Origin of the sequence: Pseudomonas sp. NFX5, assembly GCF_049132125.1 — a bacterium.
Classification (GTDB): domain Bacteria; phylum Pseudomonadota; class Gammaproteobacteria; order Pseudomonadales; family Pseudomonadaceae; genus Aquipseudomonas; species Aquipseudomonas marginalis.
The window spans coordinates 1-55,672 of the sequence record NZ_JAFMZG010000035.1 but is presented as its reverse complement, the minus strand read 5'-3'; the positions used below and the strand labels follow the sequence as shown (position 1 = coordinate 55,672).

The window sequence follows — 55,672 nt, the reverse complement described above, 5'->3', positions numbered from 1 at the left end:
AACACCCCGCCCGCGACGATGAACGCCCCCAGCATGTAGAACATGTAATGGGCCGGCAGGCTGGCCAGCACCAGCCCGCACAACACCGGCCCCAACGCCGCCCCCAGGTTGGACAGGTTCTGCGCCCCGTAGTACATGCCCCGCAGGTGGTCCGGGGCGATCCGGTCGATAAACATGTATTCGGCCGGAAACACGATGATTTCCCCCACGGTAAATACCGCCATCGCCAGCACCCACCACAGCACGCTGGTGGACAGCGCAAAACCAATCAAGCCCAGCATGAACATGCCCAGGCCGGCGATCAGCCATTGGCTGAGGTAACGGTGGGAAATACGTCGACCAATCACGTACTGCAAGGCGATCACCAGCACGGCGTTGGTGGTGAGCACGGCGCTGATGACGGTGTAGGTGTATTCAGCACTGGTGGTGGTGACCAGGTACTGCGAGAGGTAAGCGGTGAACTGGCCGAACACCACGGCGCTGAGCACACCCCCAAGGGTGAAGCACACCAGGCGATGGTCACGCAGCAGCACGCGGCCGACGGCCAGGAACGGCACCGGCTTTTGCGTCACATCGATGGTCGCCAGGGTGCGATCGCCCCAGCGCCAGTACAGCAGGAAAAACCCCGCCCCCAACAACGCCGACAGGATGAACGGCAGGCTGATGTCCAGCTTGGCCACCATCGCCCCAAAGAACGGCCCCGCGGCATAGCCGATATTGGTCAGGGTGTACTTGATGGAAAAAACTTCGCTGCGTGCATCTTCCGGCAGCAAGCTGGCAAAACCGGCCTTTACCGCAATATCGATGACCGCGTAGGCCAGGTTGATCAGGATCAGGCAGCTGTAGAACGCCCAGATGTTCTGCGCCAGCACCGTACCGATAAACCCCAGCCCAAACAGCACGCTCAACCCCAGCAACAGCCGATAACTGTTGATGCGGTCGACCAGAAAACCGCCATATACGCTGAGCAGCGAGCCAAGGATCAACGAGCTGCCGATCACCAGCCCGACCTGGGTGATGTCGAGGGCAAATTGGCGGGTGAGGTAGATCACCAGGTAGGGAAAGGTAATCGCCTTGGCCAGCGTCAGCAGCAACGTGGCGGACAACAGCAGGTTCACGGCGCGGGGGTAGTTTCTTATTGTGGCAAGCATCCTGCTCTCTTTCTTTGAAGGTAACACGGTCTTGATGGCCGGTTACCTTACCGCAAGAGCCGAAAAAAAACGCGGGTCATTTCTTGACGGGCGTGATCTCCAGGATGGTGCCGTTGGTGGTTTTGAGCAGCACGAACCTGTCGCCCACACGGGCCCACTGGCTGTCGGCTTCAGGCTGCTTGAGACCGCGTTTCTTCCAGTCGCTGACCGCCGACTCCTTGCGCATCAGGATGTCCGGGGCACGGTCGCCTTCTTTCAAATCACGGGTATTGATGTTCGAAGGCTGCACGGTTTCCTGGGGGGTATCGCCGGCCTGCACGACAAAGCTGGCGGTGGACAGGCTGGCGGCGACCAGGACACAGGCAGCGAGGGTTTTGGACTTCATGGGTGCTCCTTCAATGAATGATGCGTACCCAGGTTCCGACCGCAGGCGCATGAAATCATTCAGCCTGTTGAACCTTGATCCCCTGTGATGAGCATAGGTATCTACACAACTTTTCAGACCCTGACAAATCTCCCTGTGGTGAGCGGACTTACGCGTGCCCCCATTGCCCTTATGAAATTAATCCTGTAATTTTTCATGAAATTATTAGATATAAATTTCATGAACCAGCAAGAAGAACTCGACGCCCTGGCGATCCTGATCCACGACCTGCGCAAGTACAAGAAGCTTACCCTCGCCCAACTCGCACAGAAGATCGAGCGTTCGGTGGGCTTCCTGTCCCAGGTGGAAAGGGGTTTGTCGCGTCCGACCGTGGCGGATCTCACCGCCATCAGCCATGCCCTCGATGTGCCCACCACCTATTTCTACAGCCTGTCCAAACCCAAGGCCGTGAGCTGGGTCACCCGCCCCAACGAACGTCGTACGGTGTACTACGCCAACGGCATCACCGACATCCTGGTGTCCCCCAGCATGAATGGCGCCTTCTCGATGCTCGACAGCCTGCTGGCACCCGGCGCCAACAGCGGTGAACAGACCATGAGCGACCGCGCCGAGCAGGCCGGATTTGTACTGGAAGGCGAATTGACGCTGTGGGTAGAGGGCGAGGCCGATTCGGTCACCCTCGGCCCCGGTGACAGCTTCCACCTGGCCAGTTTCGCCCACTGCCGCTACGCCAACCTCACCGACCTGCCCGCCCGCGTGCTGTGGGTTTACAACTAGGAGCAACACCCGTGAAAAGCCAAGCCTCCACGTTACTGGCCGAAGTACGGACCTTTCGCCAGAACCATCCCGACGTGCGCTATGTCGACCTGATCGCCCTGGACATCCCCGGGCATTTCTACGGCAAGCGCTACCCCATCGAGATGCTGGAAAAGGTCGCCGCCGGCAGCCCCTTGAAGCTGCCGCAGAACGCCGTGCTGCTGGGGGTTCAGGGCGGGCTGTTCAAGATCGGCGACTACTGCTTCCACGATGGCGACCCGGACGCCAACCGCCGCCTGGTACCGGGCACGCTCAAGCCGGTGAGCTGGGAGTCGCAGCCGCTGGGACAGATGTTGATCACCTCGGACGGCACCGAGGCGCCGATCGAATTCGAACCTCGCGAAGTCCTGGCCAAGGTGCTGGAGCGCCTGCACCACAAAGGCATTCACCCGGTGGTGGCCTTCGAACTGGAGTTCTACCTGTTCGACAAAAAACTCGACAACGGCCTGCCGCAATTCGCCCGCGACCCGCTCAGCGATGACTCCGACGACCAGCCCAACCTGCATATCGAACGGCTGTCGCGCTTCAGCGAGGTGCTGGACGACATGGCGCAGACCGCCAAGGACCAGGGCATCGACATCACAGTGATCACCGCCGAACTCGGCCCCGGCCAGTTCGAGATCAATTTCGGCCACCTCGACGACGGCCTGCGCGCCGCCGACTGGGCGGCCCTGTTCTGCCGCAGCACCCGCGGCGTGGCGCTCAAGCACGGCTACCGCGCCAGCTTCATGGCCAAGCCTTACCTGCAATTTCCCGGCAGCGGCATGCATGTGCATGTCAGCCTGTATGACGGCGCGGGTAACAACCTGCTCGCGGCGCACCAGCAGCAACCCCTGCGCCACGCCGTGGCCGGTTGCCTGGAATTGCTGCCCCACTGCATGCCGATCTTCTCGCCCAACCACAATGCCTTCCGCCGCCTGGGGGGTACGGTCAACGCGGCCACCCGCGCCTGCTGGGGGTTTGAAGACCGCGATGCGTGCGTGCGCATCCCCGAGTCAGACCCGCGCAACCTGAGGATCGAGCATCGCTTGGCCAGTGCCGACGCCAATCCGTATCTGGTGCTGGCGGCGATCCTGGTCGGCCTTGAACATGGTCTTGAAGCCAGGCAAGAACCTATCGCGCCACTGAACGAGGACCGCAGCAGCGGCACCGATTTCCCTGTGGAAATGCTCGATGCCGTGCGCGCCATGCAGCATCAGCCGGTAGTGCGCGATAAGCTGGGCGCCGAATTTGTCGACGTGTACTGCGAGAACAAACGCCAGGATCACCTGGCCTTTCAACAAGAGATCCATGCGCGGGAATACCGCTGGTTTCTCTAACGACGGAATAACCGATGACCGACCAAAGCGCCCCGGCCCTCAAGGACATCTTCAACCTCGAACGCCTGCAACACATCGCCAGCGAGATGACAGCGGTGTACCCGGCGTTCGACGCCAAGGGGTTTCTCCAGCACGCCAAGGCCGGGCTCGCCGAATTATCGGTAATGCAGCGTGTGGCGCGGGTCAGCGAAAGCCTGCACGCGGTGATCCCGCTGGACTATGCCCAGACCCTCAAGCTGCTCTACGCCCTGGCGCCGCGCCTGAACAGCGGGTTTGTCAGCCTGTGCCTGCCGCACTACGTGGCGAGCTACGGCCTGGCTGACTTCACGCGCTCCATGGCCGCGCTCAAATACTTCACCCCCTTCGGCTCGGCTGAGTTCGCCATAAGACCCTTCTTGCTCCACGACTTCGAACGCACCCTGGCGGTCATGCAAACCTGGTCGCTGGATGAAAACGATCACGTACGCCGCCTCGCCAGCGAAGGCTCGCGTCCGCGCTTGCCGTGGTCGTTTCGCCTGGCCAAGGTGCAGGCCAACCCCGAACTGTGTGCGCCGATCCTCGACAACCTCAAGGCCGACAGCAGCCTCTACGTACGCAAATCCGTGGCCAACCACCTCAACGACATCACCAAGGACCACCCGGATTGGGTGCTCAGCCTGATCGAAGGCTGGAACCTGGATAACCCGCACACCGCCTGGATCGCCCGCCATGCGCTGCGCAGCCTGATCAAGCAGGGCAACACCCGCGCGCTGACGATCATGGGCGCAGGCGCCAAGGCCGAGGTGAAGCTCCATCACCTGAGCGTGACGCCGGCGGTGATCACCCTGGGCGAGCGGATCACCCTGTCATTCAGCCTGGAATCCACCGCCGCCACGGCGCAAAAACTGGTGGTCGACTACGCCATCGATTACGTCAAAAGCGCCGGTCACAGCGCGGCCAAGGTGTTCAAGCTCAAGGCGTTTACGCTGGGCGCGGGTGAACGACAGAACCTCCGCCGCGAGCAGCATATTCGCGCGTTGACCACACGCAAGCACTATCCCGGCAGGCATGCGGTGCATGTGCTGGTAAATGGAGAGCGATTGGGCAGTGCCGAATTCGAATTGAGGGATTAACCCGATTCAACCAACACCGCAGATCACTATGGAAGGGTTTCATCCGTTGGATTCGCCCAGCAACAGTGGCTGCTCCCGCGCGCACAATTCCACCACGTAGTCCCACAGCACCCGCAACCGCACCGACTTGTGCAACTCCCGGCGCGAGCTGATCCAGTAGCTGCGCTGGATCCCCTCCCCCGGCAGCAACGGCACCAACTGCGGGTCGCCCGACGCCATAAAGCACGGCAACACCGCAATCCCCAATCCGGAGCGTGCGGCCTGGTGTTGGGCGATGACGCTGGTGCTGTGGAACACCACCTTGGGGTTACGGCAGAAACTGCTGAGGAACTTCAGCTCCTGGCTGAACAGCAGGTCGTCGACATAATCGATCCATGAATGGGCCGCGAGATCTTCGCGTTTTTCTATCGGAGGGGTGCGCGCCAGGTAGGCACGGCTGGCGTAGAGCGCCAGGCGGTAATCGGTGAGTTTGCGCGTGACCAGTTGATCGACGCTGGGGCGTTCGAGGTGGATGCTGATTTCCGCCTCGCGGTTGAGGATGCTGACGAAACGCGGCACGGCAAGCAGTTCCACTTCCAGGCCGGGATAACGTTCGAACAGCCCGCCCATGCGGCCGGCAAGGAACATCACCCCCAACCCTTCGGCCACCCCGAGGCGGATCTTGCCCAGGGGCGCAGCGGCGTGGGTCAATTCGTCCTCGGCCAGCAGCGCGACGTTTTCCATGGCCTCGGCGTGTTTGAGCAGGGCTTCGCCGGCGGGGGTCAGTTCGTAGCCCTGGGCGTGCTGCACGAACAGCGCGGTGCCGAGGCTCTTCTCGATGGCTTCGATATGCCGGGCCACCGTGGCGTGCGTGGTTTTCAGGCGCTGCGCGGCGGTGAGCAGGCGGCCGCTGCGCTGCAACTCCAGAAAATACCGCAGGTCATTCCAGTCGAACATGTCGCCTCCATTGCATGGCCCGGATAGCGCTGTTTAAAAACGCACAGCAGCTGGGTAAAAACTAACATTTTTAAGACGAAAACTAACAACTAGGATGGAGCCAATAAGAAAAACAAGCGAGACCTCAGATGCCCATTGCAGCTGCTGAATACGATTATGTGGTAGTAGGCGCCGGCCCCGCAGGCTGCCTGCTCGCCAATCGACTGTCCGCCAACCCCGCCCACCGCGTGCTGCTGCTTGAAGCCGGTGGCCGCGACAACTACCCCTGGATCCATATCCCCGTCGGCTACCTGTTCTGCATCGGCAACCCGCGCACCGACTGGTGCTTCAAGACCGAAGCCCAGGAAGGCCTGCAAGGCCGTGCGCTGAGCTACCCTCGGGGCAAGGTGCTCGGCGGCTGCTCGTCCATCAATGGCATGATCTACATGCGCGGCCAGGCCCAGGACTACGATGGCTGGGCGGCGGCAGGCAACGATGGCTGGGCCTGGAAAGACGTGCTGCCGCTGTTCAAGCAGAGCGAAAACCACTTTGCCGGCAGCTCGGAATTCCACAGCGATGGCGGCGAATGGCGGGTTGAGCAGCAACGGCTGTCCTGGCCGATCCTCGATGCGTTTCGTGAGGCGGCAGCGCAAAGCGGCATCTCCAGTATCAGCGACTTCAATCAAGGCGATAACGAAGGCTGCGGCTACTTCCAGGTCAACCAGAAGGCCGGGGTGCGCTGGAACGCGGCCAAGGCGTTTCTCAAGCCGATTCGCCAGCGTCCCAATCTCACCGTGCTGACCGAGGTCGAGGTAGACCGCGTGGTCCTGGAAAACGGCCGCGCCTCGGCCGTGATCGGGCGTCAAAACGGCCAGCCAGTGAGCTGGAAGGCGCGCAAGGAAATCGTACTGTGCGCCGGCTCCGTGGGCTCGCCGGGCATCCTGCAACGCTCGGGCATCGGCCCGTCCAGCGTGCTCAAGCCGTTGGGCATCGATGTGCTGCATGAACTGCCAGGGGTCGGCGGCAACTTGCAGGATCATCTGCAATTGCGGCTGATCTACAAGCTGGAAAACGCCCGCACCCTGAACCAGATCGCCGGTACCGTATGGGGCAAGATGGGCATGGGCCTGCGCTACCTGTACGACCGCAGCGGACCGCTGTCGATGGCGCCCAGCCAGCTCGGCGCGTTTGCCCGCTCGGGCCTGGAACAGACCTCGGCCAACCTCGAATACCACGTGCAGCCGCTGTCCCTGGAGCGCTTTGGCGAACCGCTGCATGGGTTCCCGGCGTTTACCGCCTCGGTCTGCGACCTGCGCCCGCAAAGCCGTGGCCGCATCGATATCCGCTCGGCCAACCCGGCGGATGCGCCGCTGATCCGGCCCAACTACCTCAGCCACCCGGAGGACCTGCGGGTGGCCGCCGACGCGATTCGCCTGACCCGACGCATCGTCGCCGCACCGGCCCTGAGCCAGTTCAAGCCGGTGGAATACCTGCCGGGTGATTCGCTGCAAACCGAAGAACAACTGCACGAAGCCGCCGCGCGTATCGGCACGACGATCTTCCATCCGGTCGGCACCTGTCGCATGGGCAGCGATAAAGACGCGGTGGTCGACGCCCAGTTGCGCGTGCATGGCGTGCCCGGCCTGCGTATCGCCGATGCCTCGGTCATGCCGCGCATTACCTCCGGCAATACCTGTTCACCGACGCTGATGATCGCGGAAAAAGCCGCGCAGCTGATCCTTTCGCCGAACACAAGGAGTCTCGCCCCGGAGAAAGAACTGGTTCATGCAATCTGAATAGCGGCGCCAAACCTGGCGCCGACAGTGGAACAACAATAAATAATCACTGTGAGGGCTTCCCGATGTCAGAACATGCTCAAACCCTGGGCTCGGCCACCAACGCGAGCACCGGTAACGAATCAAGAAAAGTCATCTTCGCCTCGTCCCTGGGGACGGTGTTCGAGTGGTATGACTTTTTCCTCTACGGCGCCCTGGCGGCGGTAATCAGCAAGCAGTTCTTTGCCGGGGTCAACGACACCACGGCGTTTATCTTTGCCTTGATGGCCTTCGCGGCCGGCTTTGTGGTGCGCCCGTTCGGCGCGCTGGTGTTCGGCCGCCTGGGCGACATGATCGGGCGCAAGTACACGTTCCTGGTGACCATCATCCTGATGGGCGTGGCGACCTTCTGCGTCGGCCTGCTGCCAACCTACGCCAGCATCGGCATCGCGGCGCCGATCATCCTGATCGTGCTGCGCATGCTGCAAGGCCTGGCATTGGGCGGCGAGTACGGCGGTGCGGCCACCTATGTGGCCGAGCATGCGCCGGCCGGCAAACGCGGCCTCAACACCAGCTGGATTCAATCCACCGCGACCCTCGGTTTGCTGCTGTCGTTGCTGGTGGTGCTGGCATGCCGGTACTTCACCGGCGATCAGTTCGAAGTCTGGGGCTGGCGTATACCGTTCCTGTTCTCCATCGTGCTGCTGGGCATCTCGACGTGGATCCGCATGAGCCTGCATGAATCGCCGGCGTTCCTGAAGATGAAAGAGGAAGGCAAGGCCAGCAAGGCGCCCATCCGTGAATCCTTCGGCAAGTGGGAAAACCTCAAGGTCGTGTTGATCGCCTTGTTCAGCATCAACGGCGGCCAGGCGGTGACCTTCTACGCGGCGCAGTTTTACGTGTTGTTCTTCCTCACGCAGTTCCTGCGGATGGACCCTGCCCTGGCCAACATGCTGCTGATTATCAGCGTGGTGATCGGCGCGCCGTTCTTTATCTTCTTTGGCTGGCTGTCCGACAAGGTGGGTCGCAAGCCGGTGCTGATGCTTGGCTTGCTGCTGGCCACTGCGCTGTACTTCCCGATCTTCAAAGGCCTGGCACACTACACCAACCCGGCGATGGACCAGGCCAGCCGCCAGGCACCGATCACCGTGCTGGCCGACCCGGCCACCTGTACTTTCCAGTTCGATCCGGTAGGCAAGGCAAAATTTGACAGCCCGTGCGACAAGGTCAAGACCTTCCTGGTCAAGCAAGGCCTGCCTTACAGCAGTGCCGCCGCCCCGGCCGGCAGCCCGGTGCAGGTCAGCGTGGGTGAAGTGCGCATCGACGGCTTCGACGAGGCAGCGCTGCGCGGTGCAGTGGCCCTGGCCGGCTACCCGACTTCTGCGGATGTGGCCCAGGTCAACAAGGTCATGGTGGTGGTGCTGATCGTGGTGCTGATCCTGATCGCCGCCATGTGCTACGGCCCGCTGGCGGCGCTGATGGTGGAACTGTTTCCAACGCGTATCCGCTACACCTCGATGTCCCTGCCCTACCACATCGGTAACGGCTGGTTTGGCGGGTTCCTGCCGACCGTGTCGTTTGCGCTGGTGGTGTACACCGGGGATATCTTCTATGGCTTGTGGTACCCGGTGGTGGTGACGGGGGTGAGCCTGATTGTCGGATTGTTTTGCCTTAAAGAAACGCGGCATGTGGATCTCGACAACAATTAAACCGATCGCCTGAACACAGGAGATCCCTTGTGGGAGGGGGCTTGCTCCCGATAGCGGTGGTTCAGTCACAGTTGCGTTGACTGATATGGCGCTATCGGGAGCAAGCCCCCTCCCACATTTATTTCCGCAACGCTTACACGAATTGCTGTACATCCATACAGATAATAGTTGCTCAAATTCCTCTGACTGAGCATCCTGCAAAGCATCAACCCGATCTGATGTGATGACCATGCGGCTGTACCTCTGTGAAAAACCCTCCCAGGCCAAGGACATTGCGGCCGTGCTCGGCGCCGGTCGCCGTGGCGACGGTTGCTGGTTGGGCAATGGGGTCACCGTCACCTGGTGCATCGGCCACCTGCTGGAAACCGCCCCACCCGACGCCTACGACGCCAAATACAAACGCTGGGTGCTGGCCGACCTGCCGATCGTCCCGGAAAAATGGAAGATGCTGGTCAAGCCCAAGACCGCCAGCCAGTTCAAGGCCGTCAAGCGCCTGTTGGGGGAAGCCCAGGAACTGGTGATCGCCACCGACGCCGACCGTGAAGGCGAGATGATCGCCCGCGAACTGGTCGAGCATTGCCGCTATCGCGGGCCGATCCAGCGGCTGTGGCTGTCGGCGCTGGACGATGCCTCCATCCGCAAGGCCCTGGCGGCGCTCAAGCCCGGCGCCGAAACCTTCAGCCTGTACCACTCGGCCCTGGGCCGCTCCCGCGCCGACTGGCTGATCGGCATGAACATGAGTCGCCTGTTTACCCTGCTGGGGCGTCAATCCGGCTATCAGGGCGTGCTGCCGGTGGGCCGGGTGCAAACACCGACCTTGCGCCTGGTGGTGGACCGCGACCGCAGCATCGCCGACTTCGTGCCCGTGGCGTACTGGGCCATCGATGTGGACCTGCGCCACCAATCCATGACGTTTACCGCACAATGGCGCGCGACTGAAGATGCCTGTGACGACCAGGGCCGCTGCCTTAACCCGCAGCTGGCCCGGGACGCTGCCGACGCCATGACCAACGCCGCCGGCGCACGCCTGATCAAGCTGCGCACCGAACGCATGCGCGAGGTGGCGCCCCTGCCCTTCGACCTCGGCACCCTGCAGGAGATCTGCTCGAAGAAACTCGGCCTCGGCGCCCAGGAAACCCTGGATATCGCCCAATCCCTCTACGAAACCCACAAGGTCATCACCTACCCCCGCAGTGACTGTGGTTACCTGCCATTGAGCCAGCACAGCGAGGCGCCGAAGATTCTCGCCGCATTGGGCCGTGGGGATGCGGCAGTCCATGAGCTGATGCCGCATATCGATCCCCAACGCCGCTCACGGGCCTGGAACGATGCCAAGGTCAGCGCGCACCACGGCATCATTCCCACCGGCGCCGGCAAGGACGTCGGCCAACTCAACGGCAAGCACCGTGCGGTCTACACCTTGATTCGCGCGCGTTACCTGGCGCAGTTCCTGCCCAACCATGAATACGATCGCACCCAGGCGGATTTCGACTGTGCGGGCCAGGCGTTGCGTGCGGTGGGCAAAGTGGTGATCGAGCCGGGCTGGAAACGTGCCTTGCCCGAAGCCCTGGCACCGGCGAAGGGCCGAGAAGCACCGGCGCCCCAGGCCTTGCCGACACTGGTGCAGGGCCAGGATTACGCCGTGGTCAAGGTCAACCTCAAGGACCTGTGGACCCAGCCACCCAAGCCCTTCACCGAGGGCGACCTGATCAAGGCGATGAAAAACGTCGCCAAGCTGGTGGAAGACCCGCTGCTCAAGCAAAAGCTCAAGGACACCACCGGCATCGGCACCGAAGCCACCCGTGCGGGGATTATCCAGGGGTTGCTCGACCGCGGTTACCTGGTGAAGAACGGCAAGGCGCTGTCGGCCACCCCGGCAGCCTTCAGCCTGATCGACGCGGTGCCCCGCGCCATTGCCGACCCCGGCACCACCGCGATCTGGGAGCAAGCGCTGGACATGGTGCAAAGCGGTGAGATGAGCCTGGAAGAATTCGTCGCCAAGCAGGCGGCGTGGATGAGCAAGCAAGTGGCCCGTTGCAACGGCATGCGCATGACCATCAGCGGGCCGGCCAGCCCGCCGGGCCGAGGTGCTGCGCCGTGGAAAAAGAAGCGCAAGTCGGCCCCTCGCAAGACCGCCACTGGCCCAGAGCGCGCCAGGAAACCGAAAAAAACCGGGTGAAAGGCGAAAAAAACCGGCGAATGACGTTTTTCGACGGGTTTAACGCCGCATTGGACCTTGCCCCGGCGAGTGCCGTCTAGGATTCTGTAGGGGATAACAACAACACCGGAGTGGCCGCCATGAAAACCGTCGCACAATTGCTCAAAGCCAAGGACCAGAAAAACCAGGACGTCCACACCATCCAATGGGACCACACTGTGTTTGAGGCGCTGGTGCGGATGTCGGAGAAAAACGTCGGCGCCTTGCCGGTGGTCAAGGAAGGCACGGTGGTGGGGATCATCAGCGAACGCGATTACGCACGCAAAATAATGCTCAAGGGCCTATCGTCGGTCACTACAAAGGTCCATGAGGTCATGAGCTCGCCGGTGATCACCGTCGATACTCATAAAAGTGTCGAAGCGTGCATGAACATCATGACCGACAGTCACCTGCGCCACCTGCCGGTGGTCGAAGACGGCAAACTGCTGGGCCTGCTCTCCATCGGTGACCTGGTCAAGGAAGCCATCGCCGAACAGGCAGACCTGATCAAGCAGTTGGAGCAGTACATCCGCGGCGAATAGGGGACCCCATGCTCGACACCCTGGAACATCAACAGGACCACCTCGACACCCTGCACCGCGCCATGGCCGAACGGCGCTTCCTGGTATTGACCGGTGCGGGCATCAGCACGTCGTCGGGAATCCCCGACTACCGCGACAGCGAAGGCGTGCGCCGGGGCAAGGCGCCAATGATGTACCAGGAGTTCCTCGCCACTGCCCAGGCGCGGCGGCGCTATTGGGCACGGGCGATGCTGGGGTGGCCGAGGGTACGTATCGCCCAGCCGAACAACGCTCACCGGGCGCTGGCGACCTTGCAACAACGCCAGCACATCAGCGGCCTGATCACGCAAAACGTCGACACCTTGCATGACCAGGCCGGCAGCCATGACGTGATTGAATTGCACGGCAGCCTGCACCGGGTGCTGTGCCTGGATTGCCAGTTGCACAGCACCCGCGACCTGATCCAGCGCCAGATGGAAATCGATAACCCGTACCTGGCGCAAGTCCATGCGGTACAGGCGCCTGATGGTGACACCTTGCTCGACCCCGCGTTTGAAGAGCGCTTCCAGGTCCCCCGCTGCCCCCATTGCCAGGGTGAGCGACTGAAACCGGACGTGGTGTTTTTTGGCGAGAACGTCGCACCGGCGACGGCGGCCAGGGCGATGGCGGCGGTAGCGCATGCCGAGGGGCTGCTGGTGGTAGGTTCATCGCTGATGGCTTACTCCGCATTTCGCCTGTGCAAGGCAATGGTCGAACAGGGCAAGCCGGTGATCGCCATCAACCTGGGCAAGACCCGGGGTGATGAGTTGTTGCAGGTAAAGATCGAAACCTCGTGCGAACAGCTTCTGCCCTTGTTGGCAGACCGCCTGCAGTCAACCCCTCCTCAGCCATAGCGACCGTCCAGCGCAAAAAATGACGCTCGAGTCACGCATTTGCCGTATCTCCCCATAGCCACGACGAATTATGTAGTGATCAAAAATAATCACTACATAAGCGTTGACGTAACCTTTTTGTCCTTGCATGATCTAGACGTCTCCCGGATCGGGAGCGTTGGTAACAAGCGTTTTGAACAAGCTCGTCTGACCGCCGAGCTGTTTTTTCCGGATGTGCACTGCCCACAAGGCAGATTGATGAAGCTGACCGACCCGAAATGATCGGTACAAGGCGCTCAAATGCGGCTTGTCTTCGTTATGAAACCATTGCGTAGCAGTTCATCAGCAAGACTACATGCATCAGGTTCAAGACCCTGCCCGTATTCGGCAGACCGTCACTGACGCCCGGTTTTCCAAGCCGGAGACAACTAAGCAGTTTTAACGGAATCAACTGATAGATCGCCAACTGGTCAAGGGGCTTACACATGAATCTGAACAACCAACCAACTATCGATGAATTGGCTGAGATGTTCGCAGCGCAGAAAGACACACTCGACGACCATATCCTGTGGATTGGCAAATCGGGCGAAGTGCAAATCGACTGCCTGGCGCCCCACACTGAAGAAGCCGAGTTCGACCGCAATAACCGTGAACTGGCGGCGCGCCTGAAGATGTACCGCCGTGGCCAGGGTTATGTCGGCAAGAAGGCCGCGGCCGATCGCAACTTTATCGAGCAAGTATTCCACACACTTAATACCGAATGGCAGAACCTCAAAGGCCAATCGCACGTTAAAGTGATTGATAGATACTGCTGATAACAGTGCACCTTTAAATTTAAGCCCGCTGGTCTATTCGAGCGGGCTTTTTAATACCTGTTTTATAACACCGCCGGAAACCTGCCCTTCCCCGCCTCATCCCGAAAAATATCAAACAACACCTGCGCCGCCGCTGACAGTTCATGCCCAGGCTTGGTCAGCACACCAATCGGCCGCTCGATCACCGGATCGGTCAAGGTGATGCAATGCGCCCCCGCCTCCTGCATCTGCTGCGCACACAAGGCCGGTACGGCGCTGACACCCAGGCCGCTGGCGACCATCTTGCCCACGGTTGCCAATTGATGGCTCTCCAAGGCCACCGGCAGCTTCATCTTCAAGGCCCCCAGGTGCTCCTCCAGCATCACCCGCACCGTGGAAGGCCGCTGCAACGTAATGAACGGGTGCTCCAGCAAGGTTTTCCAGTCGACCTCGGCACACTGTGCCAGCAGTGAATCACCGGGCACCACCGCAATGAAGCGGTCCAGGTACAACGGTGTAAAGGCCAGCGACGAGCCTTCCGAGGGTTCAAACGCCACGCCCAGTTCCACATGGCGGTCGCGAACCATCTCCAGCACTTGCTCGTTGATCAAGTCATGCACCGTCACGTTCACCTGGGGGTAACGTGCGCGGAATATCTTCAGGATCGGCGGCAGCAGGTTGCCGGCAAACGACGGCATCGCCGCCACGGTCACCCGCCCGCGTTGCAGGGTGAACAGCTGACGCAGCTCGTCCTCGGCATTGTCCCAATCGGCCATCAGCCGACGGGCCAGGGGCAGCAGGGATTCGCCCTCGGGCGTGAGCGCCACGTTGCGCGTATTGCGGCTGAACAAGCGCCCGCCCAGCCCTTCCTCCAAGCCTTTGATGGTCAGGCTCAACGCCGATTGAGAGAGGTGCAGGCGCTCGCAGGCGGCGGCAAAACTCAGGCTTTGGGCCACGGCCAGAAAGGCACGCATCTGTTTAACGGTCATGGCGCTACTCCGGGCGGCGGGTTGACTATGCTGTTTTCTAAATCAATCAACCTTAAAAAACAACTTAACAAATCAATCCGTCGGCGCAACACTCGATTCATTGGCTGGCCCACAAACAATAAAAGAGGTGCATATGGCAGGTTTCGATAAACGCGTGGCGTCCTACGAGGAAGCACTGGCAGGCCTGGAAGACGGCATGACCGTGCTCTCCGGTGGTTTCGGCCTGTGCGGCATTCCGGAAAACCTCATCAATGAGATCAAGCGCAAAGGCACCCGTGACCTCACCGTGGTTTCCAATAACTGCGGCGTCGACGGCTTTGGCCTGGGTGTGCTGCTGGAAGAAAAGCAGATCAGCAAGGTGATCGCTTCCTACGTCGGTGAAAACGCCCTGTTCGAGAAGCAGTTGCTCAGCGGCGAAATCGAAGTGGTCCTCACCCCCCAAGGCACCCTGGCGGAAAAAATGCGCGCAGGCGGCGCCGGTATCCCCGCCTTCTTCACCGCCACCGGCGTCGGTACTCCGGTGGCCGAAGGCAAGGAAACCCGCGAATTCAACGGTCGCCCGTACCTGATGGAAGAATCCATCACCGGCGACTTCGCCATCGTCAAAGGTTGGAAAGCCGACCACTTCGGCAACGTCATCTATCGCCACACCGCCCAGAACTTCAACCCGCTGGCCGCCACCGCCGGCAGGATCACCGTGGTCGAGGTCGAGGAAATCGTCGAACCGGGCGAGCTGGACCCGGCGCAGATCCACACCCCTGGCATCTACGTCGACCGGATCATCTGCGGCACGTTCGAGAAGCGCATCGAACAGCGCACCGTGCGCAAATAATCCGCCTCCAGCCCGAACAATAAGGACTCATAAAATGGCTCTTACCCGCGAACAAATGGCTCAACGCGTCGCCCGCGAAATGCAGGACGGTTTCTACGTCAACCTGGGCATCGGCATTCCGACCCTGGTGGCCAACTACATCCCCGAAGGCATGGAAGTCATGCTGCAGTCGGAAAACGGCCTGCTCGGCATGGGTCCGTTTCCTACCGAAGACACCATCGATGCCGACATGATCAACGCCGGCAAACAGACTGTGACGGCGCGCATCGGCGCCTCGATCTTCTCCTCCGCCGAATCCTTCGCGATGATTCGCGGCGGCCACGTCGACCTCACCGTGCTCGGCGCCTTTGAAGTGGACGTACACGGCAACATCGCCTCGTGGATGATCCCCGGCAAACTGGTCAAGGGCATGGGCGGCGCCATGGACCTGGTGGCCGGTGCGGAAAACATCATCGTGATCATGACCCACGCCTCCAAGGACGGTGAGTCCAAGTTGCTCAGCCAATGCAGCCTGCCGCTGACCGGCGCCAACTGCATCAAGCGCGTACTGACGGACCTGGCGTACCTGGAAATCGAAAATGGCGCTTTTGTCCTCAAGGAACGCGCACCTGGCGTCAGCGTTGAAGAGATTGTGAGCAAGACCGCCGGTAAACTGATCGTCCCGGACCACGTTCCAGAAATGCACTTCCAGTGAGGACAGATTCCATGCAAGACGTCGTGATTGTTGCTGCCACCCGCACCGCCGTGGGCAGCTTTCAAGGTTCGCTGGCAAGCATTCCGGCACCGGAACTGGGCGCCGCCGTGATCCGTCGCCTGCTGGAGCAGACCGGCCTGGACCCGGCTCAAGTCGATGAAGTCATTCTCGGCCAGGTACTCACCGCGGGTTCCGGCCAGAACCCCGCGCGCCAGGCCTCGATCCTCGCCGGCCTGCCCCACGCCGTGCCGAGCCTGACCCTGAACAAAGTCTGCGGCTCGGGCCTGAAAGCCCTGCACCTGGGCGCCCAGGCCATCCGCTGCGGTGACGCCGAGGTCATCATCGCCGGCGGCATGGAGAACATGAGCCTGGCACCCTACGTACTGCCTGCTGCGCGCACGGGCTTGCGCATGGGCCACGCCAAGATGATCGACAGCATGATCACCGACGGCCTGTGGGATGCGTTCAACGACTATCACATGGGCATCACCGCCGAGAACCTCGTGGACAAATACGGCATCAGCCGTGAAGCCCAGGATGCTTTCGCCGCCGCCTCCCAGCAGAAAGCCACCGCCGCCATCGAGGCCGGGCGTTTTGTCGACGAAATCACACCTATCCTGATTCCCCAGCGCAAGGGCGACCCGATTGCCTTCGCCGTCGATGAGCAACCTCGCGCCGGCACCACCGCCGAATCCCTGGCCAAGCTCAAGCCGGCGTTCAAGAAAGACGGCAGCGTCACCGCCGGTAATGCTTCCAGCCTGAATGACGGCGCCGCTGCGGTGCTGCTGATGAGTGCCGACAAGGCCAAGGCCCTCGGCTTGCCGGTATTGGCCCGTATCGCCAGTTACGCCAACGCGGGCGTCGACCCGGCGATCATGGGCATCGGCCCGGTCTCGGCCACCCGCCGCTGCCTGGACAAAGCCGGTTGGAGCCTGGGCGACCTGGACCTGATCGAAGCCAACGAAGCCTTTGCCGCGCAATCCCTGGCGGTAGGCAAAGAGCTGGAGTGGGATGCGGACAAGGTCAACGTCAACGGCGGCGCCATCGCCATCGGCCACCCCATCGGCGCGTCAGGCTGCCGCGTGCTGGTCACCCTGCTGCATGAAATGATCAGGCGCGATGCCAGGAAAGGCCTGGCGACCCTGTGCATCGGTGGCGGCCAAGGCGTAGCCCTGGCCCTCGAGCGCAGCTGATAAACGAGCAACACGGAAAAGGCCCGGCTCCACGAAAAGCCAGGCCTTTTCTTTATGCGGTTTCCCTGAACAAACACAGTCCAAATGTGTGGGGGCTTGCCCCCGATGAGCATAGGTATCTACACAACTTTGTCTAAACGCTGCCTCCCCCGGCAGAAAGCGCTGTTGTGGCGAGCGGGCTTGTCCCGCGTTGGGCTGCGAAGCAGCCCCAAAACCAGCCTCTACAGAGTGTCTGATACACCGCGTTCTTCTTTAGGCGCACGGTAATCCACTCCGCGACCACCATCAGCCTTGCAAATCCTGCACGATACTTTGCGTTAATTCGCCGGACCCGCTTTAATCGCCGCCAATGTCCCCCGCACACCTCAAGGAACTGCAATGCGCCATCCGGACGGCACCCCTCAATCGCTTCGCGCGCCCCTGTTGATCCTGCTGGCCGGCCTGGCCCTGGTCGGCTGTTCACCCAAGGACCACTCCCGCGCCACGGTGATCAATGGCGAACAAGGCCGGGCCGGTGCGCAACTGGCCTATGAGCACGAACTGACCCTGGCCCTGCCCGGCGCCCTGCTCGCGCCGCGCATGCAGGCCACCCGCGAGGCCTGTGAGTCGGCGCGGTTTGGCGCGTGCAATATCCTTGGCATCACCGAAGACAGCAACGGCGGCGAGATCATCCTGCGGATCGCGCCCACCGGGGTCGAACCGATGGTCGCCATGGCCGCTGAAGGCGGCAAACTCGGCCAGCGCATCACCACCGCCGAAGACCTGGCCGACGCGGTCGCCGATGTACGTCGCCGCCAGGATCGCCTGCAAGCCCAGCAACAGCGCCTCGATGAACTGGCCAAGCGCAAGGATATCAGCGTCAGCGACCTGATTGCCTTGAGCAAGGAGCAGGCAGGCATTGAAAACGAACTGCAGGAACTCGCCCAGGTCGCCGCCGGCCAGCAGCGTCGCCTGGATACCAACCGCGTCACCCTCAACTTCCGCTCTGCCGACGGCGCCAACCAACCGTCACGCTTCAGCCGGATGTTCAGCAACCTGGGGACCAACCTGGTGGACGGCACCGCAGACGCCCTGGAACGCGCCAGCTATGTGCTGCCGTTCGTGATCCTGGCGTTTCCGGTGGTGTGGTTGTGGGTGTGGCTGTGGCGCACATTTGTCCGGCGCCGCAGTTGATCAGCGCTTCATGCAGCGCTGGTACCGCTCATCCACGCGCTTAGCAAACCACGCCGTGGTCAGGTTGCGGGTGATCTTCGGGCTTTTGAGCACGATGCCCGGCAGGATCGCACGGGGCATCGGCTTGCCGGCAGCCTGGTCGGCCAGGGCAAACACGCGTTTGTAGAGGGTGGTGTCTTCAAAATCCAGCTGTTCGCCCTGTTCCAGCTGGCTGCGAATACTGGGATTGCGCATGTCCAGCTTCGCGCCCAATGAGCGCACCGCCAGTTCGGTGGTGCCGGGCAGCAATGAGCCGTAGCGAATCAAATCCCCGTCCAGCGCCAACTCAGTGCCCGACGCGCGGCTGACCGCCGCCTGGAACGCCGCATTACGGCTGGCGTACCACCCCGCATTGAAGTCGGCAAAGCGATACAACGGCTGGTCATAGCTCACCGGATAGCCGAGCAAATGGGCGATACCGAAGTACATGCCGCCGCGCCGGGTGAAGACTTCCCGACGAATCGTGCCATCCACCGTGTAAGGATAACCCCGCGCCTGTTTCTGGGCGAAGTCGATACTGACCTGCATGGGACCGGCGGTGTGCACCGGATTGAAACCGCCAAACAGGGTGTTGCCCAGGGGCACCACGCTGATGAAGTCATCGAAGATGCCACTCAGGTCCTTCTCCGTGCGCGCGGCACTCAAACGGTCGGCATAGGACTTGCCGGTGGGCGAGCGCAGCTGCAGGGCGCTGCGCACCACAAAAGCGGGCACATGCACCTTGGCGGCACGGCGCAGGATTTCATCCTGGGCGATCTTGCCCATGTTGGGCACGGGCGGGTCGACCTGATAGGTGGATTCCTGCTCGGTCACCGCCAATACGGCACAGATATTCTCGGTACTGGGGTAGATCTTTTGAGTGTCAAAGGCGGTGTAGATGTCCTGGGCCCAGCCGTTGCGGTCTGGAACCTTCGCCGGGAGCAAACGCACGATCTCGGCCTTCACCTCGGCTTCGCTGCGCGCTGGTTGCTGCGGACCGCGTGACGTGGAACAGCCGGCCAGCACCACCAATGAGGTGAGGCAGAGGATCAGGCAGCGTGGGGACATGGGGCTTCCTTGAGGACGATGGGCCAGGCGTTGCGGATATGGACCGGTAAGTCTAACGCGGGTTCGCCAACTCACCTTCTCGCCAGCCAGGGTTGAACCTGGCGTTCGCGCAGCGCTGAAGGCTTTTTGATACGTCGCCAAAAAGGGACGATAGCCGCTGAAAGCTCCCACGTAACGGCAAGATAAGCTCTACAGCCCCTGCCTGAAAACCGCTGCAAAGTCCCTCGCCTGAATACACAGTGCGAGGGATTGCAGATGGTTGTTTTCGTTAAAGCCCTGGTTGAAGGGGCGGCCTCTTGAACCCGGCCATTGGCAGGCTGGCCCTGACCCCGATGGATGTGAAGACGGTCGACGTTGAAAGCGTCTTCCGTGACTTTCGCGAATGCCTGAATACGTTCGATGACTGGGCGCAAAGCTTCTGGCGCTTCTCGGCGCTGGAGGTCGAGCAGGTCTTCAAGGTCGGCGATGAGGTGGCGCTGGTTGCGCCGATCAATCGCTCAATCATCCCCAGCAGCACCGTCGCCACGTGCCCGGCCAATGGCACCCTGACGCTGGTGCATATGTTCCAAAGCACGCGCTTCGTGCCCATCGGCGACACGCCGGTGATGCTGCAGCGCGTCGATCCCAATGGCGGCCCGTTGGGCGAGCCGATCCACAAGACCATCGGCCCCAGCGGCCTTCTCGAAATCACCGAGTGTGATCGCAACCAGCCGTACCGAATCAGTTTCTACCCCAACGTTTCCAGGGATCACGTCAAGGCGCTGTATGGGTCTTATCAGTCGGTGATCGCGGGGTTGGAGGCGCGCCTGCGTGAAGAGTGGGCCCGCACTTTCCAGGATGAGTGGAAAGACTATGCCGAAGCCAAGCCCCTCGATCGGCGCCGAATGCTGGAAGCAGCGTTTTTCAGCGGCCTTGGAAAAGCCCTCTTCAATGTGTGGGACAACGTTACGCAGTTGTCTGACCTGCTGGCGGACCTCAAGCCCAACAGCGAAAAGCTGTTGGCCTACCTCTCCCAGGCCGAACTCGATGAACTGCTGAAGCTCGGCAACGACACGATTGCCAACGGTTTGCTGGTGCTCAGCGATGAGCCGCTGTTGTTTATCTACCTGTCGGCGATGGTCAGTTGGATGCGCCTGCTGCCACCGCCGCAGATGAATGAACTGTGGGGTGAGATCACTGGCGAGGTCCTGATCAATCTGCTGTTGATTCGTGTATTGGGGGCGATGGGGGTGGCGGCGCGGATGGGGGCTCAAGTGCTGAGCGCTATCAAATCCAAACGCGCGCGGGAGTTGTTGGAGTTGCTGGCCAGGCAGCTTGTAGAGCCGGGGTTGGAGCCGCATGTCGAAGCGGTGAAGCCTTTGCTGCTCGGTGGCCCCGCGACAGCGATCAAGACTGTGCCGGTTGCGCCGTTGAAGGTTGGGGAGCATGTGGTTTCGAACCCGGTGTCGGCAGCTCGCAGGAAGACTCAGCAGACGGTGTTGGTCAGGCAGGAGCTTGTCGATGATGTGCCGGTTTCAGGGAGGAACCCGAACGGGGATGCGGCGGCGGCTTCGGATAAGACCGTCACCAACGGCTGCCCGGTGTCGATGGTTACCGGGGAGGAGTTGCTCACCCTCACCGATGGCACGTTGGATGGGATTTTGCCGTTCGAGTGGACACGGCTATATCGCACCAGTGCGGTGGAAGTGGATGGCGGGCTGGGATTTGGCTGGAGTCATTCGCTGGCGCATCGGCTTGCGGTGTCGGGCGATTCGGTGGTGTGGACGGACCATGAGAACCGCTCGATTGGGTTTCCACTGCCGACTGTTGCTCGACCCGCCATCACCAATAGCCTCGCGGAAGCAGCGATCTATTTAGGTACGTCGCCGGATGAGTTGGTGTTGGCCCAGGCGTCGCGGTTTTATCACTTTCGCGACGGTGTGCTGGTCTCGATCAGTGATGCGTACGACAACCGGCTGCGGATTTCTCGGGATTTTCTAGGGCGGATTGAGCGGCTGGATAACGGCGCGGGGTGTGCGCTGTTTTTGCGTTACTCGTCCGGCCACATCGTCGCGGTGGACTATCAGGTTCAGCGCGCCAAGGGGTATGAGCCTTACGAATGGGTGACGGAGCAGAACGTCGTTTCCTACGCCTATGACGACGCTGGCCGACTGGTCTCGGCGACCAATGCCGTCGGCGAAAGCGAGGTTTATCGCTACGACGATCAGCACGTCATTCTTGAGCGGGGCTTGGCCGGTGGGGCGAGTTTCTTCTGGGCGTGGGAACGGTCCGGCAAAGCGGCGCGATGTGTCCGGCATTGGGCCAGTTTTTCGCAGATGGATACGCGGTATGCCTGGGGGGACGACGGCCGGGTCACGCTGCATAACGCCGATGGCAGTCAGGAAGTGTACGCCCATGACGACCGGGCGCGGCTGGTGCAGCGGATTGATCCGGACGGTGCCCAGCATTTCAAATCCTACGATGCCAAAGGCCGGCTGACGGTTGAGCAGGATCCGCTGGGGGCGGTGACGGCGTATCAGTACGACGACGCCGGACGCTTGGTGGCGTTGTTTCCCGGGGATGATGAGCCGACGTCCTACGAGCATGACAATGGCTTCGTACGGGTTGTAAGGCGGGGTCTGGCAGTCTGGAAGTACGAGCGTAATGACCAGGGCGATGTCATTCGCAAGATCGATCCCGATGGTCATGTCACCGACTACAGCTACGACAAATACGGGCAACTGGTTGGGGTTTGGTACCCGGATCACAGTTGCCAACGGCTGGTGTGGAATGAGCGCGGACAGTTGCTTGAAGAGCAACTGCCAAATGGCGGGATCAAGCGTTATCGCTATGACGATCTTGGCCGGCCGGTGGCGCGCGAGGATGAGCATGGCGCGCTGACCCAGTATCAGTGGGACAGTGTGGGTCGCTTGGTTCGCGTCGTATTACCAGGCGGTGCATGTCGGGAATACAGCTACAACCCCTACGGAAAAATCACCGCCGAACGCGACGAACTGGGCCACGTCATCCGCTACGAATACGCCGACGGGTTGCACCTGATCAGCCGCCGTATCAACGCCGACGGTAGCCAGGTCAAGTACCGCTACGACAATGCGCGGTTACTGCTGACCGAGATCGAAAACGAGGTTGGCGAGACCTACCGACTTGCTTATCACCCCAACGGCCTGATCCAGCAGGAAACCGGGTTTGACGGGCAGCGCACCGCCTACATCTACGACCTCAACGGCAACCTGCAGGAAAAGACCGAATACGGTGACGATGGCAGTCAGCTCGTTACCCGTTACGAGCGAGACCACGCCGGACGCCTCGTACGAAAAACCCTGCCCGACGCCAGCGTTGTTGAATATGCCTACGACCGCCAGGGCAACCTCCTCAGCGTCGACGACGGCCACTGGGCGCTGGCCTACGAATACGACCGCCAAAACCGCCTCACCGCCGAACACCAGGGCTGGGGCACCTTGCGCTACGGTTACGACGCCTGCGGCCAGCTTCAACACCTGCGCCTGCCGGACAACAACCGCCTGGTGTTCAACCACAGCAAAGGCGGCCACCTCGCCACCGTCGAGTTAAATGGCACGCTGCTGACGTCTCACCTATTCAAGGCCGGCCAGGAACATCAGCGCCAACAAGGCCAACTCCTCAGCCACTACCACTACGACGACCAACACCGCCTGCACGCCCACGCAATCACCCAGCAACAAGACCACCTCTACCAACGCCAATACGACTACGACAAAACCGGCAACCTCACCCGCCTGCTCGATACGCGCAAAGGCGAACACCACTACCATTACGACCCCTTAGGCCGCCTCACCCGCGCCGACCACTCCCAAGACCTGCAGGAACGCTTCGGCCACACCCCGGCCGGCAACCTGCTCATGCAAGACCGCCCCGGCCCCGACATCGTCGCCGGCAACCGCCTGATGATCCAGGGTGACCGCCACTACGACTACGATGCCTTCGGCAACCTGATCCGCGAACGGCGTGGCCGTGGGCACGCACTCGTCACCGAATACCGCTACGACTGCCAGCATCGGCTGATAGGCCTCACCCAACCCAACGGCCAAACCGCCAGCTATCGCTACGACCCGTTTGGGCGGCGCATCAGCAAAACCGTGGACGGCATAACCACGGAGTTTTTCTGGCAAGGCGACAGGCTGATTGCCGAACACCATGCGGATCGCCACCGCAGCTATCTCTACGAACCCGATAGTTTTAGGCCACTCGCCCTGCTGGAAGGATTCGGCCCAAAAGATACCAAGCCCTACCACTACCAACTCGACCACCTCGGCACGCCACAGGAACTGACAGACCCAGAAGGCGAAATCGTCTGGTCCGCCCACTACCGCGCCTACGGCCAGATCAGCCGACTCGACAAAGGCACAATCGACAACCCGCTACGTTTCCAGGGGCAGTACTTTGATCAGGAAAGCGGCCTGCACTACAACCGTCATCGCTACTACAATCCGGATATTGGGTGTTACCTGACGCCTGATCCGGTGAAGTTGGCGGGTGGGATCAACGCGTATCAGTACGTGCCCAATCCTACGGGGTGGATTGATCCGCTGGGCTTAAGCACCTGCCCTGGTGACGAATGCAAGCCTAACGCTCCTCCTATTTTTCCGAAGCCTAGCGTTAATTAAGGCGCGCCCGCTCTACCTCAACTGCCGAGCACTCAGCGACAGGCGAGAATAGATGAACTGACAGAGGTAAATGCAAAACAAAAAGTACTGGGTTGGGAACAGGAATACGATATGCACTCGGTTGAAAAGCATGGCCCAGAGATACCAGACAACGCTTTAAGGCAACGATCTATTGATGGAACGAATCCAACCACAGGGGAGAGGGAAACTATCAGTTCCAGCTCCCAATTTAAAACCTGGAGAATGCAGCTTCACGCTCTAAACAAAGCCATGGGTAGGATGCAAAGCAATTCACCATTTCCTACAGGTCTTGATGGAGCGGGTAACCCAGTAGTTATAGTCGAGCTACCCGGAGCTGGACGAGGCTACAAACCTAACCGGCGGGACGCAAACGATCCTAAGTACATTGAAAATATGGACAGAGCGGAGGTCAGATTTGATATAAACAATCCAACTCGGCCATTTACCGCATTCCCTAAGTGAGCAGAAAATGCTGAAATGCCCATTCATGAATACACCTTACATTCCTAACATTTCTCATATATTGGGAGCCTTATCGATATACGACCTTGAGGATACAGTTGGCAAAGAACTATGGAAGTACGACCCTAACAATGAGAAAGACAGAGAGATAATTATTATTTCTTTTGTCCTGAAGAAACTTATGCATTTGTCATACAGACATCGCTTCGTATTGATGTCTGCACTCCGAGATGTGCTAGACAAACCCGACTTTGACTTTTCGAAAGAATTCGAAAGCGATTACGACGAATACATAACTATGGCTTGGGACGAAACAGAAATCGCCGACCCTAGAGGCTTCTTCGCCGATATCTACCGTTTAGCCAATGAGGTCTGGAAAGACGACCTGCAAAAAGCCAGCCTCGAAGACCAGTCAACGTGGTAGCGCTACCATTCTCCCTGACACCCCAACGCCCCCTGTGGCGAGCGAGCTTGCTCGCGTGGGGCCGCGAAGCGGCCCCAGTCAAGGCAATACGGTGTTTCAGGTAGATTGGCGGTGTCTGGTTTAGGGCTGCTACGCAGCCCAACGCGAGCAAGCTCGCTCACCACAAGTGTTCGCTCACCAGGGGGGGGGTTACGTTGCCCTTAGATCCCAGCCAACGCCAAGTCCATAGCAAAGTAAGTAAAGATCAAATCCGCCCCCGCACGCTTGATCGATCCCAACGTTTCCCGCACAACCCGATCCTCATCGATCGCTCCCGCCTGGGCGCCGAACTTGATCATCGCGTATTCGCCGCTGACCTGGTACGCCGCCACCGGCAGGCGCGAGGCTTCGCGGATGTCGCGGATGATGTCGAGGTAGGCACCGGCCGGCTTGACCATCAGTGCGTCCGCGCCTTCCTGTTCGTCCAGCAGCGATTCGCGCACGGCTTCGCGGCGGTTCATCGGGTTCATCTGGTAGCTTTTGCGGTCGCCCTTGAGCGCGCTGCCGCCGGCTTCGCGGAAGGGGCCGTAGAGGGCCGAGGCGAATTTGGTGGAGTAGGCCATGATCGGGATATGGGTGAAGCCGGCCTCATCCAGCGCACGGCGGATGGCCTGGACCTGGCCGTCCATGGCGGCCGAGGGGGCGATCACGTCGGCCCCGGCGCGGGCGGCGGCAACGGCTTGTCTGCCGAGGTTGACCAGGGTCGCGTCGTTGTCGACATGGGCACCGTGCATCACGCCGCAGTGGCCGTGGTCGGTGTACTCGCAGAAGCAGGTGTCGGACATTACGATCATGTCCGGCACCGCGTCCTTGATGATCGAGGACATCCGCGAGACCAGGCCGCGTTCCTTCCAGGTGTCGCTGCCGTTGGCGTCCAGGTGGTGGGACACGCCGAAGGTCATCACCGACTTGATACCGGCACGGGCATAGCGCTCGATCTCGGCAGCCAGCTTCTTTTCCGGGATGCGTTGCACGCCGGGCATGCTGGTGATCGGCACGAAGTCGTCGATGTCTTCTTCGACGAAAATCGGCAGCACCAGGTCGTTGAGGGTGAACTCGGTTTCCTGGAACAAGCTGCGCAGCTCCGGGGAGCGGCGCAGGCGGCGTGGACGGGCTTGGGGGAACTGGCTGGTCATGGCTGTCCTGAAAAAGTGGCGGGAAATCTTTGGGGCGAAAGCTTATGCCCCAAGGCCCCGGCAGCACAAATGCCCAGGGGCCAACAGTGTATTGCGGGGGCCGTAATAATGTATTGATCTAGAGCTGTAGACGCCCGTCGATGCACACCGCAACGGCGCCACCGACCCAGATTTCATCACCTTGACGTTCGACCCGAATCCGCCCCGCACGCCCCATGGCCGTGCCCTGGCTGACCACGTAGCACTCAGGCGCGAGTCCTTCGCTGAGCAGCCATTGCGCGACGCCGGCATTCAGGCTGCCGGTGGCCGGGTCTTCCTGGGCCCCGTCGCCTGCGACAAAGGCACGCACCTCAAACTGCGCGTCCACGTCGTCAGCCGGGTTGCAAGGCGCAATCACGCCGACGGCCAGTCCCAGCAGCTGCGAATAGTCCGGCTGCAAGGCCAGGACCTGATCACGGTCAGCCAGCATCACCGCGAGCCACCCCGCGCCATTGTCGACCCACTGGCTGCGCACAATGGCCCCCGGCGCCAGGCCCAATCCCAGGCGAACGCGCTCCAGCAACGCGGAGTCCACAGCGCCGGCGCGCATCAACGGCGGTGCAATAAACGCCAGTTCATCGCCTTGACGCCGAATACGCACCAGGCCGATTTCACACTCCTGGATAATCTCCTCGCCTTGGGGCACCCCACCCGCCTTGAGCCACGCATGGCAACTGCCCAGCGTCGGGTGCCCGGCGAACGGCAGCTCCTGCAAGGTGGTAAAGATCCTCACCCGGTAGTCCGCCCGAGCATCGCGCGGTGTCAGCAAAAACGTGGTTTCACTGAGGTTTGTCCATTTGGCGAAGTCAGCCATCTGTTGGTCGCTGAGGCTGTCGGCACCCAGCACGACGGCCAGCGGATTGCCCTTGAGCGACACGCTGCTGAATACATCCAGTTGTTTGAAATCGAAAGTCGGCATGCTTCAGCTCGGAATATTCAGGCCACGGATGACTGCCGGCCGGGCGACAAAGCCGTCCAGCGCACGCAGTACGTTAGGGAAGTCGGCAATGCCCACCAGATCGCCCGATTCATAGAAACCGATCAGGTTGCGAATCCAGGGGAAGGTGGCGATGTCGGCGATGCTGTAGTCGTCGCCCATGATCCAGGTGCGGCCGAGCAGGCGCTTTTCCAGCACCTCCAGCAGGCGACGGGATTCCGCGGCGTAACGGTCGCGGGGGCGCTTGTCTTCGTAGTCCTTGCCGGCAAACTTATTGAAGAAACCCAGTTGGCCAAACATCGGACCGATGCCCCCCATCTGGAACATCAGCCATTGAATCGTTTCATAACGTGTCGCCGGATCTTCGGAAAGCAACTGGCTGGATTTTTCCGCCAGGTAGATCAGGATTGCGCCTGACTCGAACAGCGCCAACGGCTGGCCCGCCGGGCCGTCGGGGTCGATGATCGCGGGAATTTTGTTGTTGGGGTTCAGGGACAGGAACTCGGGGGAAAACTGGTCCTGGGTCTCGAAACTGACCTTGTGCGCCTCATAAGGCAGGCCCAGCTCTTCGAGCATGATCGAGACTTTTACCCCGTTGGGCGTGGGCAACGAGTACAGTTGCAGGCGCTCCGGATGCCGGGCGGGCCATTTGCTGTTGATCGGGAACGCGGCGATCGGGTTCATCGGGAAACTCCCTGGCGGAAAGCCCCCATGATAATCATCTGACCCACGTCCTGCATGGGTCATCAATGCGCAACATCAGCGGGCTATTATCCCCCGTGGGCGAACCAATACGCCCGCGTGCACTCTTAAGTGCGCTCAAACGGTGAATGGAGGCACCTCGCTGTACCGACACGGAATACCCGCAGGACGCCCCAGGCGTCATTGGGGCCAGGCTTGTCCGCCTTAACGTGACGCACGAAGACTCGAACCCATAATGACGATCAAGCCTCTGCGCCTTGTGCAACGACTGCAACACTACGCCTACATCCTGTTACCCCTTTTGCTGGTGAGCGGCGCCATGGTTGCCGCCCTCGACGCCCGTGAAAGCCGCGCCCAACCGGTGGACGGCGTACAAACCCTGGTGTTCCTGCGCCACGCCGAGAAACCGGCCGGCGGCCTGGGCCAACTCAATTGCCAGGGGTTGAACCGAGCAATGAACCTGGCCACCCTGCTGCCGGAAAAATTCGGCAAGGCCAACTTCGTGTTTGCCGCCAACCCGACGCGCAATGTCGAGGAAGGTGAGCTGGACAATTCCTACAGCTATATTCGCCCGTTGATGACCATCAGCCCCAGCGCCATCAAGCTGGGCCTGCCGGTGAACATCAAGTTCTCGGCCAACGACACCAGCGACCTGGCCGACGAGCTGGTGGAAGACAAATACCACAATGCCACCATCTACACCGCGTGGTCCCACGGCTACCTGCCGGAGTTGATCAACAAGGTGGCCAGTGAGGCCTCCGGCGAAAAACATACGATTACCGACGACTGGTCCGGCAGCGACTACGACACGCTGTACGTACTGACGCTGACCTGGCACAACGGCAAAGCCTCGCTGCTCAGCCGCAACTACAAGCAGGGCCTGAACGACGGTGAAGAAACCTGCCCGCAGCCAACACAGGTGAGTGCCGATAGCTGAGGGCGTATGATGCACCGCTATTGACTCATCTGCGGACCCTCCCCCATGCCCAACCTCGCCTCCACCCAGCCCGTCCGGGGCTGGTCGTTCTGGTGGAAACCTGCCCTCTTCCTACTGGTAGCCTGTGTCGGCCTCTACTACGTGAAGTGGTCGCCCTACTACTTCAAGGCGTTTGTTGCCGCGGACAACCACAGCATCGGCGCCTCGATCCTCAACGATCAACAAAGCTCGCCATTGGCAGCATCGCTGGCCTACGCCCAGGTGTATTTCCTGGCGATCTGGAAAGCTGCCGTACTGGCGGTGATCCTCGGCTCGCTGCTGCAAGTGCTGATCCCCCGCGACTGGTTGCTGCGCCTGTTTGGCCGTGCCGGCCTCGGCTCGACCTTGCGCGGCGGGCTGTTTGCCTTGCCGGGGATGATGTGCAGTTGCTGCGCGGCGCCCGTCGCTGCTGGCATGCGCCGCCAGCAGGTGTCGGTGGGCGCGGCACTGGCCTTCTGGATTGCCAACCCGGTGCTGAACCCGGCGACGCTGGTGTTCATGGGCTTTGTACTGGGCTGGGGCTTTACCGCGTTGAGGCTGGTGGCGGGCATTGTGCTGGTGGTCGGTGTGTCACTGGTGGCACAACGCATCGCACGGCCGGACCAGGTGCCGGAAGTTGCCTTGGACGCGGTGGCCGAGGCCAGCCAGGTCGAAGCACAACCCTTCTTCAGTCGCTGGCTGCGTACCCTGTGGCAGCTGTTCTGGAGCACCATACCGATCTATATCCTGGCGGTGCTGGTGCTCGGTGCCGCACGGGTGTGGCTGTTCCCCCACGTGGACGGCGCCATGGCCAACAGCCTGGTGTGGCTGGTGCCCCTGGCGATTGTCGGCACGCTGTTTGTGATCCCTACAGCGGCAGAAATCCCCATCGTACAAACCATGATGACCCTGGGCATGGGCACCGGCCCGGCCGTGGCCTTGCTGATGACCCTGCCCAGCGTGAGCCTGCCGTCGCTGTTGATGCTGCGCAAGGATTTCGATGCGCGGGTACTGGTGACGGTGGCCGGGCTGACCATGCTGGTGGGCGTGGTGTGCGGGTTGATCGGCGCGCTTATTCTCTGAGGGCGCGCTCGCGCAGATAGGCCGTGACTGCGCCCTGCTCTCCCGCAAACTCGATGCGTGCGCCTTTGCTTTCACGCTGGAAGGCGTACATCGGGTCGTAATACTCGCGCAACAGCCCCTCAATCCAGGCGCGATGCAGGTCCACGGCGCCGCTGCGCAGCTGTTCCGCCAGGGCATCCTGCATGATCGCCTGCAACCGCTGGAAGCGCTCGCCGCCCAGGCGCTTGTGGATATTGGCCAGGCTCTGGGTCAGGCGCTCGGCAAACAGCGCCTGGCCCTGCTCACCAAACACCGCGATGAATTCTGCGCACAGGTCAATCACGTAATCGCGCAGGATGCGCTCGACACGGCCTTCGACGCTGTCTTCCAGCCACACCATCGGAAAGGTCTGCATGCCCTTGTACAACGGCAACGGCAGCGCGCAGCTGCCGATCATGCGGCTTTCATCCTCGACCACGAACTGCTCGATACCGCCCGCACGTTTTTTCAGCAGGTCCACCGCCAGGCGGTTTTCGAAGTCGATAGTGGAGGGTTGCGCCGTGGCGCGTTTGCCGAAGCTGGAACCGCGGTGGTTGGCATGGCCCTCCAGGTCCAGGGCGTTGCGCAACTGGCCCAGCACCTCGGTCTTGCCGGTGCCGGTCATGCCGCCCAGCAACACGAAATCACAGTGGGCGGCCGCCTGGTCAAGGGTGTCCAGCAGGAAGGTCCGCATGGCCTTGTAGCCACCGCCGACCCGCGGGTACTCGATGCCGGCTTCGGTCTTCAACCATTGCTGCACGATCTGCGAACGCAGCCCGCCCCGGAAGCAATACAAGAAACCGTCAGGATTGGCCTGGGCAAACCGTGCCCATTGTTCGATACGTTCAGCCTTGATCGCCCCCGATACCAGCTCATGCCCCAGCACAATCGCGGCTTGCTGGCCCTGCTGCTTGTAGCAGGTGCCGACGCGTTGGCGCTCGTCATCGGTCATCAACGGCAGGTTGATCACGCCGGGGAACGCGCCCTTGGCGAATTCGACCGGCGCGCGGGTATCCATCATCGGCCGGTCGTTGAGGAAAATGTCGCGGTAATCGGTGATGTCAGTTGCCATCAAACCACCTCTACCGCGTGGGTCTGTCGCTCAACCAATTGGCCGATCGGCTCAAGGCTCAAGCCCAATTCAGCCGCCGTCGCGCGGAACTCGGCGTCGCCTTCAGGCGTGACCGCGATCAGCAGGCCACCGCTGGTCTGCGGGTCGCACAGCACGCGTTTGTGCAATTCCTGCAGACGCCCGACCTTGCTCGAGTAGCTGTCGAAGTTGCGCAAGGTGCCACCTGGCATGCAGCCCTGGTCCAGGTAGTCCTCGATCCCGGGCAGACGTGGGACTTTGTCGTATTCGATACGTGCGGTCACGGCGCTGCCGTCCGCCATCTCCACCAAATGGCCCAACAGACCGAAACCGGTGACATCCGTCATTGCCGTCACACCGGCCAGCTTGCCGAAACGGCTGCCGGGTTTGTTGAGGGTGCACATCCAGTCACGGGCCAGGCCGATATCCGCCTCACGCAACTTGCCCTTCTTTTCGGCGGTGGTGAGGATGCCGATGCCCAACGGTTTGGTCAGGTACAGGCGGCAGCCCACGGTGGCGGTGTCGTTGCGCTTCATATGGCGCTTTTGCACGATGCCGGTGACGGCCAGGCCGAAGATCGGCTCGGGCGCGTCAATGGAGTGCCCGCCCGCCAACGGAATACCGGCTTCGTCGCACACCGAGCGGCCGCCACGGATCACTTCACGGGCGATCTCCGGCGCCAGCACGTTCACCGGCCAGCCAAGAATGGCGATGGCCATCAACGGGTCGCCGCCCATGGCGTAGATGTCACTGATGGCATTGGTGGCGGCGATGCGGCCGAAATCGAAGGGATCATCGACAATCGGCATGAAAAAGTCAGTGGTAGAGACCACGCCGCGCTCATCGTCGATGGCATACACCGCCGCGTCGTCGCGGGAGGCGTTGCCCACCCACAGGTTGGGGTCAAGGTTCTGCGCACCGCTGCCCGCCAGGATCACTTCCAGCACCTGGGGCGAAATCTTGCAGCCACAACCCGCGCCGTGGCTGTACTGGGTAAGGCGAATCGGCTCGTTCATGGTGGACCTCAAGCTATCAAGTGGGCGGATTCTAACAGACAGCAAAAGGCCGGCTGGGCTCTTGTGGGCACAGCCGGCCTTTGGGGTTGCAGCGTTACTGCCGGGCAGCGAGCAGACGCTTGTGACGGTTGCGCCGAGCGATGTTCAGGCACTCGATGGCCGCCGAGAAGGCCATGGCCGCGTACACGTAGCCTTTAGGCACATGGGCGCCGAAGCCTTCGGCGATCAGCGTCATGCCGATCATGATCAGGAAGCCCAGGGCCAGCATCACCACGGTCGGGTTGTCGTTGATGAACTTGGCCAACGGCTCGGCCGCCACCAGCATCACGATCACCGAGGTCACCACGGCGATGATCATGATCGGCAAGTGCTCGGTCATGCCCACGGCGGTAATGATGCTGTCGATGGAGAACACCAGGTCAAGCAACAGGATCTGCCCGATGGCCGCAGCAAAGCCGATGGCCACGACATTGCCAGCGCTGGCTTTCTCTTCAGGCTCCGGGTCCATGCTGTGATGGATCTCGGTGGTGGCCTTCCAGACCAGGAACAGGCCACCGGCGATCAGGATCATGTCCTTCCACGAGAACGCCTGGCCGAGCACTTCGAACACCGGCGTAGTCAATTGCACGATAAACGCAATGGTGCTCAACAGGCCCAGGCGCAACACCAGCGCCATGCTGATACCGATGCGTCGCGCCTTGGCCCGATGTTTCTCCGGCAATTTGTTGGTGAGGATCGAGATAAAGATCAGGTTATCGATGCCCAGCACGATTTCCATCACGATCAAGGTGGCCAGGGCAATCCAGGCGGTAGGGCTGGCGGCCAGTTGTAAAAGGTAATCCATAGGTCAGTCCTGACGTTGTGCTGGGGAGATTAGGTTTCTTTGGTGTTCGATTCAGACTCGTTTTCTTCCTGATCATCCTTTTTTTGTGGATTGATCAGGCCATTTGTCGCTTCACTCAACGCCTGCTCGGCAGCTTTCTGGGTGTCATCGATGGCTTGCTTGGCCGACTCGGTGGCCTTGCCCATGACCTGTTGCGCGCTTTTTTCGACCTGATCGCAACCGCTGATCATCACCAATGAAAGCGCAAGCAACGATGCCGCGCCCAGGGAATTGAGTTTCATGATGTCTTCCTCGTTAGAACCATTGGGTCCAAATAGTGGCCCCGCGATAGCGAGGCATTCTATGCAGGCAAACAGTTCAGGAAAATTCGTATTTTTCTCGCGTATACTTCGGTTTTTACGAAGTGATGATCATCATGCTCAATTACCGACAGTTGCATTACTTCTGGGTAGTGGCCAAGACCGGCAGCATCGTGCGCGCCTGCGAGCAACTGAACCTCACGCCCCAGACCATCAGCGGGCAGATCAGCCTGCTGGAGCAAACCTACGGGATTGCGCTGTTTCAGCGGGTAGGCCGCCAGCTTGAACTCACCGAAGCCGGGCGCCAGGCCCTGCCCTATGCCGAACAGATGTTCCAGACCGGCAATGAACTGGAGGCGATGCTGCGCGCGCAGCCCAATGAGCAACAGATCCTGTTTCGGGTCGGTGTGGCGGATGTGGTGCCCAAGTCCATCGTGTACCGGCTGATCGCTCCGACCATGGAATTGAGCGAGCCCCTGCGCATTACCTGCCGTGAAGACAAACTCGAGCGTTTATTGGCCGACCTGGCGATCCAGCGCCTGGACCTGGTGATCTCCGACAGCCCCATGCCCTCGCACCTGGATATCAAGGGCTACAGCCAGAAACTGGGGGAATGTGGCATCAGTTTTTTCGCCACCCAGGCATTGGCTGACAGGTACGCCGGTGACTTCCCACAGTGCCTGCACGGCGCGCCCCTGTTGATCCCCGGCGCGGAAACCGTAGTGCGCAGCCGTTTGCAGCGCTGGTTTGCCGAGCAGCAGATCCTGCCCAGGATCATCGGCGAGTTCGATGACAGCGCCTTGATGCAGGCCTTTGGCCAATCCGGCAGCGGGATCTTTATCGCGCCCAGCGTGATCGCCGATGAAGTAGTGAGCCAGTACGGGGTGGCGTTGATTGGCCAGACCGATGCCGTCACCGAGTCGTTCTACGCGATCTCGGTGGAACGCAAGGTCAAGCACCCCGGCATCGTGGCGATTACCGAAGGTGCACGGCGTGAGTTGTTTACCGCCCTGCCCTGAGCGTTCAGGCGTTGGACGCGACCGCTGGCCTGGCGGTCATCAGCCACAGCGCCAGCAGCATCGACACCAGGATAAACCCGGAAGCGGCAAAGCCCAGGCTGCCGAGGCCGAGGGTGTCGATCACATGCCCGCCGACCATGGCCCCCAGGCCAATGCCCAGGTTGGCCCCGGCGATATTCAACGACGCCGCAAACGCCGGCGCATGGGGTGCGGCCTTCATCAACCGCACATGGCTGACCAGGAACAGCGCCGCCTGGGTCACGCCCCACACCGCCATCGCCGCCGCCAGGCCGACCGTGGAGTGGATCGCCGGTACCAGCGCGACCATGCCGGCGATCATGAAACCGCAGAACACCATGGAAGCGATCAGCGGGTGACGGTCCACCGCACGCCCGCCCAGGGAGTTGCCGATCAGCCCCACTGCGCCAAAGCCCATCAGGCACCAGCCCACCAGCGTGCCGTCGAAACCGGCCAGGCGCTCAAGGATGTCCGCCAGGTAGGTATACGCCGTGAACATGCCGCTGAATACCAGGACCGACAACAGGATATGGCCTTGCATCAGCGGGTTGCGCAGGATCTTGAACTGCGAGCGCAACGACACCTGGTCGTTCTTCGGTTGGGTCACCGGCAGGTAGATAAACAGCAGCAAGGCCTTGGCCAGTGCGACCACGGCGAGGATCGCAAACGCGGCGCGCCAGCCGAACATATCGGAAATCAGCGTGCCCACTGGAATCCCGAACACCGTGGCGCAGACGATGCCGAAGCCGATCTTTTCGATGGCGCGCCCGGCGTATTCGGGGCCGACGATATCCACTGCGGTTTCACTGGCCAGGGCCCAGAACACCGGCAGGCCCAGGGCCGGGATCAAGCGCGCCAATGCCATCACCCAGATATTCGGCGCCAATGCGGCCACGGTATTGGCCACGCCGAACAGGAGCAGGATGCTGATAAACAGACGCTTGCGGGGGAAACGGGCGCAGTAAGCCGTCAGAAACGGACCAAAGGCCGCCACGGTAAACGCAAACAAGGTCACCAGCAGGCCGGCCTGGGACACGCTGACGTTGAGGTCCCGGGCAATGGACGGCAACAGGCCGACGATAACGAATTCTGTGGTCAGCACGGTAAAACCGGCGGCCGACAGCAGCAGGATGGGAAACAGCATGAAAACTCCAGAAACGGCGACATCAACGACAGCCCGAAGGGCCCGCTGACGGAGAGGAAAGGTGAGAGGGCAGAATCTTAACAGAGTATGTCCGGCTTTTGCGAAGCCCCGGCGACCCAATGCCGCAGCGGCCGGGACAGGTCCAGCGGCATGCTAGACTTCGCGCCCTGCTTCCTACAGCCCTTTCCGCCTGCATTGCTGTGCCCTTAAAAAAACTAGAGACAACCTTCATATGACTGCTGCCCCTTCCCTTTTCCAACGCCTGGCCCGCATCAGCCTGGTCACGCAAATCGTCATCGGCTTGATCGCCGGCATCCTGCTGGCCCTGCTCATGCCGGAGGCGGCCAAGGCCACCGGGTTTATCGGCAAGGTATTTGTTGCCGCGCTCAAGGCCGTGGCGCCGATCCTGGTGTTTGTGCTGGTGATGGCGTCGATCGCCAACCATAAACACGGCCAGGAAACCCATATCAAGCCGATCCTGTTCCTGTACCTGCTGGGCACCTTTGCCGCCGCCGTGGTGGCGGTGATTGCCAGCATGTGGTTTCCCTCATCGCTGGTGCTCGCTACCCATGACGCCACCGTGAGCGCTCCCGGCGGCATCGGCGAGGTCTTGCAAAGCCTGCTGTTGAGCGTGGTGGACAACCCCATCAGCGCACTGATGAACGCCAACTTCATCGGCATCCTGGCCTGGGCCATCGGCATGGGCATTGCCATTCGCCATGCCGGCGAAACCACCCGCACGGTGCTCGACGACCTGTCCAACGGTGTGACCCTGATCGTGCGCGTGGTGATCCGCTTCGCCCCGCTGGGTATCTTCGGCCTGGTGGCCTCGACACTCGCCACTTCGGGCTTCGGCGCCCTGCTCGGCTACGCCCACCTGCTGGTGGTGCTGATCGGCTGCATGCTGTTCGTGGCACTGGTGGTCAACCCGGCCATCGTGTTCTGGAAACTGCGCCGCAACCCGTTCCCGCTGGTGCTGATGTGCCTGCGCGAAAGCGGCATCACCGCGTTTTTCACCCGCAGCTCCGCAGCGAATATCCCGGTGAACCTGGCCTTGAGCAAACGCCTGGGCCTGCATGAAGACACCTACTCGGTGTCGATTCCACTGGGTGCCACGATCAACATGGCCGGTGCTGCGATCACCATCACCGTGTTGACCCTGGCGGCCGTGCACACCCTCGGCATTGCCGTGGACCTGCCGACCGCCGTGCTGCTCAGCGTGGTCGCGGCGATCTGTGCCTGCGGCGCGTCGGGTGTGGCCGGCGGCTCGCTGCTGCTGATTCCCCTGGCATGCAGCCTGTTCGGTATCCCCAGCGAAATCGCCATGCAGGTGGTGGCCGTAGGCTTCATCATCGGTGTGCTGCAGGATTCGGCGGAAACCGCGCTCAATTCGTCCACCGATGTGCTGTTTACCGCGGCCGCGTGCCTGGGCAAGGAAGAGCAGTCGGCTTAAGCGCCAGGCGTAAAAAAGCCCGGGGTGGTTCAGGAATGAACCACCCCGGGCTTTTTTTCGAGCCTTAGAAAGCGCCCATGTAGTCCCGCTTGCCCACTTCCACACCGTTGTGACGCAGCAAGGCGTATGCGGTGGTGACGTGGAAGAAGAACTGCGGCAGGCCGTAGGTCAGCAGGTAGGACTGGCCGCTGAAGCGCTTCTCTTTCGGCGTGCCTGGGCGGGTAATGATCTCGATGCCTTCCTTGCCGTCGACTTGCTCGGGCTTGATGGTGTCGACAAACGCCAGCACCTTGGCGATCAGCGCTTGCAGGTCGGCGAAGGTGACTTCGGTATCTTCGTATTTCGGTACTTCGATCTCAGCCAGGCGTGCGGAAACGCCCTTGGCGAAGTCGACGGCGATCTGCACCTGGCGCACCAGTTGGAACATGTCCGGGAACAGGCGTGCTTGCAGCAAGGCGTTGGGTTCGATGTTCCTGGCGGTGGCGTGGGCTTCGGCTTTGTTCAGCACATCGCTCAGGGCGCTGAGCATTTGCTTGAAGACGGGGATGGAGGCGGCGTACAGGGAAATAGTCATGGCAGTCTCATGGGTAATGGCAGGGTTGGAACCAGCGGCGATTATAGACACGCCAGGCGCTTGTCTTTTATTTTTTCCGGCTTAGGCTAGGCGGGGGCGTTCTCAATTAGTTTCCCCGCCGCGCTGGGGAAACTAATTGAGAGCGCTCCCATTCACAGCATAGGGAAAGCGCGATGACCGCCGAGCACGACACCGACACCCCTGAGCCGCGCCTGAACAGCACGGAAATTCGCGTCCTGGGTTGCCTGATCGAAAAACAGGCGACCAACCCGGAAACCTATCCCCTGACCCTCAACGCCCTGGTCCTGGCCTGCAACCAGAAGACCAGCCGCGAGCCGGTGATGAACCTGAGCCAGGGCCAGGTTGGCCAGAGTCTGCGTGCGCTGGAAGGCCAAGGCTTCACGCGCCTGGTGATGGGCAGCCGCGCCGACCGCTGGGAGCATCGCGTGGACAAGGCGCTGGAACTGGTGCCGGCCCAGGTGATCCTGACCGGGCTGATGTTCTTGCGTGGGCCGCAGACGGTCAACGAACTGCTGACCCGCAGCGGGCGCATGCATGACTTCGAGGATGCCGAGCAGGTGGTGCACCAGTTGGAGCGCCTGATCGCCCGCGGGCTGGCGCTGCTGGTGCCGCGCCAGGCAGGGCAGCGGGAAGATCGCTATACCCATGCGCTGGGGGATCCGGCGGACATCGAGGTGATTATCGCGGCGCGGGGAAGCCCGGTGGAACGCTCTGCCGGCGCAGTCTCGCTGGATCGTATCGAAGAGCTTGAAGCACGAATTGCAGCTCTGGAAGAGCGATTGGCGCAGCTGGAACAGGCCTGACACGGTCAAACATGTGGGAGGGGGCTTGCTCCCGATAGCGGTGTATCAGGCAATGAAAGTGTTGACTGACCCAGCGCTATCGGGAGCAAGCCCCCTCCCACATTTAGAGCAGCAGCGGCCTTCAGTTGCGGGCGAAGGCTACTGCCGCCTGGAACTGTTCATCCGTAGGTCGCACGCCGGTGTACAGCACGAATTGCTCCAACGCCTGGATCGCAATCACCTCCAGCCCAGTGATCACCCGCTTGCCTTTGGCCCGTCCACGCACGATCAGTGGCGTTTCGGCGGGGATCGCCACCACATCGAAGACAGTGTCCGCGGCATCCACGGCATCCGCGTCGAACGCCAGGGCATCCGCCTCGGCCCCGCCGGTCATGCCGATGGGGGTGACGTTGATCAGCATCTGTGGGCGCAAATCGCCCAGTTCCGCCTGCCACTCATACCCCAGGTTGTGCGCCAGCGCCCGGCCTGCCGCTTCGTTACGCGCCACGATCACACCATTGGCGTAACCGCCATCCCGCAAGGCGCTCGCCACGGCCTTGGCCATACCGCCGCTGCCACGCAGGGCGAAGGTCGAATCCTGCGGCACGGCGTGTGTCTTGAGCAATTGTTCGACGGCGATGTAGTCGGTGTTGTAGGCCTTGAGATGGCCATTGGTATTGACGATGGTATTCAGGGAGTCAATGGCTTGAACCGAATCGTCCAGTTCGTCCACTAAGGCAATGGCGGCCTCCTTGAAGGGCATGGACACCCCGCAACCCCGGATGCCCAACGCGCGGATACCACCTATCGCGCCGGGTAAATCCTGGCTGCTGAAGGCTTTATAGTAGAAGTTCAGCCCCAGCTGTTCGTACAGGTGGTTATGAAAACGCAAGCCAAAATTCCCAGGGCGGGCCGACAGCGACATGCACAGTTGGGTGTCCTTGTTGGGGTGCATCTGCATGGATAACTCCTTTGAGTAAGCAAATCGGTACAGACCTTACACAACCTTTACCTAGCGGCCGTGCTGTTTTTCAGAAATACGTTGTCTTAAAAGTATCCCCGCGACATTACTTGAGTCTATTGATTGCAGACCACAAGCGCAGGGGCTAACCGAGGAATGACCATGATTCGTACAATCCCCAAGATCGCCTTGCTGGTAGGTGCACTCGCTATGGCAGGCCAAGCCTCCGCCCATGGTGGTGGATGGGGTGGCCCAGCCGTCTTGGGTGCCCTGGTCGGCGCCGCCGTAGTGGGCTCCGTGGTGGCCAGCCAGCCCCGTGAGGTCTATGTGCAGCAGCCGGTCTACGTGCAACCGCAGCCGGTGTATGCCGCGCCGCCGCCCGTCTACTACGCACCACCGCCACCGGTGTACGTGCAGCAGGAGGTCTATTACCGCCCGGCGCCGGTCTATTACGGCCCACCGCGTGGCTACTATGGCCCGCCCCACGGCTATTACCGCCGCGGCTGGTAAGTCTCAACCGTCAGCTATGCAACAGGCCTCGCCCACCCGCGGGGCCTTTTCTTGTGGGTAACGTCCGGATTTATCCTGCCAAGGTCGCTCTGAGGACAATGACCGGGCTGCAATCCCACATGATTAAGGTCGAAAGTCTACTTGCCCGAACGGGGCTCACGCTGTCATGTTTGTGTCACGCCACACTCCCACTATCAATCCTGTCCACTCCATAACAACAAGGACGACTGACCATGCCCACACAAAATCCGCACCGCACCGCTGGCCTGTGTACGTCCAGCAAGGTCTACAGCGCCCTCACGGAGCTCAAGCACCTGGAAGGCCACCGCAGCGCCAAGTTCCTCGCGCTGCTGGCGGAAAACCTGGTGCACAAAGGCCTGCTTAATGAGCAGGAAGTGGTGAGCATGCTCGATCAAGTGGTCGACTGAGGCCTTTTGTTGATGTCGACTATCGAGCCAGATGATTTTTCCTGAGCGCCTGTGCCCCGTAAGGTGACCTCCATAGCGATTGGAGGTCCTTATGCCCACTGTTCAAATCATGTCCGTCATCGGCAGCGCCGTCCCTGCCCCGCTTCGAGAGCTGGGTTTATTGGCTTGCTGGTACGTGGTGCGCGACGGCGAAGCCATCAGCGGCCCACTCACTTCCCTGTCTGACGCCGAAAAACAACTGCAGCAAGCCTCGAACTTCCGCCTGCACGCCTGAGACTCAAGGCAACGGCAACTTGACCCGCGGCTTGCTCTCGACAAACAACGCCCAGCTGGACATGAACAGCGCCGCCACCAGCGGCCCGATCACGAACCCGTTGAGGCCGAATACCGACAGGCCGCCCAGGGTCGAGATCAGGATCAGGTAGTCCGGCATCTTGGTGTCCTTGCCCACCAGGATCGGGCGTAATACGTTGTCCACCAGGCCGATCACAAACACGCCGAACAGGCCCAGCACCACACCCTGCCAGATCGAACCGCTCAACAGGAAGTAGGCGGCCACCGGCCCCCACACAATGCCCGCGCCCACGGCCGGCAGCAGTGATAGAAACGCCATCAGCACGGCCCAGAGCAACGCACTGGGAATGTCCAGGAACCAGAAGATCAAACCACCCAGCGCCCCCTGGGTTACGGCCACCAGCACATTGCCCTTGACCGTGGCGCGCACCACCCGATTGAACTTGAGCTGCAACCGACGCTTCTGCGGCTCGGCCAGCGGCACCGCTGTGCGGACCTTGCGCACCAGTTCCGGGCCGTCGCGCAGCAGGAAAAACAGCAGGTACAGCATGATGAAAAAACTCACCAGGAAATCAAACGTGCCCTGGCCGAAGCTGAACGCCTGGGTCGCAAAGAACTGGCTGCCCTGCATCGCACTCTTGACGATCTTCTCGCGCAGCCCTTCCAGGTTGCCCATGCCGAAGCGGTCCAGCAGGTGCTGGAAGTACGGCGGCAGGAAGTTCTTGAACTGCTCGATATAGCCGGCCACGTCCAGCTTGCCGCTCTCGACGTTTTTGTACAGCGTGGCGCCCTCTTGCACCAGCAACGCGCTGGTAATGATCACCGGCAGGATCGCGATCACCAGGCACACCATCAAGGTGGCCAGGGACGTCAGGTTGCGGTTCCAGCCGAAGCGCTGCTGCAGGCGACGTTGCATCGGCGCAAAGATGATGCCGAGGATCACCGCCCAGAACACTGCACCGTAGAACGGCAGCAATATCCAGATAAAGGCGATGGTCACCAGGGCCAGCAGGAGCAGCAGGGTCTTGAATTGCAGGTTGGTTTGATTCATGTCCGATCCATGTCAGAAAAGCAGGCCGCGCGTGTGCGTCCAGCTGCTTAGTCCACCGCAAATCCCGGGAGTGCCATCTTTGTTGCGGTAAGCGTAGACCCAGATCAATAAAGCCCGGTACACGTTGGGCTACGCTCGCGGCCTTTTGCGACCCGATCCCCATGCCTCTCGTCCTTGCCCCCGAACTGCTCGCCCCCGCCGGCACCCTGAAAAACATGCGCTACGCCTTCGCCTACGGCGCCGATGCGGTCTACGCCGGCCAGCCGCGCTACAGCCTGCGGGTGCGCAACAACGAGTTCGACCACGCCAACCTCGCGCTCGGCATCCAGGAAGCCCACGCGTTGGGCAAGCGGTTCTACGTGGTGGTGAACATCGCGCCACACAATGCCAAGCTCAAGACCTTCCTCAAGGACCTCGCCCCGGTGATCGCCATGGGCCCGGATGCGCTGATCATGTCCGACCCGGGCCTGATCATGCTGGTGCGCCGGCACTTCCCGATGATGCCGATCCATCTGTCGGTGCAGGCCAATACGGTGAACTGGGCCAGCGTCGAGTTCTGGCAGCAGCAAGGGATTTGCCGGGTGATCCTGTCACGGGAGCTGTCCCTGGAAGAAATCGACGAGATTCGCCAGCAGGTACCGGCCATGGAGCTGGAAGTGTTTGTCCACGGTGCCTTGTGCATGGCCTATTCCGGGCGCTGCCTGCTCTCGGGCTACATGAATAAACGTGACGCCAACCAGGGTACCTGCACCAATGCCTGCCGCTGGAAATACCAGGCCACCCCGGCGGTGGAAAACGCCACGGGCGATATTGTCCAGGTGTATCAACCGGAACCCACACTGGGGATCGGCGCGCCCACCGACCAGGTGTTCCTGCTGCAGGAAGCCAACCGCCCCGACGAACAGATGCCCGCCTTCGAAGATGAACACGGCACCTACATCATGAATGCCAAGGACCTGCGCGCCGTGCAGCATGTGGAGCGCCTGACCCACATGGGCGTGCATTCGCTGAAGATCGAAGGCCGCACCAAATCGCATTTCTACTGCGCCCGCACGACCCAGGTGTACCGCCAGGCAATCGATGATGCCGTGGCCGGTCGTGCGTTTGACCGCAACTTGATGACTGACCTGGAATCCCTGGCCCAACGCGGCTACACCGAGGGCTTCCTGCGCCGCCACGTGCACGACGAATACCAGAATTACCAGAACGGCAGCTCAGTGTCCGAGCGCCAGCAGTTTGTCGGCGAATTGACCGGCGAGCGCCGCGGCGAACTGGCCGAGGTCAAGGTGAAGAACCGCTTTGCCGTGGGTCATCACCTGGAGCTGATGACCCCCGCCGGCAACTTCCACTTTGACCTGGCCAGCCTGCACAACGCCAAGGGTGAAGCCATCGATGTGGCGCCGGGAGATGGACACACGGTGTATGTGCCCCTGCCGACCGAAATGGACCTGCGCTTCGGTTTGCTGATGCGCGACGTCTAACGGGTCGCAGCGCAGAACCGGTGGATCGCCTCGCAGGCCTGGCGCAACGAGGCGTCGTCCAACGCGTAGGCGATGCGCAGGTACGGCGCCAGCCCGAACGCACTGCCGGGCACCACGGCCACATGGGCTTCGTCGAGCAAGGCATCGGCCACGTCTTCGTCGGTATGCAGCCGCTTGCCGGCCGGCGTGGTGCGGCCCAGCAGGCCGGCGCAGGACGCAAAGGCATAGAACGCACCGTCCGGGTTCATGCATTCCAGCCCCGGGCTGGCGTTCAGCAAGGCCACCACCAGGTCACGGCGCTGCTCGAATACCGCCCGTGACTGCTGGATAAAGTCCTGCGGGCCGGTCAATGCAGCAATCGCGGCCTGCTGGGAAATCGCACTGGCCCCCGACGTCTGCTGGCCCTGGAGTTTTTCCATGGCGGCCAGCAACCAGCGCGGGCCGGTGGCGAAGCCGATGCGCCAGCCGGTCATGGCATAGGCCTTGGACACGCCATTCATGGTCAGCACCCGTGGCGCCAGGCGCGGCTCGACTTGCGCCAGGGTGTGGAAGGTTTGCCCGCCGAACAGCAAGTGCTCGTAGATATCGTCCGCCAGCACCAGCACATGGGGATGTTTCAACAGCACCTGCGCCAGGGCCTGCAACTCCAGCCGGCTGTACACGGCGCCGGTCGGGTTGGACGGTGAGTTGAGGATCAGCCAGCGCGTGCGGGGGGTGACCGCCTGCTCCAGCGCCGCCGCGGTCAGCTTGAACCCCTGCTGGGCGGCGCACGGCAAAATCCTTGCGGTACCGCCGCACAGTTCGACCATTTCCGGGTAGCTGACCCAATACGGCGCGGGCACGATCACCTCGTCGCCTGCATTCAAGGTGGCGGCCAGGGCGTTGTAGATCACATGCTTGCCGCCGTTGCTGACCAGGGTGTCCTGCCAGGTGACGTCCAAGCCGTTTTCGCGACGGAACTTCTGCGCCACCGCTTCACGCAACGCTCGCACTCCGGCGACCTGGGTGTAACGCGTATGGCCGTTGCGGATCGCATCGATACCTGCCTGGCGGATGTGTTCCGGGGTGTCGAAATCCGGCTCCCCGGCACACAACGAGATGATGCTTGCGCCCTCGGCGCGGCGTGCGGCCACGCGGTCGATGATACGGTAGGTGGCAGACGGTCGGGCCTGGGCCAGGCGCGTGTTCAGGCGTTCAATGGTCATGCGTCCTTCCTCTGCAAGGTGTGATAGCCCAAAGACTCACGCGCCTGCCTGAGTGTCCTGCCGGCCTCGATCTGCGCGCGGATCCGGGCTTCCACCGCCTCGATCTGCCGGGCCGTAAGCGCGACCTCCTCGGCACGGGCACGCGGCACCACCAGTACGCCATTGGCGTCGGCCACCACAATGTCCCTTGCACACACGCGCGCGCCGCTGATCGCCACCGGCTGGTTCACCGCCAGCACTTCCACACGGTCCTTGCCGGTGCGCATGTAGCGGCCCTTGGTGAACAACGGATAGCCATCGCCGAGGGCTTTGCTGACATCCCGGCACACCCCGTCGATCACCGTAGCGGCAATGCCCCGGCTGCCTGCGTACTGGGTCATGATGTCGCCCCACACCGTGCAATCGCTGCGCCCGGCGTTGGCGATAACCACCACATCCCCCGGCAGCACGTCTTCGATAAAGTCACCGACCGAGCCCGGCGGCGTGGTCGCCGGGACGTATTGCACGGTAAACGCCGGGCCCACCACGGTGCCCCGGTAGTTATCCAGCGGTGCGATGCCCAGGCATTGGCCGGCAATCCCGAGTTTATCCATGGCATCCGACACACCCGGTGTATCGAGCCCGGCAAACAGGGCGACAAGGTGTTGATCGTTCATCGGGCAGGCTCCACGCGGATGGCTTCGAAATGGCTGTCGTGCATCACATCGGCCACCGAGCGGCCGCTGCGCACGGCCTCGACCATGCCGGCTTCACGGGCGGCGATGCGCTCGCCCAGGTCCAGCACCTGCTCGATAACGGCAGCGGGGATGAACACCGTGCCGCAGCGGTCGGCAATCACGAAGTCGTCCTCCGACACGTTCACACCGCCCACGCTGACAGTGACGCCGGAATCGACCTGCACCACCCGGTTGCGCGCGCTGATCATGGTGACGCCACGGCCATAGACCGGGTAGCCGATGGACGCACTGCCGTCGATATCGCGACTGCAACCGTCGATCACCGAGCCACGAATGCGCCTGGCCACGGCGGCATTGGCGATGATGTCGCCCCAGCAGGAGATCCCCTCCAGCCCACCGGCGATCACCAGCACACGGTCGTCGGTGGTGATCGCGTCGATCACCGGGGAAATCAGGTGTACGGCGGGCGCGGCATCAGTCTTGGGCGCCAGCTTGACCGTGCTGGCCCGGCCCACCACCTTGGGGCAGTCCCACAATGGGCGGATGCCCACCACTGCACCCGGCAGTTGCAGGAAATCCAGTGCGTCGGAGACCGTATTGGTGTCGAGTTCAGCCAGGCGCTGAAGCGGGTCGGGAAGTGGCATGAGGTGAGCCCCTGTGGTGAGTGGGGCTCAAGTCTCACTGAGGGGCGGTGATAGGTATATTCGTATTAACGGTGGATAACCATACGCTCAACCTATGAGAATCAGATCCTGAACTGGCCGACCAATTGGCCCAAGCGTTGGCCCAGGTCCGCCAGACTGCGCGACGTCTGGGCGCCCAACTGGGTTTCATCGGCCACGCTGTCCACCGCCACGGCGATCTGATGCACACTGCGGTTGATCTCTTCGGCAACGGCAGTCTGTTCTTCGGCGGCGCTGGCAATCTGCGCGTTCATCGAGTTGATGGTGCCGATCAACTGGGCCATGGTGTCCAGGGACGCCCCGGCTTCGTTGGCCTTGGCCGAGGTGCCGTCGCCGGCATCGCTGGAGCGGCGCATGGCATCCACGGCCGCCTCGGTGCCTTTTTGCAGGCGGTCGATCATGCCCTGGATTTCCTGGGTGCTGGTTTGCGTGCGGCTGGCCAGAGCGCGCACCTCGTCGGCGACCACGGCAAAACCGCGCCCGGCCTCCCCTGCCCGCGCGGCCTCGATCGCCGCGTTGAGGGCCAGCAGGTTGGTTTGTTCGGCAATCGAGCGGATCACGCCGAGCACGCTGACAATCGACGACACGTCCTGCTGCAGGCTGTCGAGGGACACACCGCTGCTGCGGATGTCATTCACCAGCGCATTGATCTGCGCAATGCTGCCGTCCACCACGCGCTTGGCGGCCTGGCCTTCGGCATCGGTCTGTTGCGCGGCCACGGAGGCGCCCTGGGCACTGCGCGCCACTTCTTGCGCTGCGGAGGACATCTGGTTGATGGCGGTGGCCACCTGGTCGGTCTCGTGACGCTGGCGTTCCATGGCCTGCTCCGAGCGCTGGGCCTGGTCGGACACCTGGCTGACCAGGCCGGTAAGTTGGGTGGTCATCTCGGTGATCTGGCGCACCAGGCCGTGGATCTTGTCGACAAAGCGGTTGAACGCGCCGGCCAGGTCGCCCAGTTCGTCCTGGCTGGTGATGGCCAGGCGGCGGGTCAAATCGCCTTCACCGGCAGCGATGTCGTCGAGGTTGGCTTTCATCAAATGCAGCGGGCGCAAAATGGTGTTGGCCAGCAGCATGCCGACGGCGGCGATCACCAGCAACACCACCACGGCCACGCCGAGGATGCTCAGCAGCACGCCTTCCATGCGTGTTTTCACTTTGGCTTCGACCACCGCCACCTGGGCTTCGATGCCATCCAGGTTCACCGAGGTGCCGATGACCATGTCCCACTTGGGCAGGTATTCGGTGTAGCCCATCTTGGGCACCAGTTCGGTCTGGCCGGGCTGGGTCGAGCTGTATTGCAGGTAGTGGGTGCCGTCCTTGCCGACCTTGACCAGGTCACGGTTGACGTAGACACCGTTGGGATCACGGTTGTCCTTGAAGCTCTTGCCCACGCCGTCGGGGCTGTTGCCTTTGAACAGGCGGATGGTCTCGGAGTCGTAGCCGAAGAAGTATCCGTCCTTGCCATAGCTGGTGTTGGACAGCAGCTTGACCACCTCGGCCCGCGCCGCCGTATCCCCGGGGGCGGCCGCGTCATAGAGCGGCTTGATGGTGGTCATGGCCACTTCCACATAACTTTGCAGGGTGGCCTTGGCGTTGTTGAGCAGGCGCTGGCGGGTTTCATCCACCTCGTTGCGCGCCTGGCCCTGGAGGATCCACACGGTGGTCAGGCTGATGACCACGGCGAACAGCAACACCGGCACAACGGCGAGGGACAGGACTTTGGCCTTCAGGCTCAGACGCATGGCTTTTCTCTCTTATTGGGCGACTTGAGAGGTTATCGGCCAGCGCCTGTGAATCTGTAGATCAGAGCGTCATCGCCGCCAACCAGCCAAACGCCAGCAACGGAAGGTTGTAGTGCAGGAACGTCGGCACCACGGTGTCCCAGATATGGTGATGCTGGCCGTCGATATTCAGGCCGGAGGTCGGGCCGAGGGTGGAGTCCGAGGCTGGCGAACCGGCATCACCCAGCGCCCCGGCGGTGCCGACAATGCACACGATGGCCAGCGGGCTGAAGCCCAGTTGCACACACAGCGGCACGAAAATCGCCGCCAGGATCGGCACCGTGGAAAACGACGAGCCGATGCCCATGGTCACCAGCAGCCCCACCAGCAACATCAACAACGCCCCCACCCCACGGCTATGGCCGATGAACGCCGCCGAGGTTTCCACCAGCGAGCGTACGTCGCCGGTGGCCTTGAGCACTTCGGCAAAGCCTGACGAGGCGATCATGATGAAGCCGATCATCGCCATCATCTTCATGCCTTCGGTGAACAAGTCGTCGGTGTCGCGCCAGCGCACGATGCCCGAGACCGAGAAGATCAGGAACCCGGCCAGGGCACCGATGATCATGGAGTCCAGCCACAACTGGATGATGAACGCCGAGGCAATCGCCAGGCCGGCCACCAGCAGGGTCAGGGGGTTGTACTGCACCGCCACTTGCTCGACCCGTTCGATTTTCTCCAGGTCATACACGCGCTTCTTGCGGTAGCTGATAAACACCGCCACCAGCAGCCCGACCACCATGCCCAGCGCCGGCAGGCTCATGGCGTGGGTGACGTTGACCTGGCTGATGTCCACGCCGCTCTTGGCCACATTGGCCAGCAGGATCTGGTTGAGGAAGATATTGCCGAAGCCCACCGGCAGGAACATGTACGGCGTGATCAGGCCGAAGGTCATCACGCAGGCGATCAGGCGGCGGTCCAACTGCAATTTGGTCAGCACATACAACAGCGGCGGCACCAGCAACGGGATAAATGCGATATGGATCGGCAGGATGTTCTGCGACGCAATCGCGACCACCCACAGCAGGCCGATCAGCAACCATTTGACGTGGTTGCCGCCGCTGGCTTCCTGACGGTCGACCAGCAGCAAGGCCTTGTCCGCCAGGGCGTGGGCCAGGCCGGACTTGGCAATCGCCACGGCGAAAGCGCCGAGCAAAGCGTAGGACAAGGCCACGGTCGCCCCCCCTCCCAAGCCACCGTTGAACGCCTTGAGCGTGGCCTCGATGCCCAGGCCACCGGTCAGGCCGCCCACCAGGGCGCCGACAATAATGGCGATGACCACATGCACGCGGGACAGGCTGAGTACCAGCATGGTGCCGACCGCGGCGATGACTGCGTTAATCATGGTTACCTCAAGCAGAAACATACAAAACAGGCATGCCCGCGCCCGGGCGGCCATCGGATGGCAGCCGGCGTGCAGGCTTGAAGGAGGTCTTATTAGAGGGCGCGCACTGTGCAGCAGGTCGCGCCCCATGTCAAAAAGCGGCGCCGCTTTCAGGTTTAAATTGATCGTTTGAATAAAGAAAATGCCAGATCGGCCGATAACCGGGCTCTATGTGTTTTCAGGTAAGGATGTACCGATGTCCCTCAGACAGCTCTCCATTCAATGGAAAATCACCCTGCTCGCCGGCCTGTGCCTGCTGGGGATCGTGACCCTGCTGGTGGGTTTGTCGTTGTACCGCATGGCGCAGAGTTCCGAGCAGGTCAAGGCTTCCAGCATGCAGATGCTCGATGAAGCGGCCCAGGCTCGCATCGAGGCCCAAGGTGAGGTGCAGGCCGCGGGCATCCGCCGGCAATTCATGGACGCCTACCAATATGGGCATGGGTTTTCCCGCCAGGTCCTGTTCCTGCGTGAGCAAGCCGAAAAACGCTTCCTCGACGCCTTCGACACCCGCGAAGACCTGACCCGCCAGGTCAAGGCCGCCCTGCAGGCCAATCCGGAACTGCTGGGGCTGTCCCTGGTATTCGAAGCCAATGCACTGGATGGCAAGGATGAGTTGTTCGCCGGCCAGGCCGAACTGGGCAGTAATGACAAGGGCCGCTTCGCCCTGTACTGGTCGCAGCCGACGCCGGGCACGCTGACGTCGATGGCACTGCCGGAAAGCGACATGTCCGACACCCGCGTCGGCCCCAGCGGCGAACCGGCCAACGCCTGGTTCACCTGCCCGCGCAGCACCCTCAAGCCGTGTGTGATCGAACCGTACTTTTATGTGATCGACGGGCAAAACGTGCTGATGACCAGCATCGTGTTTCCGTTGACGGTCAATGGCAAGGTGATCGCTTCGCTGTCGGTGGACATCAACCTCAACAGCCTGCAGGCCGTGAGCCAGCAGGCCAGCCAGAAGCTGTATGACGGCCAGACCCAGGTCAGCATCCTCAGCCCCACCGGTCTGCTTGCCGGCTACAGCGCGGACGCCAGCCAGTTGAGCAAACGCCTGGATCAGGTCGATAGGCAAAACGGCGCGCAATTGATCAGCGCCCTGGCCGGCGGGACACAGACCCGCAGCCTGCGCACCGACCATCAACTCAAGGTGCTGGCGCCGTTCGCGCCGATTCCCGACGGCAAGCCATGGGGCGTATTGCTGGATGTACCGGAAAAAGTCCTGATGGGGCCGGCTGAAGCACTGAAGGCCCAGATGGACGCCGATAATACCCGCGGCACCCTGCTGGAATTGGGCTTGGGCCTGCTGGCCGCCGTGATCGGCCTGATCCTGGTCTGGCTGATGGCCCGCAGCGTGACCCGACCGATCCTCGGCGTGGCCCATATGCTTGAAGACATCGCCAGCGGCGAAGGCGACCTGACCCGCCGCCTGGCGTATGACAAACAGGACGAACTGGGCCAGCTCGCCGGCTGGTTCAACCGTTTCCTCGACAAGCTGCAACCCATCATTGCCGAAGTCAAACGCTCGGTGCAGGACGCCCGTGGCACCGCCGACCAGTCCGCCGCGATTGCGACGCAAACCAGCGCCGGCATGGAGCAGCAGTACCGCCAGGTCGACCAGGTGGCCACCGCCTCCCACGAAATGAGCGCCACCGCCCAGGACGTGGCCCGCAGCGCCGCCCAGGCGGCCCATGCCGCGCGGGATGCCGACCAGGCTACCCGCGACGGCCTGACAGTGATCGACCGCACCACCACCAACATCGGCCAACTGGCGGCCGATATGAGCACCGCCATGGCCCAGGTCGAAGGCTTGTCCGCCAACAGTGAGAAGATCGGCTCCGTGCTCGAAGTGATTCGCGGCATCGCCGAGCAAACCAACCTGCTGGCGCTCAACGCGGCAATCGAAGCCGCCCGCGCCGGTGAGGCCGGCCGCGGGTTTGCCGTGGTCGCCGACGAGGTACGCAACCTGGCACGGCGGACCCAGGAGTCGGTGGAGGAAACCCGCCTGGTGATCGAGCAATTGCAAAGCGGCACCGAAGAGGTCGTCGGCTCCATGGGCAACAGCTATCGCCAGGCCCAGGGCAGTGTCGAACAGGTCGGCGAGGCCGTTACCGCCCTGCGCCAGATCGGCGATGCGGTCACGGTGATCAGCGACATGAACCTGCAAATCGCCAGCGCCGCCGAAGAGCAAAGCGCGGTGGCCGAAGAGATCAACCACAATGTGGCGACCATTCGCGATGTGACCGAGTCGTTGTCGGAACAGGCCAATGAGTCGGCGCGGGTGAGCCAGGCGTTGAACAGCCTGGCGAATCAGCAGCAGGGGTTGATGGACCAGTTCCGCGTCTGAGGGTCGAAGACAAGTCCAATGTGGGAGGGGCTTACTGTGGTGAGGGGGCTTGTCCCCCGACGGGTTCACTGGAGATCCATTGGGGCTGCTGCGCAGCCCAACGCGGGCGGTGCGACGATTCCACAAGCCCGCTCGCCACAGAAAGCCCCCTGCCGCATTTTGATCTACGGCGTGTCAGCCATGGCGTTTGGGTAACTCGATCAGCGCCTTGAGCCCGCCCAGCTCGCTCTCCTGCAACTGCAACACCCCGCCCCACACCTCGACAATGTCGCGCACGATCCCCAGCCCCAGGCCATGGCCGTCGATCTGTTCGTCCAGGCGTGCACCGCGGCTGAAGACCTGGTCACGCTGGGCCTCGGGAATCCCGGGACCGTCATCTTCCACCGCCAGCAGGTAAGCATGCGGCGTCTCGCTGACGCTCGCGCGCACCTCCGCATCCGCCCATTTGCAGGCGTTGTCCAACAGGTTGCCGAGCAGCTCCAGCAGGTCTTCGCGGTCCCAGGGCAGTTGCAGGCCAGGCGCGACGTGGTAACTGAGGTCCAGGTGTTCGCCATGGATCATGCTCAAGGTGGCGAGCAGGCCGGGCAGTTCTTGTTCACAGTCGAACAAGGCACCCGGCAGGGTCTCGCCGGCCAGCCGGGCGCGATTGAGTTCACGGTTGAGGCGTTGTTGCACCTGCTCCAATTGCTCGCGCAGCAGTTTGCTCAGTTCGGGGTGATCCTTGAGCGCCTCGCTCGAGGCGGCGCTCAACAGCACCGCCAGCGGGGTTTTCAGCGCATGCCCAAGGTTGCCGAGGGCATTGCGCGAACGTTTGAGACTGTCTTCGGTGTGGGCCAGCAGGTGGTTGATCTGGGCGACCAGTGGCTCCAGCTCCAGCGGCACCTGGGTGTCGAGTTGCGAGCGTTGGCCTTGTTGCAGTTGGGCGATCTGGTTACGCGCGTTTTCCAGCGGGCGCAAGGCACGACGCACGGTGACTCGCTGCAAAAACAACACCAGCAGCAGTGCCGCCAGCCCCAACACCAGGCCGATCCGACGCATCAGGCGAAAACTTTCCCGCACCGGGGTGTAGTCCTGGGCCACGCTGATGGAAATCGATTGGCCAAAGCGTTTGTAGTCCGAACGCAGGACCAGCAATTGCTGGCCTTCGGGGCCCAATTGCAGGTTGCCCTTGAGCCCGGCCTCGGGCAGTCGGGGCAATTCCTGGTCCCACAGCGAGCGGGAGCGCCAGTGAGTGTCGGCAAAATCGATGCGGAAGTAATGCCCGGAAAACGGCCGCTGGTAGGCCGGCGACAGGCGCTGCTCATCCAGTTGCACACCGTTGGGCCCGCGTACCAGGGCGACCAGCAGGTTCTCGGCATCGTTGCGCAACCCGGCTTCCAGGTAGCGTTGCAAACCGGCCTCGAACAACCACAGGCTGGTTTGCGCCAGCACCACGCCGACGATCACCATCACGCTGATCAGGCCCAGGCTCAGGCGGCGCTGAATCGACTTCATGCAGGGCTGGCGCCAAACCGGTAGCCCTGGCCGCGCCGGGTTTCGATCACACTGCGCCCGAGTTTGCGGCGCAGGTGGTTGACGTGCACTTCCAGTACGTTGGAGTCGCGCTCGGTCTCGCCGTCGTACAGGTGCTCGGCCAGGTGGCTTTTCGAGAGGATCTGTTCGGGGTGCAACATGAAGTAGCGCAACAGGCGAAATTCTGCGGCGGTCAGTTGGATCTCGTCGCCATCGCGCAGCACGCACTGGCGGCCTTCGTCCAGGTGCAGGCCGGCAGCCTGCAAGGTGGGTTGGTTGGCCTGCCCGTGGGAGCGGCGCAACAGCGCCTGGATGCGCAGGTGCAGCTCTTCGGGGTGAAAGGGTTTGCTCAGGTAATCGTCGGCACCGGCCTTGAGCCCTTCGATACGCTCGGCCCAGGAATCGCGGGCGGTGAGGATCAACACCGGGGTGGCCAGTGCGGCGGCGCGCCATTGCGCCAGCACCTCAAGGCCGGGCAAACCGGGCAGGCCGAGGTCGAGGATGATCAGGTCGTAGGGTTCGCTGCGGCCCTGATACGCAGCGTCACGGCCGTCGGCCAGCCAGTCGACGGCATAACCCTGGCGCTGCAGGCCGGCCAGCAGTTCATCGGCCAAGGGTACGTTGTCTTCCACCAGGAGCAGGCGCATCAGTCTTCCTCATCTTTGATCAGTACACCGTTGGTGGCGTCGAGTTTGATCTCGCGCACCACGCCGTCGGTGGTCACCAGTTCCACTTCGTAGGCATATTGGCCATGCTTTTTCTCAAGCTCGGCTTCCAGCAGGCGCGAGCCGGGATACCGCGCCATGGCCTGCTGCAACAGTTGCTCCAGAGGCAGGATCACCCCCTGCTGGCGCAGCGCCAAGGCTTCGTCCTGGTTGAGGTCGCGGGCCTGCAAGCCTGAGCAGAACACCACCAGCACCAACGCCACTCGACTGCCGGCGCGTAAATTTACCTTCATTACGTATCCTGATGATTCTTGAGAACCTGCCCGGTGAGCGCGTCCAATTCGACCTCCCATTCAATGCCGTCGGCATCTTGCAGTTCGACTTCATAGACATACTTGCCGTAAGCCTCGTCCAGGTCGGTGTCCAACAGCGTTGAACCGGGGTGCAGGGCCTGGGCTGTGGCTTCGAGCTGGTCGAACGCGACAATTGTAACAGTGGCGGGCACGGTCAGTGGTTTGTCAGGGTCCACGGCTCCGGCCTGGGTCGCCGTGGAGGCGATGATAGCGGCGGCGACCAGAGCAGTGAGGCGTTTCATGATGAGTCTCCGTTACACGATGTTTTTCCTACACCGGCCACGGTAGCGGCTGCAACTTAACTGAAACTGAATTGCCACCATGGCAATTTCCAGCAGCCGCGACAGGCTACGATGCTTATTCAGGATTCACGCGGTATCGTTAGCGTTTTTCGCGAGCACGCTTGCACCTGCACCTCGCTTCAACAGAGACCGGTATGACAGCCATCCATATCAAGTTCCCCGCCCTGACCCTCAAGGCCGGCAAACGCGCCTTTGCGCGCATTCGTGAACAAGGCCTCAAGCCTGCGGATGTCGGCATACTCCCCGGTGCGGCCGGCGGCCCCAAGGCGCTGGGGATCCAGGGCCTGGACCTGGCGCTGTTCAGCGACTGGCTGCCGCGCGCACCGCGGGAGCGGGCGTTGATCGGCGCATCGATCGGTTCCTGGCGGTTTGCCAGCGCCTGCCTGCCCGACCCGGTGCAAGGCCTGCTGGACCTCGGCCGCCTGTACAACGAACAACGCTTTGCCAAAGGCGTGACCATGGCCGAAGTCAGCCGCAGCTGCCAGCGCATGCTCGACGACCTGCTGGCCGGCCGCGATGCACGGGTGCTGGACAACCCCGACTACCGGCTGAACATCATGGTGGTCAAGAGCCACGGCCTGCTCGCCGATGACCACCGCGGGCGCCTGGGTTTGGGCCTGTCCTCGGTGATTGCCGACAACCTGCGCGGCCGTGCGCGACTGGCGCGGCATTTCGAGCGGCTGATCATCCACGACCCGCGCCAGGCACCGCCGGTGCACCCGCTGAAGGATTTCCCCTCGCGCTTCCTTGCGCTGGACATGGGCAACCTGCGCCAGGCATTGCTGGCGTCCGGGTCGATCCCCATGGTGATGCAAGGCGTGCGCGACCTGCCCGGAGCCGGCACCGGCACTTACCGCGACGGCGGCCTGCTGGACTACCACCTCGACCTGCCCTACCACGGCGACGACATCGTGCTGTACCCGCACTTCACCGACCGGGTCATCCCCGGCTGGTTCGACAAGGGCCTGCCATGGCGGCGCAGCAACCCGCACGGCTTGCAGGATGTGTTGCTGCTGGCGCCATCCAGGGACTACCTGGCCCGCCTGCCCCACGGCAAACTGCCGGACCGCAGCGACTTCAAGCGCTTCATGGGCGACGACCCGAGCCGCAACAAGTACTGGCAAACCGCGATGAGCGAGAGCCGACGGCTGGGGGATGAGTTTCTACAACTGGCCGATAACGGTGGCCTGGGCGAGCGCTTGCAGGCGCTTTGACCCAGCGGTATGCGCGGCATGGGATCAAGCTGTTAAACTCGCCGCCTGCCAGATACCTGACCGAGCTGAAAATACTGTGGAAATCTTCAAAGAGTTTACCTTCGAGTCCGCCCACCGCCTGCCCCACGTACCGGAAGGCCATAAGTGCGGGCGCCTGCATGGGCATTCGTTCAAGGTGGCGATCCACCTGAGTGGCGACCTGGATCCCCATACCGGCTGGATTCGTGACTTCTCGGAGATCAAGGCGATTTTCAAGCCGCTCTACGAACGCCTCGACCACAACTACCTCAATGACATCCCAGGCCTGGAAAACCCTACCAGCGAAGTGCTGGCCAAGTGGATCTGGACTGAACTCAAGCCGCTGCTGCCGGAGCTCAGTGCGATCCGTATCCACGAGACCTGCACCAGTGGCTGCATCTATCGCGGCGAGTAAGCCTGCACTGTTAAAAAACCACTCTTGCGGTTAATGCCAGTCAGTTAAGGAGGAACACTGTAACTGTGGTGAGCGGGCTTGCCCCGCGTTGGGCTGCGCAGCAGCCCTAAAACACAGTCCCGTGCAGCGCTCTTATTGGGGC

General features: G+C 61.8%; 52 protein-coding genes and 2 pseudogenes (1 of these 54 cut by a window edge). 28 read left to right on the top strand and 26 right to left on the bottom strand.

The features are described 5' to 3' along the window. Positions 1–1,151, bottom strand: the 5' portion of a protein-coding gene (locus tag J1N02_RS24830; protein WP_027603186.1) for an MFS transporter. It extends 43 nt beyond the left edge of the window; only the first 1,151 of its 1,194 coding nucleotides appear in the window; the start codon lies at positions 1,149–1,151; its stop codon lies beyond the left edge, outside the window. A 76-nt stretch (positions 1,152–1,227) separates the two neighbouring features. Continuing rightward, complete coding sequence (locus J1N02_RS24825; RefSeq protein ID WP_027603185.1) at positions 1,228–1,536, bottom strand: RcnB family protein; 309 nt, start codon at positions 1,534–1,536, stop codon at positions 1,228–1,230. A gap of 219 nt (positions 1,537–1,755) precedes the next feature. Here J1N02_RS24825 and J1N02_RS24820 point away from each other — a divergent pair, with 219 nt between their 5' ends. Genes J1N02_RS24820 through J1N02_RS24810 form a run of 3 tightly spaced genes read left to right on the top strand, consistent with a single transcriptional unit; the run spans position 1,756 to position 4,783 of the window. Then, positions 1,756–2,313 carry a helix-turn-helix domain-containing protein gene (locus tag J1N02_RS24820; protein ID WP_027603184.1) on the top strand — a complete coding sequence of 186 codons (558 nt, stop codon included), beginning with the start codon at positions 1,756–1,758 and terminating at the stop codon, positions 2,311–2,313. Between the two features lie 11 nt (positions 2,314–2,324). Continuing rightward, a complete protein-coding gene (locus J1N02_RS24815) occupies positions 2,325–3,671 on the top strand; it encodes a glutamine synthetase family protein (protein WP_027603183.1) in 1,347 nt (448 codons plus the stop codon). 14 nt (positions 3,672–3,685) lie between these two features. Further along, positions 3,686–4,783 (top strand): DNA alkylation repair protein, encoded by a 1,098-nt coding sequence (locus J1N02_RS24810; protein ID WP_092359252.1) that lies wholly within the window; start codon positions 3,686–3,688, stop codon positions 4,781–4,783. A 39-nt stretch (positions 4,784–4,822) separates the two neighbouring features. On the opposite strand, the gene J1N02_RS24805 is transcribed toward J1N02_RS24810, so the two are convergent. Then, entirely contained in the window at positions 4,823–5,719 is an 897-nt protein-coding gene (locus J1N02_RS24805) for a LysR family transcriptional regulator (protein ID WP_027603181.1), read from the bottom strand. A 128-nt stretch (positions 5,720–5,847) separates the two neighbouring features. Here J1N02_RS24805 and J1N02_RS24800 point away from each other — a divergent pair, with 128 nt between their 5' ends. The 6 genes from J1N02_RS24800 to J1N02_RS24775 all read left to right on the top strand — a co-directional run bounded on the left by J1N02_RS24800 (position 5,848) and on the right by J1N02_RS24775 (position 13,587). Then, the gene (locus tag J1N02_RS24800) at positions 5,848–7,494 is read left to right on the top strand and encodes a GMC family oxidoreductase (protein WP_092359254.1); all 1,647 of its coding nucleotides are present in this window, start codon (positions 5,848–5,850) and stop codon (positions 7,492–7,494) included. A gap of 65 nt (positions 7,495–7,559) precedes the next feature. Continuing rightward, positions 7,560–9,182: an MFS transporter gene (locus tag J1N02_RS24795; RefSeq protein ID WP_027603179.1), complete on the top strand. Its 1,623-nt coding sequence runs from the start codon at positions 7,560–7,562 to the stop codon at positions 9,180–9,182. Between the two features lie 229 nt (positions 9,183–9,411). Beyond that, complete coding sequence (locus J1N02_RS24790; RefSeq protein ID WP_419480297.1) at positions 9,412–11,361, top strand: DNA topoisomerase III; 1,950 nt, start codon at positions 9,412–9,414, stop codon at positions 11,359–11,361. Positions 11,362–11,480: 119 nt separating this feature from the next. Next, positions 11,481–11,921 carry a CBS domain-containing protein gene (locus tag J1N02_RS24785; protein ID WP_027603177.1) on the top strand — a complete coding sequence of 147 codons (441 nt, stop codon included), beginning with the start codon at positions 11,481–11,483 and terminating at the stop codon, positions 11,919–11,921. An 8-nt stretch (positions 11,922–11,929) separates the two neighbouring features. Next, on the top strand, positions 11,930–12,793 hold the full coding sequence (locus J1N02_RS24780) for an NAD-dependent protein deacetylase (RefSeq protein ID WP_065927813.1): 864 nt from the start codon (positions 11,930–11,932) through the stop codon (positions 12,791–12,793). Between the two features lie 464 nt (positions 12,794–13,257). Then, positions 13,258–13,587 carry a hypothetical protein gene (locus J1N02_RS24775; RefSeq protein ID WP_016977362.1) on the top strand — a complete coding sequence of 110 codons (330 nt, stop codon included), beginning with the start codon at positions 13,258–13,260 and terminating at the stop codon, positions 13,585–13,587. 62 nt (positions 13,588–13,649) lie between these two features. Here the strand turns inward: J1N02_RS24775 and J1N02_RS24770 are convergent, their stop codons facing one another. After that, entirely contained in the window at positions 13,650–14,555 is a 906-nt protein-coding gene (locus tag J1N02_RS24770) for a LysR family transcriptional regulator (RefSeq protein ID WP_027603175.1), read from the bottom strand. 133 nt (positions 14,556–14,688) lie between these two features. Between J1N02_RS24770 and J1N02_RS24765 the strand changes: the two genes are divergently transcribed. The 4 genes from J1N02_RS24765 (at position 14,689) to J1N02_RS24750 (ending at position 18,447) form a co-directional block, all read left to right on the top strand. After that, entirely contained in the window at positions 14,689–15,387 is a 699-nt protein-coding gene (locus tag J1N02_RS24765) for a CoA transferase subunit A (protein ID WP_027603174.1), read from the top strand. Positions 15,388–15,421: 34 nt separating this feature from the next. Next, positions 15,422–16,081, top strand: coding sequence for a CoA transferase subunit B (locus tag J1N02_RS24760; protein WP_027603173.1), 660 nt, complete (start codon positions 15,422–15,424; stop codon positions 16,079–16,081). 11 nt (positions 16,082–16,092) lie between these two features. Beyond that, positions 16,093–17,274, top strand: coding sequence for an acetyl-CoA C-acetyltransferase (locus tag J1N02_RS24755; RefSeq protein ID WP_098479931.1), 1,182 nt, complete (start codon positions 16,093–16,095; stop codon positions 17,272–17,274). A 378-nt stretch (positions 17,275–17,652) separates the two neighbouring features. Beyond that, positions 17,653–18,447 carry a DUF4349 domain-containing protein gene (locus J1N02_RS24750; RefSeq protein WP_108574643.1) on the top strand — a complete coding sequence of 265 codons (795 nt, stop codon included), beginning with the start codon at positions 17,653–17,655 and terminating at the stop codon, positions 18,445–18,447. Here the strand turns inward: J1N02_RS24750 and J1N02_RS24745 are convergent, their stop codons facing one another. Then, positions 18,448–19,533, bottom strand: coding sequence for a DUF1615 domain-containing protein (locus J1N02_RS24745; protein WP_027603170.1), 1,086 nt, complete (start codon positions 19,531–19,533; stop codon positions 18,448–18,450). Positions 19,534–19,865: 332 nt separating this feature from the next. Here J1N02_RS24745 and J1N02_RS24740 point away from each other — a divergent pair, with 332 nt between their 5' ends. Both J1N02_RS24740 and J1N02_RS24735 read left to right on the top strand, forming a co-directional pair. Next, positions 19,866–24,176 carry an RHS repeat-associated core domain-containing protein gene (locus J1N02_RS24740; protein WP_421147989.1) on the top strand — a complete coding sequence of 1,437 codons (4,311 nt, stop codon included), beginning with the start codon at positions 19,866–19,868 and terminating at the stop codon, positions 24,174–24,176. Positions 24,177–24,684: 508 nt separating this feature from the next. Beyond that, complete coding sequence (locus tag J1N02_RS24735; RefSeq protein ID WP_315899086.1) at positions 24,685–25,083, top strand: hypothetical protein; 399 nt, start codon at positions 24,685–24,687, stop codon at positions 25,081–25,083. Between the two features lie 200 nt (positions 25,084–25,283). Here J1N02_RS24735 and hemB read toward each other — a convergent pair whose 3' ends face one another. The 3 genes from hemB to J1N02_RS24720 form a co-directional block, all read right to left on the bottom strand. After that, the gene (hemB, locus tag J1N02_RS24730) at positions 25,284–26,258 is read right to left on the bottom strand and encodes a porphobilinogen synthase (protein WP_421147926.1); all 975 of its coding nucleotides are present in this window, start codon (positions 26,256–26,258) and stop codon (positions 25,284–25,286) included. Positions 26,259–26,376: 118 nt separating this feature from the next. Next, positions 26,377–27,216 carry a PhzF family phenazine biosynthesis protein gene (locus J1N02_RS24725; RefSeq protein WP_098479935.1) on the bottom strand — a complete coding sequence of 280 codons (840 nt, stop codon included), beginning with the start codon at positions 27,214–27,216 and terminating at the stop codon, positions 26,377–26,379. 3 nt (positions 27,217–27,219) lie between these two features. After that, entirely contained in the window at positions 27,220–27,918 is a 699-nt protein-coding gene (locus tag J1N02_RS24720) for a glutathione S-transferase N-terminal domain-containing protein (RefSeq protein WP_027603166.1), read from the bottom strand. Between the two features lie 253 nt (positions 27,919–28,171). On the opposite strand from J1N02_RS24720, the gene J1N02_RS24715 reads away from it, so the two are divergent. Then, positions 28,172–28,873: a hypothetical protein gene (locus J1N02_RS24715; protein ID WP_027603165.1), complete on the top strand. Its 702-nt coding sequence runs from the start codon at positions 28,172–28,174 to the stop codon at positions 28,871–28,873. 45 nt (positions 28,874–28,918) lie between these two features. Further along, positions 28,919–29,974 (top strand): permease, encoded by a 1,056-nt coding sequence (locus J1N02_RS24710; RefSeq protein WP_421147925.1) that lies wholly within the window; start codon positions 28,919–28,921, stop codon positions 29,972–29,974. Here J1N02_RS24710 and mnmH read toward each other — a convergent pair. The 4 genes from mnmH to J1N02_RS24690 form a co-directional block, all read right to left on the bottom strand. Further along, entirely contained in the window at positions 29,964–31,064 is a 1,101-nt protein-coding gene (gene mnmH / locus J1N02_RS24705; RefSeq protein ID WP_421147924.1) for a tRNA 2-selenouridine(34) synthase MnmH, read from the bottom strand. The two genes, J1N02_RS24710 and mnmH, sit on opposite strands and share 11 nt — an antisense overlap. After that, complete coding sequence (selD, locus tag J1N02_RS24700; protein ID WP_027603162.1) at positions 31,064–32,098, bottom strand: selenide, water dikinase SelD; 1,035 nt, start codon at positions 32,096–32,098, stop codon at positions 31,064–31,066. Before selD ends, mnmH begins: the two co-directional genes overlap by 1 nt. Before the next feature lie 94 nt (positions 32,099–32,192). Beyond that, positions 32,193–32,942, bottom strand: coding sequence for a TerC family protein (locus J1N02_RS24695; protein ID WP_027603161.1), 750 nt, complete (start codon positions 32,940–32,942; stop codon positions 32,193–32,195). A gap of 29 nt (positions 32,943–32,971) precedes the next feature. After that, positions 32,972–33,223, bottom strand: coding sequence for a hypothetical protein (locus J1N02_RS24690; RefSeq protein ID WP_027603160.1), 252 nt, complete (start codon positions 33,221–33,223; stop codon positions 32,972–32,974). A gap of 134 nt (positions 33,224–33,357) precedes the next feature. Between J1N02_RS24690 and nhaR the strand changes: the two genes are divergently transcribed. After that, positions 33,358–34,260, top strand: coding sequence for a transcriptional activator NhaR (gene nhaR / locus J1N02_RS24685; RefSeq protein WP_027603159.1), 903 nt, complete (start codon positions 33,358–33,360; stop codon positions 34,258–34,260). A gap of 4 nt (positions 34,261–34,264) precedes the next feature. Here the strand turns inward: nhaR and J1N02_RS24680 are convergent, their stop codons facing one another. Continuing rightward, positions 34,265–35,422, bottom strand: coding sequence for an MFS transporter (locus J1N02_RS24680; protein ID WP_027603158.1), 1,158 nt, complete (start codon positions 35,420–35,422; stop codon positions 34,265–34,267). A gap of 232 nt (positions 35,423–35,654) precedes the next feature. Here J1N02_RS24680 and sstT point away from each other — a divergent pair, with 232 nt between their 5' ends. Continuing rightward, the gene (gene sstT / locus J1N02_RS24675) at positions 35,655–36,875 is read left to right on the top strand and encodes a serine/threonine transporter SstT (RefSeq protein ID WP_421147923.1); all 1,221 of its coding nucleotides are present in this window, start codon (positions 35,655–35,657) and stop codon (positions 36,873–36,875) included. Positions 36,876–36,939: 64 nt separating this feature from the next. Here the strand turns inward: sstT and J1N02_RS24670 are convergent, their stop codons facing one another. After that, positions 36,940–37,449: a DUF1993 domain-containing protein gene (locus tag J1N02_RS24670; protein ID WP_027603156.1), complete on the bottom strand. Its 510-nt coding sequence runs from the start codon at positions 37,447–37,449 to the stop codon at positions 36,940–36,942. Positions 37,450–37,622: 173 nt separating this feature from the next. Between J1N02_RS24670 and J1N02_RS24665 the strand changes: the two genes are divergently transcribed. Further along, positions 37,623–38,273, top strand: coding sequence for a YceH family protein (locus J1N02_RS24665; protein ID WP_027603155.1), 651 nt, complete (start codon positions 37,623–37,625; stop codon positions 38,271–38,273). A 121-nt stretch (positions 38,274–38,394) separates the two neighbouring features. On the opposite strand, the gene J1N02_RS24660 is transcribed toward J1N02_RS24665, so the two are convergent. After that, entirely contained in the window at positions 38,395–39,213 is an 819-nt protein-coding gene (locus J1N02_RS24660) for a shikimate 5-dehydrogenase (RefSeq protein WP_108574783.1), read from the bottom strand. A 156-nt stretch (positions 39,214–39,369) separates the two neighbouring features. On the opposite strand from J1N02_RS24660, the gene J1N02_RS24655 reads away from it, so the two are divergent. From J1N02_RS24655 to J1N02_RS24645, 3 genes are all read left to right on the top strand, one after another. Beyond that, positions 39,370–39,723 (top strand): hypothetical protein, encoded by a 354-nt coding sequence (locus tag J1N02_RS24655; protein WP_027603153.1) that lies wholly within the window; start codon positions 39,370–39,372, stop codon positions 39,721–39,723. A 233-nt stretch (positions 39,724–39,956) separates the two neighbouring features. After that, positions 39,957–40,151 carry a hypothetical protein gene (locus J1N02_RS24650; protein WP_027603152.1) on the top strand — a complete coding sequence of 65 codons (195 nt, stop codon included), beginning with the start codon at positions 39,957–39,959 and terminating at the stop codon, positions 40,149–40,151. Between the two features lie 91 nt (positions 40,152–40,242). Further along, entirely contained in the window at positions 40,243–40,425 is a 183-nt protein-coding gene (locus J1N02_RS24645) for a hypothetical protein (protein ID WP_027603151.1), read from the top strand. 3 nt (positions 40,426–40,428) lie between these two features. Here the strand turns inward: J1N02_RS24645 and J1N02_RS24640 are convergent, their stop codons facing one another. Continuing rightward, on the bottom strand, positions 40,429–41,496 hold the full coding sequence (locus J1N02_RS24640) for an AI-2E family transporter (RefSeq protein WP_108574784.1): 1,068 nt from the start codon (positions 41,494–41,496) through the stop codon (positions 40,429–40,431). Between the two features lie 161 nt (positions 41,497–41,657). On the opposite strand from J1N02_RS24640, the gene yegQ reads away from it, so the two are divergent. Then, positions 41,658–42,977 (top strand): tRNA 5-hydroxyuridine modification protein YegQ, encoded by a 1,320-nt coding sequence (gene yegQ, locus J1N02_RS24635; protein WP_108574785.1) that lies wholly within the window; start codon positions 41,658–41,660, stop codon positions 42,975–42,977. Here the strand turns inward: yegQ and J1N02_RS24630 are convergent. The 6 genes and pseudogenes from J1N02_RS24630 to J1N02_RS24605 all read right to left on the bottom strand — a co-directional run bounded on the left by J1N02_RS24630 (position 42,974) and on the right by J1N02_RS24605 (position 48,665). Further along, positions 42,974–44,182: a pyridoxal phosphate-dependent aminotransferase gene (locus tag J1N02_RS24630; protein WP_421147922.1), complete on the bottom strand. Its 1,209-nt coding sequence runs from the start codon at positions 44,180–44,182 to the stop codon at positions 42,974–42,976. The genes yegQ and J1N02_RS24630 overlap by 4 nt on opposite strands. Then, positions 44,179–44,838: an RraA family protein gene (locus J1N02_RS24625; RefSeq protein WP_421147921.1), complete on the bottom strand. Its 660-nt coding sequence runs from the start codon at positions 44,836–44,838 to the stop codon at positions 44,179–44,181. Before J1N02_RS24625 ends, J1N02_RS24630 begins: the two co-directional genes overlap by 4 nt. After that, entirely contained in the window at positions 44,835–45,503 is a 669-nt protein-coding gene (locus J1N02_RS24620; protein ID WP_115488751.1) for an RraA family protein, read from the bottom strand. Before J1N02_RS24620 ends, J1N02_RS24625 begins: the two co-directional genes overlap by 4 nt. 101 nt (positions 45,504–45,604) lie before the next feature. Beyond that, positions 45,605–46,360: a methyl-accepting chemotaxis protein gene (locus J1N02_RS24615; RefSeq protein ID WP_421147988.1), complete on the bottom strand. Its 756-nt coding sequence runs from the start codon at positions 46,358–46,360 to the stop codon at positions 45,605–45,607. A 102-nt stretch (positions 46,361–46,462) separates the two neighbouring features. After that, a pseudogene (locus tag J1N02_RS24610) lies at positions 46,463–47,284 on the bottom strand (cache domain-containing protein); the annotation flags it as partial. A gap of 61 nt (positions 47,285–47,345) precedes the next feature. Further along, the gene (locus tag J1N02_RS24605) at positions 47,346–48,665 is read right to left on the bottom strand and encodes a Na+/H+ antiporter family protein (RefSeq protein WP_166655334.1); all 1,320 of its coding nucleotides are present in this window, start codon (positions 48,663–48,665) and stop codon (positions 47,346–47,348) included. 184 nt (positions 48,666–48,849) lie between these two features. Here J1N02_RS24605 and J1N02_RS24600 point away from each other — a divergent pair. Both J1N02_RS24600 and J1N02_RS24595 read left to right on the top strand, forming a co-directional pair. Further along, positions 48,850–50,193, top strand: a pseudogene (locus J1N02_RS24600) (HAMP domain-containing protein); the annotation flags it as partial. Between the two features lie 102 nt (positions 50,194–50,295). Beyond that, positions 50,296–51,051 carry a methyl-accepting chemotaxis protein gene (locus J1N02_RS24595; protein ID WP_371263343.1) on the top strand — a complete coding sequence of 252 codons (756 nt, stop codon included), beginning with the start codon at positions 50,296–50,298 and terminating at the stop codon, positions 51,049–51,051. Between the two features lie 174 nt (positions 51,052–51,225). Here the strand turns inward: J1N02_RS24595 and J1N02_RS24590 are convergent, their stop codons facing one another. Genes J1N02_RS24590 through J1N02_RS24575 form a run of 4 tightly spaced genes read right to left on the bottom strand, consistent with a single transcriptional unit; the run spans position 51,226 to position 53,823 of the window. After that, positions 51,226–52,545: a sensor histidine kinase gene (locus J1N02_RS24590; protein ID WP_146478351.1), complete on the bottom strand. Its 1,320-nt coding sequence runs from the start codon at positions 52,543–52,545 to the stop codon at positions 51,226–51,228. Then, on the bottom strand, positions 52,542–53,210 hold the full coding sequence (locus tag J1N02_RS24585) for a response regulator transcription factor (RefSeq protein WP_027603141.1): 669 nt from the start codon (positions 53,208–53,210) through the stop codon (positions 52,542–52,544). Before J1N02_RS24585 ends, J1N02_RS24590 begins: the two co-directional genes overlap by 4 nt. After that, on the bottom strand, positions 53,210–53,521 hold the full coding sequence (locus J1N02_RS24580) for a PepSY domain-containing protein (RefSeq protein ID WP_027603140.1): 312 nt from the start codon (positions 53,519–53,521) through the stop codon (positions 53,210–53,212). Before J1N02_RS24580 ends, J1N02_RS24585 begins: the two co-directional genes overlap by 1 nt. Continuing rightward, positions 53,521–53,823, bottom strand: a complete 303-nt coding sequence (locus J1N02_RS24575) for a PepSY domain-containing protein (RefSeq protein WP_027603139.1) — start codon at positions 53,821–53,823, stop codon at positions 53,521–53,523. The genes J1N02_RS24580 and J1N02_RS24575 overlap by 1 nt, the downstream gene beginning before the upstream one ends. A 194-nt stretch (positions 53,824–54,017) precedes the next feature. Here J1N02_RS24575 and J1N02_RS24570 point away from each other — a divergent pair, with 194 nt between their 5' ends. Together J1N02_RS24570 and queD are read left to right on the top strand one after the other, a co-directional pair. Continuing rightward, positions 54,018–55,097, top strand: a complete 1,080-nt coding sequence (locus J1N02_RS24570; RefSeq protein WP_146478350.1) for a patatin-like phospholipase family protein — start codon at positions 54,018–54,020, stop codon at positions 55,095–55,097. Positions 55,098–55,173: 76 nt separating this feature from the next. Beyond that, complete coding sequence (queD, locus tag J1N02_RS24565; protein WP_003237990.1) at positions 55,174–55,530, top strand: 6-carboxytetrahydropterin synthase QueD; 357 nt, start codon at positions 55,174–55,176, stop codon at positions 55,528–55,530. The last annotated feature ends 142 nt before the right edge of the window (positions 55,531–55,672 follow it).

Excerpts from the sequence above, each read along its gene's own strand:
- J1N02_RS24825 (WP_027603185.1), bottom strand. The coding sequence starts at position 1,536 with ATGAAGTCCAAAACCCTCGCTGCCTGTGTCCTGGTCGCCGCCAGCCTG.
- J1N02_RS24820 (WP_027603184.1), top strand. The coding sequence starts at position 1,756 with ATGAACCAGCAAGAAGAACTCGACGCCCTGGCGATCCTGATCCACGAC.
- J1N02_RS24810 (WP_092359252.1), top strand. The coding sequence starts at position 3,686 with ATGACCGACCAAAGCGCCCCGGCCCTCAAGGACATCTTCAACCTCGAA.
- J1N02_RS24805 (WP_027603181.1), bottom strand. The coding sequence starts at position 5,719 with ATGTTCGACTGGAATGACCTGCGGTATTTTCTGGAGTTGCAGCGCAGC.
- J1N02_RS24800 (WP_092359254.1), top strand. The coding sequence starts at position 5,848 with ATGCCCATTGCAGCTGCTGAATACGATTATGTGGTAGTAGGCGCCGGC.
- J1N02_RS24795 (WP_027603179.1), top strand. The coding sequence starts at position 7,560 with ATGTCAGAACATGCTCAAACCCTGGGCTCGGCCACCAACGCGAGCACC.
- J1N02_RS24790 (WP_419480297.1), top strand. The coding sequence starts at position 9,412 with ATGCGGCTGTACCTCTGTGAAAAACCCTCCCAGGCCAAGGACATTGCG.
- J1N02_RS24785 (WP_027603177.1), top strand. The coding sequence starts at position 11,481 with ATGAAAACCGTCGCACAATTGCTCAAAGCCAAGGACCAGAAAAACCAG.
- J1N02_RS24780 (WP_065927813.1), top strand. The coding sequence starts at position 11,930 with ATGCTCGACACCCTGGAACATCAACAGGACCACCTCGACACCCTGCAC.
- J1N02_RS24775 (WP_016977362.1), top strand. The coding sequence starts at position 13,258 with ATGAATCTGAACAACCAACCAACTATCGATGAATTGGCTGAGATGTTC.
- J1N02_RS24770 (WP_027603175.1), bottom strand. The coding sequence starts at position 14,555 with ATGACCGTTAAACAGATGCGTGCCTTTCTGGCCGTGGCCCAAAGCCTG.
- J1N02_RS24765 (WP_027603174.1), top strand. The coding sequence starts at position 14,689 with ATGGCAGGTTTCGATAAACGCGTGGCGTCCTACGAGGAAGCACTGGCA.
- J1N02_RS24760 (WP_027603173.1), top strand. The coding sequence starts at position 15,422 with ATGGCTCTTACCCGCGAACAAATGGCTCAACGCGTCGCCCGCGAAATG.
- J1N02_RS24755 (WP_098479931.1), top strand. The coding sequence starts at position 16,093 with ATGCAAGACGTCGTGATTGTTGCTGCCACCCGCACCGCCGTGGGCAGC.
- J1N02_RS24750 (WP_108574643.1), top strand. The coding sequence starts at position 17,653 with ATGCGCCATCCGGACGGCACCCCTCAATCGCTTCGCGCGCCCCTGTTG.
- J1N02_RS24745 (WP_027603170.1), bottom strand. The coding sequence starts at position 19,533 with ATGTCCCCACGCTGCCTGATCCTCTGCCTCACCTCATTGGTGGTGCTG.
- J1N02_RS24740 (WP_421147989.1), top strand. The coding sequence starts at position 19,866 with ATGGATGTGAAGACGGTCGACGTTGAAAGCGTCTTCCGTGACTTTCGC.
- J1N02_RS24735 (WP_315899086.1), top strand. The coding sequence starts at position 24,685 with ATGAATACACCTTACATTCCTAACATTTCTCATATATTGGGAGCCTTA.
- hemB (WP_421147926.1), bottom strand. The coding sequence starts at position 26,258 with ATGACCAGCCAGTTCCCCCAAGCCCGTCCACGCCGCCTGCGCCGCTCC.
- J1N02_RS24725 (WP_098479935.1), bottom strand. The coding sequence starts at position 27,216 with ATGCCGACTTTCGATTTCAAACAACTGGATGTATTCAGCAGCGTGTCG.
- J1N02_RS24720 (WP_027603166.1), bottom strand. The coding sequence starts at position 27,918 with ATGAACCCGATCGCCGCGTTCCCGATCAACAGCAAATGGCCCGCCCGG.
- J1N02_RS24715 (WP_027603165.1), top strand. The coding sequence starts at position 28,172 with ATGACGATCAAGCCTCTGCGCCTTGTGCAACGACTGCAACACTACGCC.
- J1N02_RS24710 (WP_421147925.1), top strand. The coding sequence starts at position 28,919 with ATGCCCAACCTCGCCTCCACCCAGCCCGTCCGGGGCTGGTCGTTCTGG.
- mnmH (WP_421147924.1), bottom strand. The coding sequence starts at position 31,064 with ATGGCAACTGACATCACCGATTACCGCGACATTTTCCTCAACGACCGG.
- selD (WP_027603162.1), bottom strand. The coding sequence starts at position 32,098 with ATGAACGAGCCGATTCGCCTTACCCAGTACAGCCACGGCGCGGGTTGT.
- J1N02_RS24695 (WP_027603161.1), bottom strand. The coding sequence starts at position 32,942 with ATGGATTACCTTTTACAACTGGCCGCCAGCCCTACCGCCTGGATTGCC.
- J1N02_RS24690 (WP_027603160.1), bottom strand. The coding sequence starts at position 33,223 with ATGAAACTCAATTCCCTGGGCGCGGCATCGTTGCTTGCGCTTTCATTG.
- nhaR (WP_027603159.1), top strand. The coding sequence starts at position 33,358 with ATGCTCAATTACCGACAGTTGCATTACTTCTGGGTAGTGGCCAAGACC.
- J1N02_RS24680 (WP_027603158.1), bottom strand. The coding sequence starts at position 35,422 with ATGCTGTTTCCCATCCTGCTGCTGTCGGCCGCCGGTTTTACCGTGCTG.
- sstT (WP_421147923.1), top strand. The coding sequence starts at position 35,655 with ATGACTGCTGCCCCTTCCCTTTTCCAACGCCTGGCCCGCATCAGCCTG.
- J1N02_RS24670 (WP_027603156.1), bottom strand. The coding sequence starts at position 37,449 with ATGACTATTTCCCTGTACGCCGCCTCCATCCCCGTCTTCAAGCAAATG.
- J1N02_RS24665 (WP_027603155.1), top strand. The coding sequence starts at position 37,623 with ATGACCGCCGAGCACGACACCGACACCCCTGAGCCGCGCCTGAACAGC.
- J1N02_RS24660 (WP_108574783.1), bottom strand. The coding sequence starts at position 39,213 with ATGCAGATGCACCCCAACAAGGACACCCAACTGTGCATGTCGCTGTCG.
- J1N02_RS24655 (WP_027603153.1), top strand. The coding sequence starts at position 39,370 with ATGACCATGATTCGTACAATCCCCAAGATCGCCTTGCTGGTAGGTGCA.
- J1N02_RS24650 (WP_027603152.1), top strand. The coding sequence starts at position 39,957 with ATGCCCACACAAAATCCGCACCGCACCGCTGGCCTGTGTACGTCCAGC.
- J1N02_RS24645 (WP_027603151.1), top strand. The coding sequence starts at position 40,243 with ATGCCCACTGTTCAAATCATGTCCGTCATCGGCAGCGCCGTCCCTGCC.
- J1N02_RS24640 (WP_108574784.1), bottom strand. The coding sequence starts at position 41,496 with ATGAATCAAACCAACCTGCAATTCAAGACCCTGCTGCTCCTGCTGGCC.
- yegQ (WP_108574785.1), top strand. The coding sequence starts at position 41,658 with ATGCCTCTCGTCCTTGCCCCCGAACTGCTCGCCCCCGCCGGCACCCTG.
- J1N02_RS24630 (WP_421147922.1), bottom strand. The coding sequence starts at position 44,182 with ATGACCATTGAACGCCTGAACACGCGCCTGGCCCAGGCCCGACCGTCT.
- J1N02_RS24625 (WP_421147921.1), bottom strand. The coding sequence starts at position 44,838 with ATGAACGATCAACACCTTGTCGCCCTGTTTGCCGGGCTCGATACACCG.
- J1N02_RS24620 (WP_115488751.1), bottom strand. The coding sequence starts at position 45,503 with ATGCCACTTCCCGACCCGCTTCAGCGCCTGGCTGAACTCGACACCAAT.
- J1N02_RS24615 (WP_421147988.1), bottom strand. The coding sequence starts at position 46,360 with ATGGAACGCCAGCGTCACGAGACCGACCAGGTGGCCACCGCCATCAAC.
- J1N02_RS24595 (WP_371263343.1), top strand. The coding sequence starts at position 50,296 with ATGGAGCAGCAGTACCGCCAGGTCGACCAGGTGGCCACCGCCTCCCAC.
- J1N02_RS24590 (WP_146478351.1), bottom strand. The coding sequence starts at position 52,545 with ATGAAGTCGATTCAGCGCCGCCTGAGCCTGGGCCTGATCAGCGTGATG.
- J1N02_RS24585 (WP_027603141.1), bottom strand. The coding sequence starts at position 53,210 with ATGCGCCTGCTCCTGGTGGAAGACAACGTACCCTTGGCCGATGAACTG.
- J1N02_RS24580 (WP_027603140.1), bottom strand. The coding sequence starts at position 53,521 with ATGAAGGTAAATTTACGCGCCGGCAGTCGAGTGGCGTTGGTGCTGGTG.
- J1N02_RS24575 (WP_027603139.1), bottom strand. The coding sequence starts at position 53,823 with ATGAAACGCCTCACTGCTCTGGTCGCCGCCGCTATCATCGCCTCCACG.
- J1N02_RS24570 (WP_146478350.1), top strand. The coding sequence starts at position 54,018 with ATGACAGCCATCCATATCAAGTTCCCCGCCCTGACCCTCAAGGCCGGC.